The organism is Dyadobacter jejuensis (genome assembly GCF_003149085.1).
In the GTDB taxonomy this organism is placed as follows: Bacteria; Bacteroidota; Bacteroidia; order Cytophagales; family Spirosomataceae; genus Dyadobacter; species Dyadobacter jejuensis.
In genome coordinates this window covers 1-57,671 of record NZ_QGDT01000003.1, presented here as the reverse complement: position 1 = coordinate 57,671, position 57,671 = coordinate 1, and the positions used below count along the sequence as shown (strand labels likewise).

41 protein-coding genes (1 of these 41 running past the window's edge) are annotated in these 57,671 nt (G+C 44.1%); 9 read left to right on the top strand and 32 right to left on the bottom strand.

Annotation, left to right across the window (positions count from 1 at the left end; translation table 11 throughout):
- Positions 1 to 1,000: the final stretch of a bifunctional YncE family protein/alkaline phosphatase family protein gene (locus tag CLV98_RS07040; protein ID WP_109673622.1), read on the top strand. The gene continues 1,772 nt to the left of window position 1, outside the view; 1,000 of the gene's 2,772 nt are visible here — the last part of the coding sequence; the start codon falls outside the window, past its left edge; the stop codon is at positions 998 to 1,000.
- Between the two features lie 63 nt (positions 1,001 to 1,063).
- Here CLV98_RS07040 and CLV98_RS07035 read toward each other — a convergent pair whose 3' ends face one another.
- Entirely contained in the window at positions 1,064 to 2,032 is a 969-nt protein-coding gene (locus CLV98_RS07035) for a DUF3078 domain-containing protein (protein ID WP_109673621.1), read from the bottom strand.
- A 497-nt stretch (positions 2,033 to 2,529) separates the two neighbouring features.
- On the opposite strand from CLV98_RS07035, the gene CLV98_RS07030 reads away from it, so the two are divergent.
- Positions 2,530 to 4,617, top strand: coding sequence for a tetratricopeptide repeat-containing sensor histidine kinase (locus tag CLV98_RS07030; protein ID WP_109673620.1), 2,088 nt, complete (start codon positions 2,530 to 2,532; stop codon positions 4,615 to 4,617).
- An 86-nt stretch (positions 4,618 to 4,703) separates the two neighbouring features.
- On the opposite strand, the gene CLV98_RS07025 is transcribed toward CLV98_RS07030, so the two are convergent.
- The 4 genes from CLV98_RS07025 to CLV98_RS07010 all read right to left on the bottom strand — a co-directional run bounded on the left by CLV98_RS07025 (position 4,704) and on the right by CLV98_RS07010 (position 11,181).
- Complete coding sequence (locus CLV98_RS07025; RefSeq protein WP_109673619.1) at positions 4,704 to 4,892, bottom strand: hypothetical protein; 189 nt, start codon at positions 4,890 to 4,892, stop codon at positions 4,704 to 4,706.
- 481 nt (positions 4,893 to 5,373) lie between these two features.
- A complete protein-coding gene (locus tag CLV98_RS07020; RefSeq protein WP_109673618.1) occupies positions 5,374 to 6,882 on the bottom strand; it encodes a RagB/SusD family nutrient uptake outer membrane protein in 1,509 nt (502 codons plus the stop codon).
- Between the two features lie 11 nt (positions 6,883 to 6,893).
- Entirely contained in the window at positions 6,894 to 9,923 is a 3,030-nt protein-coding gene (locus tag CLV98_RS07015) for a SusC/RagA family TonB-linked outer membrane protein (protein ID WP_109673617.1), read from the bottom strand.
- A 325-nt stretch (positions 9,924 to 10,248) separates the two neighbouring features.
- Positions 10,249 to 11,181, bottom strand: coding sequence for a helix-turn-helix transcriptional regulator (locus tag CLV98_RS07010; RefSeq protein ID WP_109673616.1), 933 nt, complete (start codon positions 11,179 to 11,181; stop codon positions 10,249 to 10,251).
- 102 nt (positions 11,182 to 11,283) lie between these two features.
- Between CLV98_RS07010 and CLV98_RS07005 the strand changes: the two genes are divergently transcribed.
- Both CLV98_RS07005 and CLV98_RS07000 read left to right on the top strand, forming a co-directional pair.
- Positions 11,284 to 13,833 carry a TonB-dependent receptor gene (locus CLV98_RS07005; RefSeq protein WP_109673615.1) on the top strand — a complete coding sequence of 850 codons (2,550 nt, stop codon included), beginning with the start codon at positions 11,284 to 11,286 and terminating at the stop codon, positions 13,831 to 13,833.
- A 47-nt stretch (positions 13,834 to 13,880) separates the two neighbouring features.
- Positions 13,881 to 15,080 carry a sialidase family protein gene (locus CLV98_RS07000; protein ID WP_109673614.1) on the top strand — a complete coding sequence of 400 codons (1,200 nt, stop codon included), beginning with the start codon at positions 13,881 to 13,883 and terminating at the stop codon, positions 15,078 to 15,080.
- A gap of 293 nt (positions 15,081 to 15,373) precedes the next feature.
- Here the strand turns inward: CLV98_RS07000 and CLV98_RS06995 are convergent, their stop codons facing one another.
- The 9 genes from CLV98_RS06995 to CLV98_RS06955 form a co-directional block, all read right to left on the bottom strand.
- The gene (locus CLV98_RS06995; RefSeq protein WP_109673613.1) at positions 15,374 to 15,940 is read right to left on the bottom strand and encodes a DUF3347 domain-containing protein; all 567 of its coding nucleotides are present in this window, start codon (positions 15,938 to 15,940) and stop codon (positions 15,374 to 15,376) included.
- A 33-nt stretch (positions 15,941 to 15,973) separates the two neighbouring features.
- Positions 15,974 to 17,179, bottom strand: a complete 1,206-nt coding sequence (locus CLV98_RS06990) for an efflux RND transporter periplasmic adaptor subunit (protein WP_158281211.1) — start codon at positions 17,177 to 17,179, stop codon at positions 15,974 to 15,976.
- 4 nt (positions 17,180 to 17,183) lie between these two features.
- Positions 17,184 to 18,479: a heavy metal-binding domain-containing protein gene (locus tag CLV98_RS06985; RefSeq protein WP_109673612.1), complete on the bottom strand. Its 1,296-nt coding sequence runs from the start codon at positions 18,477 to 18,479 to the stop codon at positions 17,184 to 17,186.
- The gene (locus tag CLV98_RS06980) at positions 18,457 to 19,713 is read right to left on the bottom strand and encodes a TolC family protein (protein WP_211319992.1); all 1,257 of its coding nucleotides are present in this window, start codon (positions 19,711 to 19,713) and stop codon (positions 18,457 to 18,459) included. Before CLV98_RS06980 ends, CLV98_RS06985 begins: the two co-directional genes overlap by 23 nt.
- Complete coding sequence (locus CLV98_RS23990; RefSeq protein ID WP_109673610.1) at positions 19,697 to 21,631, bottom strand: efflux RND transporter permease subunit; 1,935 nt, start codon at positions 21,629 to 21,631, stop codon at positions 19,697 to 19,699. The genes CLV98_RS06980 and CLV98_RS23990 overlap by 17 nt, the downstream gene beginning before the upstream one ends.
- Positions 21,628 to 22,923: an efflux RND transporter permease subunit gene (locus CLV98_RS23985; RefSeq protein WP_109673609.1), complete on the bottom strand. Its 1,296-nt coding sequence runs from the start codon at positions 22,921 to 22,923 to the stop codon at positions 21,628 to 21,630. Before CLV98_RS23985 ends, CLV98_RS23990 begins: the two co-directional genes overlap by 4 nt.
- A 237-nt stretch (positions 22,924 to 23,160) precedes the next feature.
- The gene (locus tag CLV98_RS06965) at positions 23,161 to 23,562 is read right to left on the bottom strand and encodes an HYC_CC_PP family protein (RefSeq protein ID WP_109673608.1); all 402 of its coding nucleotides are present in this window, start codon (positions 23,560 to 23,562) and stop codon (positions 23,161 to 23,163) included.
- Positions 23,563 to 23,679: 117 nt separating this feature from the next.
- Positions 23,680 to 24,255 (bottom strand): DUF4411 family protein, encoded by a 576-nt coding sequence (locus CLV98_RS06960; protein ID WP_109673607.1) that lies wholly within the window; start codon positions 24,253 to 24,255, stop codon positions 23,680 to 23,682.
- Entirely contained in the window at positions 24,239 to 25,408 is a 1,170-nt protein-coding gene (locus CLV98_RS06955) for an ImmA/IrrE family metallo-endopeptidase (protein WP_211319991.1), read from the bottom strand. The genes CLV98_RS06960 and CLV98_RS06955 overlap by 17 nt, the downstream gene beginning before the upstream one ends.
- 304 nt (positions 25,409 to 25,712) lie before the next feature.
- On the opposite strand from CLV98_RS06955, the gene CLV98_RS06950 reads away from it, so the two are divergent.
- Entirely contained in the window at positions 25,713 to 26,189 is a 477-nt protein-coding gene (locus CLV98_RS06950; protein ID WP_146202240.1) for a hypothetical protein, read from the top strand.
- Positions 26,190 to 26,341: 152 nt separating this feature from the next.
- Here CLV98_RS06950 and CLV98_RS06945 read toward each other — a convergent pair whose 3' ends face one another.
- The 11 genes from CLV98_RS06945 to CLV98_RS06895 all read right to left on the bottom strand — a co-directional run bounded on the left by CLV98_RS06945 (position 26,342) and on the right by CLV98_RS06895 (position 41,492).
- Complete coding sequence (locus CLV98_RS06945) at positions 26,342 to 27,166, bottom strand: SDR family oxidoreductase (protein WP_109673604.1); 825 nt, start codon at positions 27,164 to 27,166, stop codon at positions 26,342 to 26,344.
- A 271-nt stretch (positions 27,167 to 27,437) separates the two neighbouring features.
- Positions 27,438 to 28,553, bottom strand: coding sequence for an MBL fold metallo-hydrolase (locus CLV98_RS06940; protein ID WP_109673603.1), 1,116 nt, complete (start codon positions 28,551 to 28,553; stop codon positions 27,438 to 27,440).
- A gap of 61 nt (positions 28,554 to 28,614) precedes the next feature.
- Positions 28,615 to 29,274, bottom strand: a complete 660-nt coding sequence (locus tag CLV98_RS06935) for an NAD-dependent epimerase/dehydratase family protein (protein ID WP_109673602.1) — start codon at positions 29,272 to 29,274, stop codon at positions 28,615 to 28,617.
- 5 nt (positions 29,275 to 29,279) lie between these two features.
- Positions 29,280 to 30,197, bottom strand: coding sequence for a helix-turn-helix domain-containing protein (locus tag CLV98_RS06930; protein WP_109673601.1), 918 nt, complete (start codon positions 30,195 to 30,197; stop codon positions 29,280 to 29,282).
- A gap of 120 nt (positions 30,198 to 30,317) precedes the next feature.
- A complete protein-coding gene (locus tag CLV98_RS06925; protein ID WP_146202239.1) occupies positions 30,318 to 30,704 on the bottom strand; it encodes a hypothetical protein in 387 nt (128 codons plus the stop codon).
- Between the two features lie 204 nt (positions 30,705 to 30,908).
- On the bottom strand, positions 30,909 to 32,066 hold the full coding sequence (locus tag CLV98_RS06920) for an acyltransferase family protein (protein WP_262512136.1): 1,158 nt from the start codon (positions 32,064 to 32,066) through the stop codon (positions 30,909 to 30,911).
- The gene (locus CLV98_RS06915; protein ID WP_229203254.1) at positions 32,056 to 34,557 is read right to left on the bottom strand and encodes a PIG-L family deacetylase; all 2,502 of its coding nucleotides are present in this window, start codon (positions 34,555 to 34,557) and stop codon (positions 32,056 to 32,058) included. The genes CLV98_RS06920 and CLV98_RS06915 overlap by 11 nt, the downstream gene beginning before the upstream one ends.
- Positions 34,558 to 34,739: 182 nt before the next feature.
- The gene (locus CLV98_RS06910) at positions 34,740 to 36,149 is read right to left on the bottom strand and encodes a RagB/SusD family nutrient uptake outer membrane protein (protein WP_109673599.1); all 1,410 of its coding nucleotides are present in this window, start codon (positions 36,147 to 36,149) and stop codon (positions 34,740 to 34,742) included.
- A gap of 40 nt (positions 36,150 to 36,189) precedes the next feature.
- Entirely contained in the window at positions 36,190 to 39,780 is a 3,591-nt protein-coding gene (locus tag CLV98_RS06905; protein WP_109673598.1) for a SusC/RagA family TonB-linked outer membrane protein, read from the bottom strand.
- On the bottom strand, positions 39,777 to 40,790 hold the full coding sequence (locus CLV98_RS06900; RefSeq protein ID WP_109673597.1) for a FecR family protein: 1,014 nt from the start codon (positions 40,788 to 40,790) through the stop codon (positions 39,777 to 39,779). The genes CLV98_RS06905 and CLV98_RS06900 overlap by 4 nt, the downstream gene beginning before the upstream one ends.
- 51 nt (positions 40,791 to 40,841) lie before the next feature.
- Positions 40,842 to 41,492: an RNA polymerase sigma-70 factor gene (locus tag CLV98_RS06895; RefSeq protein WP_109673596.1), complete on the bottom strand. Its 651-nt coding sequence runs from the start codon at positions 41,490 to 41,492 to the stop codon at positions 40,842 to 40,844.
- Positions 41,493 to 41,899: 407 nt separating this feature from the next.
- Between CLV98_RS06895 and CLV98_RS06890 the strand changes: the two genes are divergently transcribed.
- From CLV98_RS06890 to CLV98_RS06880, 3 genes are all read left to right on the top strand, one after another.
- Positions 41,900 to 43,312: a hypothetical protein gene (locus CLV98_RS06890; protein ID WP_109673595.1), complete on the top strand. Its 1,413-nt coding sequence runs from the start codon at positions 41,900 to 41,902 to the stop codon at positions 43,310 to 43,312.
- A gap of 123 nt (positions 43,313 to 43,435) precedes the next feature.
- Positions 43,436 to 43,621, top strand: a complete 186-nt coding sequence (locus CLV98_RS06885) for a hypothetical protein (RefSeq protein ID WP_109673594.1) — start codon at positions 43,436 to 43,438, stop codon at positions 43,619 to 43,621.
- A 282-nt stretch (positions 43,622 to 43,903) separates the two neighbouring features.
- Positions 43,904 to 44,320, top strand: coding sequence for a DUF6157 family protein (locus tag CLV98_RS06880; protein WP_109673998.1), 417 nt, complete (start codon positions 43,904 to 43,906; stop codon positions 44,318 to 44,320).
- Positions 44,321 to 44,442: 122 nt separating this feature from the next.
- On the opposite strand, the gene CLV98_RS06875 is transcribed toward CLV98_RS06880, so the two are convergent.
- From CLV98_RS06875 to CLV98_RS06845, 7 genes are all read right to left on the bottom strand, one after another.
- Positions 44,443 to 45,873, bottom strand: coding sequence for a sulfatase family protein (locus CLV98_RS06875; RefSeq protein ID WP_229203253.1), 1,431 nt, complete (start codon positions 45,871 to 45,873; stop codon positions 44,443 to 44,445).
- Positions 45,874 to 45,928: 55 nt separating this feature from the next.
- Positions 45,929 to 47,662: an arylsulfatase gene (locus CLV98_RS06870; RefSeq protein ID WP_211319990.1), complete on the bottom strand. Its 1,734-nt coding sequence runs from the start codon at positions 47,660 to 47,662 to the stop codon at positions 45,929 to 45,931.
- Positions 47,663 to 47,854: 192 nt separating this feature from the next.
- Entirely contained in the window at positions 47,855 to 49,369 is a 1,515-nt protein-coding gene (locus CLV98_RS06865) for a RagB/SusD family nutrient uptake outer membrane protein (RefSeq protein ID WP_109673996.1), read from the bottom strand.
- Between the two features lie 11 nt (positions 49,370 to 49,380).
- Positions 49,381 to 52,788, bottom strand: coding sequence for a TonB-dependent receptor (locus tag CLV98_RS06860; protein ID WP_211319989.1), 3,408 nt, complete (start codon positions 52,786 to 52,788; stop codon positions 49,381 to 49,383).
- Between the two features lie 218 nt (positions 52,789 to 53,006).
- The gene (locus tag CLV98_RS06855; protein ID WP_109673592.1) at positions 53,007 to 54,188 is read right to left on the bottom strand and encodes a FecR family protein; all 1,182 of its coding nucleotides are present in this window, start codon (positions 54,186 to 54,188) and stop codon (positions 53,007 to 53,009) included.
- An 87-nt stretch (positions 54,189 to 54,275) separates the two neighbouring features.
- A complete protein-coding gene (locus CLV98_RS06850; protein ID WP_109673591.1) occupies positions 54,276 to 54,860 on the bottom strand; it encodes an RNA polymerase sigma factor in 585 nt (194 codons plus the stop codon).
- A gap of 159 nt (positions 54,861 to 55,019) precedes the next feature.
- On the bottom strand, positions 55,020 to 55,907 hold the full coding sequence (locus CLV98_RS06845) for a helix-turn-helix domain-containing protein (protein ID WP_109673590.1): 888 nt from the start codon (positions 55,905 to 55,907) through the stop codon (positions 55,020 to 55,022).
- Between the two features lie 148 nt (positions 55,908 to 56,055).
- Between CLV98_RS06845 and CLV98_RS06840 the strand changes: the two genes are divergently transcribed.
- Positions 56,056 to 57,213 (top strand): MFS transporter, encoded by a 1,158-nt coding sequence (locus CLV98_RS06840; RefSeq protein ID WP_109673589.1) that lies wholly within the window; start codon positions 56,056 to 56,058, stop codon positions 57,211 to 57,213.
- The last annotated feature ends 458 nt before the right edge of the window (positions 57,214 to 57,671 follow it).

Here is a 57,671-nt window from a genome sequence, read left to right as displayed (position 1 = left end):
GAATACCTACCCCAACGAATGGGTAGAAACCGGCACCACGGCCGCTTATGGTGGTCAGAGAAGCATGCGATCGGACTCCAAGGCCCCTGGTAACCTCGCATTCTACGGCTCTACGGGCAGCATCTATCCTGAGGACTATAATGAAGCAGGATCTATTTGGGACCACCTGGAAAGGAACAAAAAGGACTTCTTCAACTTTGGATTTGGGGTGGAAATGGCTGCTAACTATTCGGATAGTACGATGAAGCATATTGGGGAGTTATACTTGGTCAACTACCCCTTGCCCGCTCCCCTATACGATAAATCTTCCAGGATATTCCCGACTTATAATATGTCGATTCCCGACCAGTTCAGGGCCGATGTTTTTATGGATGAGTTCAAAGAGAAATGGATCGGTGAAGATAAAACCCTGCCGTCGGTACTCACCTTAATGCTACCCAACGACCACGGTACCCGCGAACGCGCTCATGCCGGATTCCCCTTTACCGAGAGCTATATGGCCGACAATGACTTGGCCCTGGGACGTACCATCGAGTTCCTATCCCATACCCCTTACTGGAAAAACATGCTCATTGTAGTCACCGAAGATGACCCCCAAGGTGGCGTAGACCATGTGGATGCCCATAGGAGTATATTAATGACCATATCGCCCTACGTAAAGCGGAACTATGTCGGTCATGACCATTATAGTTTTGGTAGCATATTTAAAACTTTCTGGCATATCCTAGGCATCCCCTATTTGAACCAATACGACGCTACTGCCACCAGTTTGAGCGACTTATTGACGGCCACTCCCGATTTCACACCTTATAGGGCGGTTCCCATCGACACACGGCTTTTCGATCCCCAGAAGGCCTTAGATCCTTTTGATGAAGAATTTGACTGGAAGGCCTTTTCGGAATCTGAAGAAATGGATAGAACCGAAACCATGCAAAAAAGGCGAATGGAAGACGATGAAAATCTAAGAAAGAAGAATAAGCTGAAGAAGAAACAAAAATAAATAGAGGTAAACGAGAAAGCCCCGGCAGCCCATTCAAAGGTCGCCGGGGCTTTCTCGTAACACTTAAAAGGAGTATAAAAAGCCAATATTCAAGCCTTGGGCAAACTGTATATCCCCGCTTTGGTCGTCGTCATAAATCACGATAGAACTCAGGTTCACATTGACAAACTTGTTGACCTTGGCCGTCAGAGAGGCGTCTAAGCGGTGATCGGCATTGAATGGGTTGATTATATTGGAATAAAATTGATACCTGAATTTCAAATTCACCTGCTTGAAGATCTCTTTATTGTAGTTGGCTACTATTTGCATCAATGCCAACTCATATCGAATCCGATGGCCGATAGGAACGCCATAGTTCTTTTGATCGGGAGTATTGACATACAAGTTGCGATCGGCAACGACAGTCTGCCGAAAGGCCCCGGGAGCAAAATCAAGGAAAAAATAAGGAACTGGCTTATATTCCAGTCCAATAGATTCGGTGATGTAGGCTGGGGACAAAAGGTTGGAAACCTTTTTCTTTATTTCCAGTGAATCCCCTTGTGTTGAATAGTCGTAGCCAGAAGCAAACTGACTTTGTCCGTTAATATTCGCAAACATCACCCATTTAGGGCTCAAGGTTCGGCTGTATTTGAAGTCAATAAAAATCCGGTCCATATTTTTACGACTCTCCTGCCCCTGGTTCTTCACGAAGCCAAACTGTGACTGAAAGTCGGTTCTCCAGGCATTTTTCCCTCGTTTCTTTTCGAAGAGGGCATTCAAAAACGTTCCTATCCCTACCGAACTCACCCCTCCACCTGTCCAGTTGCTACTAAAGGACCCCTGGTTAAAGTTAGCGCCGAGCTGAATTTTATGCCAAGTAGTATCGGCGGTGAGCTTAAGACGGTTCGCATTAATTTTATTGGAAAGGTCGACCAATTTCTGAAAGTCGTAACCCGTCTGCGCCTGAGCAACCCCTGAAAATAGAAAGCTTAAAAGAAAGAAAGCACTAACAATTCGATAATTATATTTTGATAACGTTGAACCTGCAATCATACAAATACTATGGGCCTCTGCCACAAATTAAAGATGGGGAAGGAATAATATAATCTTAAAAACCCGATGTCTTCACTTTTATTGTCCCAGAAAAGTCAAAAAGTACAAAAAGCTAAAGCGAGGATAATTAATAAATTTATTTAAAAACCGCAAAATAATCAATTCGGGCTACCTTTTCAAGTTACTTTTTTGAAATCTCGAATCTAAAGATAAAGAGGCATACCCCTTTTGGACAAAATTCTATCCATAAAGAAAATAGTTGTGCAGCAATAAGGATCCAATTTCCACAATTTCAGTGGGCAAAGGCTTACTACAGGAGGCGATCCAGTAAATAATAATTCGCCGCACTCCGGCGACAAAGCATATAGTATGACTAAATTAGCAGAATTTATACTATATCTTTTATAGGTATGACTTTATCTATTTATCGAGATATTTTTATTATTTTTTCGATAAATTACTATCATTGATAATTACAGTAACAAAAATCTCAAAGCATGGAATGGACGAAAGCTCGACAAATAGTTTTCAGTAAGCGTCTATTTAGATGCTGTTGCGGTATTGCCATCGGATTATTACTATTTGGTTGCGAGCATAAACCGAAGCAGAATGACCAATCTGAGCTTCTCATAGATGCTATGGTTAGTGGGGCGCGACAATATTTGGATAAAGGGGAGGAGAGTAAAGCGAAAGCATATTTCGACTCAGCTTTTTCGAGTAGGACTATGCATAGCCCCCTAGACTCTATGCGCAGGTTTTTGTTCCTTGGGGGAAATTATTACGAATCCCGACAGGAACCAGAATTGGCGGTAGCCACCCTCGACAGCATACACGATATATGGTCTCATGACAAGGCGGAACCAAGATATTTGCATTTGTATATCCTCAGTTTGTTTTTAAAGGGCGACTTTAATTTTCAACTAGGCAATTATAAAGCGGCCTTCAAAAATTATTATGACGCCCGTATGCGCATTCCTGAGGTTGTCGATCCATGCAGCCAAGGCCATCATCAATATCGCCTAGGAATGGTGTATTATCGGCAGGGACTGTTCCAGGATGCTAAAGAATCCTTTCGAAAGAGCTTTCAGCTCACGGCCAATTGTACTAATGACTTCGAAAGCTATGCTTTACGACAAGAATTATTAAATAACCTTGCACTAAGTTTCGATCAGCTTAACGACATGGACAGCGCTATATATTACACCCAAAAATCTGAAACCTTCTTGCAGGATGGCGCCCAACGATTTCCTTCTAAGGATACCTATATTAAGGAAGCCAAAGCAGTTTTGGACATACAAGAATCGAGTCGATTAGAAAAAAATGGACACCTCAAAGAGTCCCTTAAACATGCCCTAAAGGCCCAGGCTTGGCAAGAGCAAAAACAGGTACTCAACAAGGACAGCCAAAAAACCATGATGACCCTTGGTCGGCTATACAGGAAGATGCACCTAGCCGACTCCGCCAACCACTGGCTCAATCAGCTGGATCGGTCCCTGGCAGTACTACCTCAGCCAGAACTTAAATCGGAACTTTTGTCGGAGGTAAGTCGACTTAAGGCGGCAAATCACCAATATGAACAAGCTTACCAGGAGCTGACTCAGGTATTGGAACGTACTTCGCAAAAAAGAAACTCCTTATCCAATCTACAATCGTTTCGACTAAAGGATGAGTTTGTTCGGCTCGATCAGGAGGGGCTTCATCAGCAGCTATTTGTAAATAACCAATATCGTACTTCTTGGCTGGTATTTATCCTAATCATCACCCTATTTGTAGTTTTGGGCGTTATACTCACCGTCTACTACTACCGAATGGCGCAGAAAGGGCTTATACAAGTCAATAGCTTCCATCAAGAGCTGGACTTTAGGAATTGGCTGCTTAGCACCAGCCTGGCCGACCTTCAGGTTACTAATCGTCAAATGGACGAGCTCATTGGACGTGTCGCTAGCGAGCTTCATACTCCGATGCTAAAAATTCAGGAATACGGCAAATACCTAGTCATCCCCGAACCAATAGATCCTGAACATCAGGATATGCTGGTATTGATGCAGCAGTCCAACGACAAGGCCGTCATGATGGTTGAAGGTTTGATTAATATTGAGAAGGACGACGAGGAACCTTTTCAGTCGATCGAGCTGTCGGCACTGATCCAGAACTGTGTGGATGAATTGAAATTTTCTGCCCAACTCAAACAGCTAGAAATAGTCATACATGCCGTTCCTTCGCTCTTTGCCATGGCACAGCCGTTGCTTCTTAGTAGGGCCATAAATAATCTGATTTCTAATGCCATTAAGTTCAGCAAACCCCGAAAACGTATTCAAGTAACCCTACATCAGAAAAAGGCAGACTATGCCCAAATAGAAATTCGTGATGAAGGAATAGGAATCCCTCCCGAAATGATCGACTCGATATTTGACCAACCTGGTAATAGCAATAGGGCGGGCACACTGGGTGAAGAGTCCTATGGCCTTGGATTATCCATTTGTAAGAAAATAATTCAGGATCATCAAGGAAGTATTTGGGTAGAAAGCGAAGTGGGTGCTTTTGCCCAGTTTATCATTAGCTTACCCCTAACAAAATCGAGTTAAGAAGGTTACTAATTCTAAAAAAGGCCCCCCAATGGAGGCCCTAACGTTTGAGCAAAGTTGCGATATGGTGACACCATATCGTTCAATTACTTTTCCTGTGCCTTTCGCAGGTGCCCGCCGGGCACAAAGTCCCCGCTTATCCATCTTACGAAGTTGATGGACTGAGTCTGGTACATCTGAGCCGATAAAGGTTTAAGATTGGAAGCTTCAATTTCGTTTAAGTACAGCTGCAACAGCCTATGGATCTCCTTCAGTTCCTTTTCACTTGTTTTCATTCCGAATAGTAAGATATATTATTTTTAATATTACAGGGCTAATGCCTTCTGTGTTTGTTTTGATTAAAAGTACAATTCTTTCGTTATCTCTAGAAATATATGTCGTCAACGAATCCTATTATGGGGTTAATACGCAATAATATGAGGTTAGCACCCATTAGATTTGCACTACTTTTCAGGACACACTAGCCTATCAACTAACGTGGAACCATCTCAAGATTCAAAAGCTGGTATATTTATTAATCGTTAAAACCTATAAACACGAGCAACTCAGTCAGTATATAAACGCTGTAAATTTCATATCATTCTATTATTTTAAAAATAATCGGCTGGCTATTGAAAGAGGGCAAGGTATCCCCAATTCAACCAAGTTAAGAACATCCTATTATCAAAACTTCCTTCAGAGGGGGAGGGACATAAAAAAGTGCCGTCCTAACTTACTTAGAGACGGCACCATTTCAATACATTAAGGGTATCTAAATTATGGGTTTTGGGTTAAATTACTATTCCTATCAATCTCTACCTGAGGAATAAAAAATATCACTCGGTCATCGGTAGGCATTACACGCTGCTGAGTATTGGTAGTCGGCGTATTATTTAAGGAATGGGTTCCAGGATAATCCCGCTCCATGGGTCTATTATTTCTAAAAAGATCATAAGCCCTATGCCCCTCAAAAGCAAGTTCTAACCAGCGCTCTTCCAATACCACATCCATTAAACTCTTGGAGCCCATATTACTAGATGTATACAACTCGCTATCAGGAAGTCCAGCTCTGGTGCGTATCAAATTAACATCCTCTAAGGCCTCTTGAGTATTTCCCAGTTGCGCATTGGCTTCAGCCCGATTCAGGTATATTTCGGCCAATCTGAGATAGACCGGCGAACTCAAATTGATCACACCTTCCTGCAACGAATACTTATTGATATAATACATGGGCGTGGTAGGCGTCAATTTCTTATTATGCTGAAGTTCGCCGTCCACCATATAAGGGCTTATAAAATTCTTCCGCAGGTCGTCAGGGTGTTGCGAAAGGAAATCGATATATTTCTGCGAGGCATATATTTCAGCCCAGCCACTCACGCCCTGGCCCTGTGGGGTGCCAGAAGGGTCGCTGCTGAAGTACATAGAGCCAATAGCCGAAAAGCCTCTATCCTGAACGGGCATATGACGAATTGCAAAGATCGTCTCTGGGTTGCTGGCAGGAGCCGTCTTAAAGTAACCACTGAACTCTGAACCCTGAGTAAGGCTATACCGTCCGGAATCAATGACCAAATCAGCATATTTAACTGCATTTACATAATCTTCCTTGTACAGATAAACCCGAGATAACAAGGCATAGGCTACTTCTTTGGAGGCAAAAGAGTTAGATTTGTTTTCGGACATCAGATCGGCGGCTTTCAACAAATCGCTTATAACCGAATCATAAACTTCCTTCACAGAACTTCTAGAAATGTCATTTTGCTCCTCTTCCGACAACCCTTCTAGTAGTAGGGGGATGCCTGGGTTTTCGCCATTTCCTTGGCTATATGGTCTACCAAATACCCGTACCAAATTATAGTGCATCATAGCTCTGAGGTACATATTCTCCCCCTTAAGCTGGCGGAGTGTAGTAGAGGCGTCATCAGGGACGTAGGCAATAATTTTGTTGGCCGCCGCGATTACCTTATAAGCCTGGCCCCAAAAATTGGTCGCATGACCAGAAGTATTGATATGGGTGTATCGGTAGGCCCGGGTAAGGTCATCGCTGGAAGACTGACCCTGAGCAACTTCATCGCTAGGAAACTCCATTAAGAAATGTACACTACGAACATAGGCGGCATTTAACAACACGGCATAGGTCCCGATGGTAGCCGTTTCGACGTCCCCCGCATTGGTTAGGGCAGATTCTTCATCAATAGCCGTCGTGGGCTCAAAATACTCCTTACAGGATGCCGACCCTAAGGCGAGGCTTCCCATTAACAAAAATTTATATATTGAATTTGATCTCATGATCCTGTAGTTTAGAATGAAAAGTTAACACCAAAAAGGATTTTTTTACTAATGGGGTAACGAATCGTTGAAACCCCCGAGCTTTGGTTAACTTGGGTCAAAGACACCTCCGGGTCTGGCCCCGAAAACTTGGTTCCTGTCCAAAGATTGTCCCCACTTACAAATACAGATATGGCATTAAATCCAAGCTTATTGACCACTTGGCTAGGTACTGAATACCCCAAACGAATATTTCTAAGACGAATGTAGCTACCATCTTCTAAATATCTAGATGAGGTTTGGTTGGAATCCTTATTTCCACCTACAACAGGCTTAGGGTGAGTAGCAATGTCACCAGGCTTTTCCCAACGGTTCCAGCCATCGGCCAATACCATCGCATTATAACTCTCATATAATCCGTCGTTGTCAAAATAGAAGCGACTACCATTATAGATCGTATTGCCATACACAAAATTCAAAAATGCCGACAGCGTAAACCCTTTATAATCAAGGGTATTGGACAACCCACCAGTAAACTTAGGAGAAGCTGACTTTCCTGTAAATTGACGCGAATCGGCGGTTTGGGCCTCCGAATATTGATTGGTCACGCTTTTCACAGCATTGCCATTGGCATCGTAGGTTATTTTTTCCCATAAAGGATCTCCATTTTCTGGATCCACACCTGCCCAGATAGGCATATTCCATTCGTCCATATTATGACCTACGGCTATAGGCTGACTGGCTCCCGAATTGAATACCTCCGATCCGTCGCTAAGCTCCAAAACCTTGTTTCTATTAAAGGCCATGTTCAAGTTTGTCTCCCAACTAAAGTCTTTCCCTTTTATGTTGGTAGAAGTAAGGCTAAACTCAAAACCCTTGTTACGAACTGAGCCGGCATTGACCCATACGTAGCTGTATCCGGTTGTGGCTGCTAAGGGTTGACGGTACAGGAGTGAACTAGCCTCCTTAACATACGCATCGGCTACCAGATCTATCCGGTTGAAAAAACTCAGGTCAAAACCAATATTGGACGAACGTATTTTTTCCCAAGTAAGATCAGGGTTTCCTTTTTGCGATGGCGCTGCACCGGGCAAGCCCGAATAGCTGGCCGCTTGCGAGATACTGTAAAGTCCCAAAGAAGCGAAATTGCTGATTCCGTCGGCATTACCCACCGTACCATTACTCACCCTAACCTTGGCGAAGGTGAGTGTCTTGTTGTCTTTTAAAAAGTCCTCGTTACTAAATACCCAAGAGGCCCCTAGTTGGTAAAAATTGGCCGTTGGGTTATTTCTTCCAAATAATGATGAAAATTCATTCACCACGGACCCAACCAAAAAATACCGGTTGTCATAGTTGTAGTCGGCTGTGGCCAGATACTTCCGGAACATTACCTGCTCGTACTCTCCTGTGGGATTCGACAATACCGTCGTAGCCACCGACATCACATCCCTGCCAGGGGGCAATCCCTTACCCGACGATGAGGCACTGCTGTTATAAGATTTTTCGGCCTCGGCCACCCCTAATAAGCTAATACCATGCAGGCCAAAATCCTTCTCATAACGCAGGCGATTAGAAGTCAACAACCGATTCCCATAGGTCGACCCATTATAGAGCTCCCCGCCGTTAGCACCACCCTGTTTGGTACGGGTATCATTATAACTTGCCGACTGCCCATTGCCAAAATATATCCTGTTATAGGTTGAAAAGGTTAACTCATCGGTAATGGCATAATCCAAATTGATATCGGTATTGATAGTCAGACTCTTGGCATTGGAATAATTGTATTGGATGGAATGCAAGAAGTTTTCCCGATCCCGTCCTTGCCAATCTGGATAGGTGCGTCCATCCGTCGGATTTCCATCTTCGTCGTAAGCTGGGTCGAAAGGCATATTATTATAGGCATCGTATAAGGTATTGCTATTGGCATAATTATCTTTTGTAAATGTACCGTTGAAGAGCACCTTAGCCGTTAATTTGTCTGTCAACTTGGACTGCAAATTCGTACGGAAGTTATATCCCGTTTTGTCGTTTTCGACTAAAGTTCCCTGCTCCTTGTAATAGTTTCCTGATATATAAAATGTGGTTTTTTCGTTGCCCCCAGATACCGACAAATTATGATTGTTGACCACGGCAGTTCTAAACGCCTCATTCCACCAGTTCGTATTGGTGTTAACTACCGAAGGGTCACGGTCATAAAATGTAGATTGGTAGTCGTAAAGTTGTTGGGCGTCCATCAATTTGAATTTCCCAGTGGTAGCCGTAGCAAATCCTAGGGTATTATTAAAACTGAATTTTGTTTTACCAGGCTGCCCCGACTTAGTCGTCACGATAATGACTCCATTGGCGGCACGTGAGCCATAGAGTCCAGTAGCAGCCACATCCTTCAACACCGTAACATTCTCGATATCAACCGGATTATAGGACCCACCTATGTTTCCATCTACCACGGTCAGTGGAGTAGTGCCTGCCGAAATGGTACCCGCACCCCTTATCAATATACGTGCTGCACTCGTTGGATCACCTGAACTAGTCGAGACAACCACCCCTGGAGCCTTCCCTTGTAATAAATTAGGAAGTTCATTAGAAGTAACATCTCTAAGCTTTTTATTATCGATAGTGGCTACTGAACTTGAGAGATACTTTACCTTTTTCGAAGAATAACCTACAACCACTACTTGGTCTAAAACGCTAACCGACGACTTTAATATCAAATCAATTCTGGCCTGACTGCCCAAAGGTATTTCTTGCTGCTCATAACCAATAAAGCTAAAAACCATAACCGCATTGCCAAGCTGAGCCTCGGGAATGTTTAACTGAAAGTTTCCGTCGATATCAGTAGTGGTTCCAAGACTTGTCCCTTTAAGTAGGACGGTCACCCCGGGCATGGTCTCTCCCGATTCGTCAGTAATGGTACCGATCACCTTACGGTCCACCTGTAGAACGTCTATTGGCAAAGGGGCCGCCAACATGGGCCCGGCATAAGATGCTCCCAGTAGGAGCGCTAAGGTGTAACGCACGGAACCTCGATAGGTTCCGGCTACACATTTTTTAAATGTTCGCATATTGAATAATGGGTTAGGATTGTTTTGGTTTTAAATTGTTTTAGGATTAGGAATAGTCAGTAAAACCGCAATTAATTTCCCTAAATAATCTGCGTGTACGAGCCCATTCATGAAACTGGCGAAAAGTCTTCCGATATTTTGGGAATAGGTACATCATACTAGAATTTTTTAAGGATAGGCAAGTTTAAGCATAATAACGCAACCTTCAAAACAAAACAATATTTTGATCAAATATTTATTAAAAAAACTTTAAAAACACATTTTGACACTTAGCCATATTTAATATCAGTAAAAATCCTTTTATCCTACTTCCCATTTTATCCCTTCAATTCATACTCTGTAAAATATCACTGGGCAAATAGTTAAAATGCTTCTTATAGGCCAATGTAAAATGGGAAGGACTGCCATAGCCTACCAAATCGGCTACTTCAGCAATATTATATTCTCTACTAAGCAGCAAGTCCTGTGCCTTTCCCATACGAACATTCGTAATATACCCTCGAATGGTGGTTCCATAGACCTGACGAAATATCTTTTTGAGTTTAAACTCATTGAGGCCTACCCTTCTGGAAAGATTGACAATCGTAGGGGGCTTTCGGAACTCCACATCTAGAATTTTTTTGGCTTCGACAAGTTTTATTTGATCACGATGTAGTGGTTCACGAACTACGGGACTGGCATCCTGACTAGCGTCCAATAGGCTTAATAAAAGCTCTGCCACCTTCAAATCGATAAAAGAGCGTCTCCATGGCTCTGGTTTACTACAATTTAAGAGTTGATCCATATGCTGCTGCATGGGTACTGAAACTTTTATAGAAGAGCTTCCTGTTTTTATATCCTTATAAACTGGTTTCCACTCTTCGGTAGCGGTATATCGACCCATAAATTCCTCGGAGAGGTACATGATTAACGCCTGGCAACCTGCCTCCGCAAACTCTATTTGATGCGTACCTAGCATTAAACCCGATCTTTGCACAGCACATTGTCCGGCTTCATACGATTGTTGCCCTAAGGTGTCGATCAAGGTCGTGCTACCTGAAAGACAAAAATACAATTGTAAAAAATACTCTTCTGCTGTTGGCTCTAGGATCAGACGCCCACCAACTACATTTTTATAGGCCAGGATCTCATAATGCTCATTCTTTTCCCAAAACAGCACGGCAGGGTCTTCCAGAACCGATATTTCTTGGAGCATGCCACTATCCACAAGGCCGCTCTCCTCCTCCCCATTCTCCAATGCTTTAAACTTCCAGTTCATTTACTCCCGTTTTCAATATAATTAATCCCAATTACGATAGCGTTGTACCCCAATCGAGGTGCAATTTTGCATTAAATTATAATTAGTCCAAATAAACAAACAATGCATATTTTAAATCTACCTCGAATCAATCAAATAGCTGTGGGGATCTTGATCCTTTTAGCACTCCTTAACACCCAGGCCTGGGCCCAACAGAATGGCTCTATACTGGGAAAAGTAGCTTCGGAAAACGGTGAGCCCTTAGTGCAGGTTCATATCAGCATCGCCAATACCGGGCAAGGCACTACCACCGATGCCTCAGGCCGTTTCCATTTATCGGGCCTGCCATCTGGAGCCGTAACGCTAAGATTTTCATTGCTAGGTTTTCAAACTAAGGAGGAAACCATTGAATTAGGTAGCAATGAGAACCGTAGGATCAAGGTCATTTTAAAGGACCAGACTAACGAATTACAGACCGTAGAGGTATTTGGCGACAGGAATAAACAACCTGACAAGCTGGAGGCCATTACCCGTCTTCCTCTTAAGCCCAGCGATCAGATACAAAGCATTTCGGTGATCTCAGACCGTCTCATAGAAAAGCAAGGCGCTCTGTCAGTAATTGAAGGGGTTCGAAATATTCCAGGGGTATACACCTATTCTACTTATGGAGGAGTAAAAGAGAGTATTTCGGCCCGAGGGTTTCGAGGAATCCCTACGCTGAAGAACGGCGTACGTGTAATGACCGATTTTAGAGGTATGGGCTACCCTACCGACATGCAGGGAGTAGAGAGTATACAGGTCATGAAAGGTTCCGCATCGGTAACTCAAGGCCTCGGACAGGCCTCAGGACAGGCGACCGACCTTGGGGCGCCAGGAGGAATTGTCAATGTGGTGACCAAGACTCCAAAATTCGAAACCGAAGGGGCCGTCTCGGTACGGGGTGGAAGTTTCAATCTTTTTAGACCAACTTTCGACTTCCAAGGCCTTCTGAACGAGTCCAAAACCATCGCCTTCCGCATCAACGGGGCCTATCAGACTGGTGGTAAATTCAGAAAGGGCATGCAAAAGGAATCCTTTTATATCAACCCATCATTGGCCTTCCGTCCCAACGAACAAACTACAATAACTCTGGAAATGGATTATTATAACGTCAATGAGTCGATTGATGCGGGAACAGTCAATATGGCGGTGGACCCCAACCCCAACTTTGACCCTACCCTACCTGTTAGCAGCTCCAACCTGCAGTATCTGACCAATCGCCGCAATGAGATCTACGACATACCCGATGATAGAATGTTAGGATTCAAGTCGGATCTCTCTATCACAAAGCATTCGACTTTCACGGCTCGATTTAAAAGATACCTTGACCCTGCCCAAAAACTATATGTACGTGGAGCGGTATACCGATCCAATTTCGATGCTGACGCCATCAGAACCTCCTTAACACCGGTCGCAAGTAGCCCAGGGGTAAACGATCAACAACTGCACCTTTACACCCGGTCCATCAGTCACAGCCTCCCAAGAATCGACAAAAACACGGTAGTTCAGTTCGATTTGGTAGGCGAATCCCTACAAACGGGAATTCTGAAGCATACTTTTATGGTGGGAGTCGACTATAAAATCACAGACCTTACCCAAGCATCGTACAATACGATCAGCATCCCTGGGGTCATCGATATTTTCGATCCAGAATCCATCAGCAACACCCTTCCTTATGGAACGGCCAATTTTACCTCAACCGGTGAGACCATCAGCAAAACCACCAATATGGGACTGACGGCCCAGGACGTCATCACCCTAGCCGACCGGGTCAAGCTTTTTGCAGGGTTACGCTACAGTACCAATCAGAGTAACGATCCGCTAAGTTCTGCTTTCACCCGTACCAACTTTTGGAACCCCATCGTCGGAATGATGGTATCCGTCAAAAAAGGGCTGAATGTCTTCGCTTCTTATACCAACAGTACACGTCCTGAAAACGTCAGTCAAATCGACGCAAACGGCAATACTTTTGGGAATGGTTTCGTCAATCAATTAGAGGCTGGTATCAAGTCCGATTGGTTGAATAACCGGTTAAGGTTCAATTTAACCCTCTATAGAATAGAACAGAGTAACATTATTGAGCAACTTTACGACATCAATAATGCACCAATTACCATAGAGGGAAGGAACGTGTACCGTGCCAATGGTGACGACCGCCGCCAGGGAGTAGAAATAGAATTAACCGGAAGAATTCTCGAAAATCTTGAAACCATCCTGGGTTACTCCTATATCGACGCTTCCTATCGGAATACCGAAGTCAATGTAGAAGGATCGGCCCCCAATAATACCCCTCACCATACTTTCAATGGATGGGTTAACTATACGGTTCGCGAAGGCAAATTGGCCCATTTGAATTTCGGCGCCGGAGTATACTACCTAGGGTCGCGTCCCTATAACGACTGGACTCAAGCCGGCTATACAACCCATGGTGTTGACACTAGTAACAAGCCTTGGCTCAACAAGGCCTATACCTTGGTAAATGCCCAAATAGGATACCAGATCAACAAAAATTGGGGTGTTAGATGCTTGGCCAATAATATATTCAACAAAGTAGGATACGATGCCTATCGGACTTCCTTTATAGATAAAATCCAGCCGCGGAATGTCTCGGGAGTACTTACCTATCGATTCTAAATTTTGGATTTTTATTTAAAACATTTCAACCTCCTATACTTAAGCTGATGAATAAACAATTTAGAAGCGTCCTCTTCACAATGGCCGTACTACTTTGGGCTTATTCCCTTCAAGCCTCGGGTACTCGTAATTTTGAAGATACGACGCGTTCCTACTCCCTACCCACCCTACTGGCCCTGGAGAAGGGCCAGGTAGGGCTATCATGGACGGAAGCCGATGACCATGGTGTCAAATACTTGTATTGGGCTACATCGAGCGATGCAGGCCAGCACTTTTCCAAAAAACTTTTGGTGGTCAAAAGTGCAGGTTTGAGTAGTTCCAGGCTCATGCGTCCCAAAGTACTAGCACAAAAAGATGGCACCTTAGTAGCGGTGTATGCCGACAACCCTGTGGCCACTGCCGCCCACGACGAGCATAGCGACCATGGAGGTGGGCGGCCGTCGGAGCTCCAGATCATGTATGTAGTATCCAAGGATAAGGGCCAGACCTGGACCACTCCCCGAACGGTACATAAAGACAAAACAACTGGTATCATTCGTGGTTTTTTCGACGCCACCATCATGGCCAACGACGAGGTGGCCGTAGCATACCTCAAGGACAATGGGAACCCGCACGAAAGGGACCTCAGAATAGTGACGGCTGTTCAGGGTCAGTTTGGTTCTGAGCGAGTTATCGACCCCTTCGTGTGCGACTGCTGTAATGTGAGCTTGTTAACCGACTTCCAAGGAAAGCTCAATATCTACTATCGCTCCAACATCAATAACATCCGCGACATGGCCCATCGGGTATCGACGGATCATGGTCTAAGCTTTTCTGAGCCTACCATTATATTGGCCGACAATTGGGAGATCAATGGCTGTCCACATTCAGGCCCAACCTCATCGGCTACGGCCTTGGGCAATTTTGTGGCTTGGTTTTCGGCCGCACCCACGGCTCCTGGGATTCGCCTAGCTACCGAAGAAGGGAATAGACTCCTTATTCTAGACAACCAAGCGAGCAACGCTACCTTGGCAAGCAATGAAAAACAAGCCATATTCGTTTGGCAAACTTCCGACTCCGAAAAAGGGAGTCAGATTAGGTATCGCCCGATCGATATTAGATCGGGAGATGTACAGCAAATGGCAAAGTTAGACGGAATAGGATCCGCACCTTCGGCGCTGCTTTTGGACAACACCTTACTGGTAGCAAGTGAGACCAAGAACAGGGATGGAAAATCGACCCTTCAAATAACACCTGTTGCCCTATAATTGATAGCAATCCCCTATGGAGTCGATCTCCAAAGGGGATTGCTTTTATTGCTTTCCTTTCGTATTATCACTTCATATTTTCCAATCTGCCTGGAGTACCAAATGCAAAATCAATACAATTATCAACCCCTAGCCAAATCGATCCCTAAATATCTTATCCTATCTGGCCCCTGTGCACCTAGGCTACCAAAGTAACTAAGATATGATAGACCTCTATCGGGGTTTTGATTGTGAGCCGATGACCTTAGTCCCCCCCTGGTTCTGCCGATCAGGCTGACCAATTACCAAAATGACTACAACTTTTTCAAGGTCTCTTTAACCGACCCGCAGGTCATCATCTTGCTGCCCATATAGGGGTTCTTAATGTCCTTATGTCCGGCAAGCCAGTAGGCTCCCTTTTGATCACCGGCCATAGGACAGAAATCCACATTAAGTTCTCCACTACTTAGTCCCGCTTTTTTAATTAAGGGAATCAAATCGTCGCTCAGCGTCGCATAAAGTAATCTTTGTTTTTCCAAGTCCTTAGCCTCCGTGATTTGAGCGGCTGTTTTTACCATTTTCTCAGATGCCCCCATATCCTTCATCCCTACCTCTATGGCCGCTGCGGCTGATTGTGTCTCTGCCACATCCGAATCGATGAGGGCATTAGTCAAATGTACGTAATGCTGATACACGGCATTCAGGGAGGCGTCCTTAATGACCACCTTTTGAACTTCCTCCATCGGCATTTCTGCCGTTTGTTCCATGCCCATTCCATCGTGGTGATCAAGGGAATTTTCTTGCTGATTTTTCTGTCCGTTACATGCCGACAATACAAATACGACAGCCAAAGGCATGCTCCATTTTATTAACTTTTTCATAGGATTATAAATTTAGATTTAACAAATATTTGATTAGTTATGTTGGTGCGCTGCCATGGGGTCAGCCCCCTTTTTTAAGATATATTCACTGTACAAAAGATAGGCGCCCGTCGCCACCACCTTATCTTCTTCTGATAGCCCATGTATGATTTCTACTTGTTTGTCATTTTCTATTCCTAGGCCTACGGATCGGGCTGTAAAGGTTCCGGGCTTGGTTTGAACCCAGACTTGTGCCCCATGGCTATCGCGTATCACCGCATCAACTGGCAAGGTGATAGCATCGGTCTTGCCTTCGACAGGCAATAGTATTTGTGCTTGCATCCCAGGTTGCCACTGTCCGGTACTATTGGCAATGGTGCCCCTTACCCTGACCACTTGTCCTGCACTTTCAATAACGGGAGTAATAAAATCGATCGTCATGGGTACAGCATCTCCTTCCGAGCCAGGAATTTGCACCTCCACCTTTTTCCCTTTCCCTACCCACCGCGCTTCTTCTGGATATATATCGGCCTCTACCCATAGTGTGGAATAGTTTTCGATGCGCAATATCGGACTGCCTTCGGACACGTACTGGCCTTCGAACACGCCCACATCGGCCACCGTACCACTCATGGGAGCACGGTATAGTACATAAGGCTCCTGTTTTTTCGTCGGATTCAGATTTTCTATATCCGAAGCACTCTGGTCATAGCGCTTTAGCTTTTGAATGGAGGCCTTCTCTATGGCAGCAAATCGGGAGTCCAACGGAAATTGGATTACCTGTTCATGCGCTAAAAGATACTCCTGTTGTAAAGCAGCAAGCTCCTCCGAATATATTTTGTATAAGGGCTGCCCCTGGGCTATCCTCACTCCTGTTTCTCTCACATACAGCAATTCCAGACGACCTGCTATTCGGCTCGACACCACGGTCGTACGTTCGGGGTTCACTACCAATCGACCATTGAGTGGCTTAGAATGAGTCATCATCCCCTTTCCAACAGGCCTTACCGATATATTGGCCAAGGCCATTTGGCTAGGCCCCAAGGTGATGGTGGCTCCAGAAGTACTGTTAACCACTACCACCAAGTCCATCCCACATATGGGACAAGTGCCTGGCTTATTTTGAACGATTTGAGGGTGCATGGAGCAAGTATAGGTAACCTTGGCCAGGTCGCTCTTTTGCTGATCGGCCGAGCAGCCAAGCAGCAGCACCCCTGAAACCCATGAGGCGGCTAATAGTATAAACTCATTCCGTTTCATAAGCTTAGTTTTTTATAATTTCTTGATACCTCACAAAACTCTCGCTGTCAATCAAATAGGCCGCATTGGAGGCTATCTTCCAGCCTTCAATATCGGTCAATACCTGTACCTGACCATCCATCATGATCCCTGTTTCTACCTGGTGTGGGACCAGCACGCCCTCTTCCTCTTTGAAAACGACAGAACTAGTACCCGTTTGCCACAGTGCGGCAGCATTCAGCCAATAACCTCCCCTCATGATCAGTGGAATACGGGCCTTCAGAAGTTGCCCCGGAATTAAATTCTTGTCCTTGGTGTAAACTCGAATAAGGCTAAACTTTTCGCCAGCCCGAAAAACCGGATCGATGAGACCAATACTCCCGCTTAGCAGGACATCGCCCTGTCCGATAGGTTGATAAAAAACTTTTTGTCCATGTTTCACCTGGGAGGCGATATCGGCCGATAGGGCAAATTCGGCCACGAGGGCATCTAACTGGTACAGGGTAAAGAGCGTTTGCCCCGAACTTACATATTGGCCCTCTCGCAACAGGCTTACTGAGGCAGTCGCTGGTGGTACCATCCCTCCAATATTCCCCGAGGCACCCATCGCGGCACCCGCAGTGGCTACAGTCTTAAGACCCGCTTTTGGAAGAGCCACCGCTGTTTCTACTATATACCCATTGGTAGGGCTATAAACCGGCACCTTATACTGCACCTGCCCAGTCCTTAACACCTGATCGACCTCCCTTTGGCTCATACCCAAGAGTGAAAGCCGTTGTTTGGCCTTTTCGAATAAGGCCAGGTTGTTACTATCACCTCGCAATACCAACAACTCCCGCTGGGCGGAGGCTAATTCTGGGGAATAAATCTCCATGATCAGCTCGCCTTTAGAGACGGGCTGGTAATTGTACTTGACCAGCAAGCGCTCCATTCTACCCCCTACTCTGGAGGCCAGCCTGACCTGTTTTTTGGTATCGTAGGTGACCACACCTTCCACCTCGGCATTCATGATTCTGGTGCCGCTATCCGCCCTAACGAGCGTAATCTGTGATATCACCTGTTCATTCACAGGCATCAACGCAGCGTCATAGGTACTGTCAAGGGTCAGTTCATGTCTGGCGCTTTTAGGCACCAGGTCCATCTTGCAAACCGGACACTTCCCCGGCTTTTCCTCCAATATTTGAGGGTGCATGGGGCAAGTATACCCTTGCTCGTCATGGTGGGCATGGTCCTCCTTACCCGATTCCGATTGGCAGGCCGCCAATATCACTATCGTCATGAATAGCACCACTGTTAGGCTACCGATATAGTTCTTTTTCATAATCCGCTATCCGTTCATAAAGTTTTAGTTTCTCATCGAGCACCGTCATTTTCATCATCGTAAGTGCCTCCCAAGCATCGATCACCACCGATAGCTTTTCTTTGTTTTCCTGGTAGTTGGCAAAATAGGCGTCCATCGATTTTTGTAAGGCCGGAATAATTTTCTGCTCCATGGTGGCCAGTCGCTGTTGGATCGATCCAATTTCAGCTTGCATCCCAACTAATGCCCCCTGGGTTTCTACCAACTTAGCAGCCCTTTCCTTCTGCATACCGGCTACATTGAGCTGCATGGCTTTAATATCCGATTGATACATTTTGGAGGCCCATGGGGCGATCGGGATACTCATCATCCCCATTACACTAAAGGCATTGGGCATCATGGCCGATAGGGAGGACATATGATCGAACCGGATTTTAAAGTCGGGTTTCTTTTGTTGTCTGCTACTAACTATATTTAGCTTCATAGTGCGTATGCGAGCATCCATCTGAAATATATCCTTCCTGGTATCTGCCAGCAGGGTAGTATCATAAGTAACGGTGGGTAAAAATTTGGGATGCAGCGTGGTGTCAATTGTAAAGTCATGACTCCCTTCAGCATTCATCAGACTGTTCAAATAACCCTTGGCCTTCCCAATAATACCTTCTTGCATCACCATCCTATTCCTATTTTCAAGAATTTTGGCCTCCGCCTGATACACCCCTCCTAGCGCAACCTGGTTATAAGGATACCTAACCTCCTCTATCTTTTTCATTAACACCAATAGTCGTTCATTTTCCTGGAGGACTCCTATGCGCGCATCGGCAATCAGCCAATTATAATATAGCCGCTTGGCCATGGCCTTATAGGTATTCAGGGTCACCTCTCGAGTAGCCCTTTCGACATCGGCCTGAGAGCCAATAAAATTTCGCTTAGCCTCTAGCTTGGCTCGGTTGGGTATATCTTGTGCTATTTCGAACATGACATTTCCTTTGCCGACCCCTTCTCCCAGGTTTTGACCGGGATAGGGCGTCATAAAAGTTCCTACCCCCACCATAGGGGCCATCCAAGCAGTGGCGGCGTCGGCACTGTGCGCATAGCTCTCGGCCTTTAACGCGTAGGATTGTAGCAGACTATTGTTCCGACTTATTCGGCTTATTATCGTGTCAAGGCTCAACACCCTCGGGTCCTGAGCATGGACAAGCCCCGGCCATGCCATAATCAATAGTCCAATAATCAGCTTAATGTTGGGTATCATGGATCTGCAGTTTTCCGTATTTACGTAACTCATATTCTTTTGTCATTAGAAAAATCAATGGGGTTACCAATAAAATATGGGTAGAGGAAGTCAACACCCCTCCAATCATCGGCAACACGATGGGCGTCATCACATCGGCCCCCACGCCATTGGACCATAGGATGGGCACCAGTCCAAACAGGGAAACGCATACGGTCATCAATTTGGGACGCAGCCGCTTTACGGCCCCATGAACGACATACTTTCGGAGGTCGGCCGGAGTGATACTATCGGCCGAATTCCCCTTGGACTTCACCAATTGGGCCATCGCATCGTTTAAGTAGATCACCATCACAATTCCCGTCTCCACTGCTATTCCAAAAAGGGCTATAAACCCTACAGCCACCGCTACCGAAAGGTTAACACCCCAAAAATAGATCATATAGGCTCCGCCAATGAGTGCAAACGGCACCGTAATAAGGCTAAGAAAGGCCTCTCTAAGTGAGTTAAATGCGAGATAAAGGGCCAAAAATATGATCAATAATACCAATGGTGCTATCCAGATTAAGGCTTGTTGTCCTCTGATCAGATTTTCGTACTGCCCACTCCATTCTATATAGTATCCCGGGGGTAGTATCCCTTTGGCCCGGCTCATTTTTTCGATGGCTTCTTGAACCGTCCCCCCCAAATCTCGCTCACGTACATTAAATAATACGGCCCCTCGGAGCATGGCATTTTCGGAATTGATCATAGGCGGACCATTTTCAAAGGCTACGTCGGCCACCGCCGATAGTGGAACCTCCCCCAAGACCGGCGACATGAGCGGCAGTCTCTTGATGGTCTCTATGCTATTCCGATAAGACTGCGCCAGTCTTACATTGATTGAAAACCGCTTCCGGCCCTCTATCGTATTCGCAATGGACGCCCCTCCCAAGGCAAATTCTATGGCCTCGTTCACGTCATCGACCCGAAGACCATACCTACTTAAGTCCTCCCTTCGAGGACTTATGGTAAGATATTTACCACCGGTAACAGGCTCCACATACAAATCGCTAATCCCGGCGGTACCTTCTAGGGTACTTTTTATCTTCTCCGAAACCCTAGCAATGGTATCCAAGTTTTTCCCATAGACTTTCACCCCAACATCCGTCCTTATACCCGTAGAAAGCATGTTGATACGATTGACGATGGGTTGCGTCCATCCGTTGATCACGCCCGGAATTTGTAACTTCGCATCCAGCTCTTTCACGATATCCTTTTTGGTGATGGAAGGGCGCCATTCCGACTTAGGCTTCAGCTTGATGATGGTCTCGATCATGCTAATGGGCGAATTGTCGGTGGCCGTACTCGCTCGTCCCGCCTTCCCCAGTACCGTCTCTACTTCGGGCACCGACTTAATAATTTTGTCCTGAACCTGTAAGATTCTCTTGACTTCCGAATTGGAAATATCGGGCAAGGTAACCGGCATAAACAAGATACTCTGCTCATCTAAGGGGGGCATAAATTCGGTTCCGAGGCTAGTTAGTAGGGGTATGGTGGCCAAAAGGGCTACTATATTGACCGCCAAGGTCGTTTTTCTCCACTTCAAGACGGCCCTCACAATCGGCTCATATACCCTTTCTAATAGTCTATTCACCGGATTTTCGTGATCGGGACGGAACTTCCCCTTCAAAATAAAGGAGATTAGGACCGGTGCCAGGGTAATGACCAGCAAGGCATCGACTACCAAAATAAAGGTTTTGGTATAGGCCAATGGGTGAAACAACTTGCCCTCCTGCCCAGTAAGCATAAACACCGGGAGAAACGAGGTAATGATGATAATGGTGGCAAAGAATACCCCACGAGACACTTGTTTGCTCGATTTCTCTATGATCGCCAAGCGCTCTTCCTCCGAAATCCAGCTTGGAATCATGTCTTTCTTTTTTTTATACCAGTTCATATTATTGTCTTTTTTTGCTCTTCTTGCCACTCTTCATAGCGCTGCGAAAGGTGCTTATAAGCATTTTCGCTCATGATGATACCATTGTCTACAATGACCCCAATGGCTAAGGCTATCCCAGTCAACGACATGATGTTAGACGAAATCCCAAAGGCATTTAATAAGATAAAACTGGCGGCAATCGTAATGGGGATTTGAATAATGATGCTGAGGGCACTGCGCCAGTGAAATAGAAATATAAGTACCACCAGCGACACCACGATCATCTCCTCGACGAGGGTATGCTTGATAGAATCGATGGATTCCTGGATGAGCTTGCCCCGGTCATAAACAATATCGAATTTCACACCTTTAGGAAACCCTTTGGACGTCTCGAGCATCTTGGCCTTCACCTTCTCTATAACTTCAGCGGCATTTTCGCCGTAGCGCATCACCACGATGCCTCCCACTCGCTCCCCTTCTCCATCTTGGTCAAATATACCCAGTCGAGCCTCCCCGGTCATTTGAACGGTCGCAACATCCGACACTCGCACTGGTATGCTATTCTGGTTGAGGACAGGAATACTACTTATTTCCTCGATAGATTGCAGGTAACCGGTGGTTCTGATGATATAACCTATATCGCTCATCTCAAACTTCCGCCCACCCGACTCGTTATTATTGGCGCGAACGGCCCCTATCACTTGCGGCACGGTAAGCCCGTAATACAGCAGTTTATTGAGATCGACTGTGATCTGATATTGCTTTTGGAACCCACCAAAGGAGGCTATCTCACTCACTCCTTCTACATTTTGCAAGGCAAACTTGATGTACCAGTCTTGCAGCGCCGGCTGCTCTCCCAGGTCCATGCCTGGCGCATCGAGGGTATACCATAGCACATGGCCCACGCCTGTACCATCGGGCCCAAGCTGGGGCGTCACCCCTTCGGGCAAAGTGCCTGTTACGGTACTCAGCCGCTCCAGCACCCGGGAACGAGCCCAGTATACGTCCACATCATCATCGAATATGATGTAAATAAAGCTCATCCCAAACATAGAGGTTCCTCTTACATATTTGGTTTTGGGAAGCCCCTGCAGGTTCGTAACCAAGGGGTAAGTCACCTGTTCTTCGATGAGCTGTGGTCCCCTTCCCATCCACTCCGTAAAAACAATCACTTGGTTTTCGGATAGATCGGGGATGGCATCTATAGGATTCTTTTTGACGGCAAATCCACCCCATATCAAGAGCGCTAAGGCGAGGCTCAGTACGATAAAGCGATTCCTTAAGGACCATGAAATTATATGATGTACCATGTTTTTAAGTTTAAAGGCTAAAAACAGCCAGTTCACCGACCCCCTGGGTCGGCTTGATAGTCAAAACCGAACGAGGAGCCTACGACGCTGACCACCGTCGATGGGCAGATTACTAAGGGGAAATAATAAAAGAATTCGTCAAACTATGCGAGGAGTCTTATCTCGACCCACCACAAGGCAGTGGAGCATAGGACGCTTTGACAGCTCGATTTAGAACATCGGCTGTTGGGGAGAATATCAAATGAGGTAGGTACAATTCAGCTTATAAACTCGGATCGGTTTACTGCGGGGTGGCGCCGGACCGACGGGGTAATCCTTTTGGGGAGATAGGACGGTGGTCAAAGTGAATGGCGGAAGTATCTTCATTTCCAACACGGCAGGCGACAGCAGCAAGGTATTGAAACCGGCATCGACCCCGGGACTGGCGTCGTCGGTCTGAATTTTCTTCGATTCCTCTTTACAGCAGCCGCTTTTCGTCGAATGGCTTTTCTCCATTCCACAATTTCCACAATGTTCAAAATCCGATTTCGTAAGCCCCAAATCGATCAGCTCCCCCATGCAGTAATGCATATGCAGGCTAAATCCCGATGTAGTACCGAGATAGAAGAAGACCAATAAGATTGCCAGAATCTTTTTCATGATAATTTGTAAAGTACAAAGGTCTATAATTTTTTTTTGAAAAAGCTTACAGAATTATGGCGAATCTTTACATCATTGGGGTTATTAGGCCTGGGATTATGGGAAGCGTATATTGTATTATCTTATTTCGAAGGTTAGGCCTTCAAACTTGACGATCAGTTGTTGGATATTTATTGTATTAATGCCTAATTGATAACAAATTGCAGGTATCTTTTTGAATACTTTGTTGTCATTACTAATCTCAGTTTCCTCCGTAACCAGATATATTTCCTCAGTTGGATTATCTTTTTTAACATTTAAACTAGTTAAAATCAATTTCATATCAGCCGAATTCATAAAATCGTTTTTTACAGAATCGTATTGCGTTTCAGTTAGTCGGTTTTTCTGAACACCATTCACAAACTGGTTATCTACCATTCGATAAAATTTAGCAGGTGAAGTCGGCAAAATAAATTCAGTATTCAGTGGGACTTTATGCGTTTTAGTAAATTTTTTATCAGTCAAAAAAGCAAGAAAAGACAAGACAACCCCTTTAGACAAATAGGCACACTCATCAATTATTTTATCAATAATTAATATTTCTCCATTTGCAATTTTTGACATAATTGCCTCATATAAAACCGTTTTCTTGTCAAATGGCAAGTAATACCGAACCAATGACAATAAAGAACTGGTGTCAATTACTACTTTCATAGAGGAAGCGGTCTATTTTGTCGGGTTTTATGTTTAACTTTTTACAAAACTCATACTCATTTATTACGCCTTCGTAAAATGCTGTCTGGATAGTCGATACCAATAGTGGAGACTTAATCGGCAATGGCGTTGAACCACCTGAAATAATACCATTCTGTTTATCTAGTTCTCTTTTCTTTTTAAGCTCGTCATTTTTAATTCTAAAATCCTCTTCAAATCCAGCCTTAACATGGTCATAATTAGCTCTACTAATTTTGTTAAGCAAAAGCAATTTTGTAAAAATTGCAATTCTACTTAAATGAGTACTTTCTGATATTGAGCGAATTAGGTCGATATTATAATCATTATGAGCCGTTGAATGATCAATAGTTTCAATGATCTTTACAAATTCACCACCAAGAAAATAAAAAGCGAATTCATTACACCAGTATTCAATCTTTGATAATTTATCATTAGCGAAGTCTTGATAATCTATTCGGTCTATTTCCTCTTCATTCAGAAGAAAATGGCCCAATTCGTGTGCAAGAGTAAATATTTCTCTTTTAAAAGAAGTTTGTTGCCTTTTGAGTACGATTACATTTGGTTGAAGGAAAAAACCGTCAATATTTGCCTTTTCTTTTTTATTCCAGGTCTCCACGAACTCAAATACAAAAATATTTTTCTCTGCAAGCTTTTTAATCAACTCAGTTAGAAAATCTTTATCCTTAATCTTTGCTTCAGGACTAATTAATTTTCTCACCTCTGCCGCAACCTCTTTTGGATTGCTATTCAATGTAAACACTGGCAAAATCCTGTCAAATTTTATATCAGAAAGTGCAGCAATTGCAGATAAGGAGATTTTAAACTCTTCAAAATGATTTACTATTATTCTAGCACCCAAACTTAAATTCACATCGAATTTGGCTTTTCTAAAAAAGATGCTAGCATCTTTAGAAACATCTGGAACTTTAGGGTCTAAATAGTAATGGATACCTTTCTTAAAAATCTTGTCAATTCTTTTAAGGTGCCCAAGTTCAATATTTGGGCTTAATATTTGTTCTTTTGTAATAGGCTTAGCCAAGCCTTCATTTATTAAAGGCAAAAGTTCTTCAACCGACATCTTAAATAGTGTCAGTAAGTACTTTAGCCTCTCTATGTTTTGTTCGATTTTCAAGTATCACTTTTTAAATTATCTGTAAATATACATAATTTTCAGGCCGACTATGGATACCATGGCCCCGGAAATTACCCCTAAAGGAGCCAAGGGATTCACTCGTAGAAATGAATCTAATTACTTTTAATCTTAACTCTGCTTATGACCAGGTAAAGGATATTCATGCCCGACAAGTACCATCCCCAAACCCAGGCTTAGCCGTTCATTAACGGAGCATCAAATTTGCCCATACTCCCAAATTCGAAAAAAGTAAAATACCTTTGGAGGAACATTAACCTCAGTCAGCGTCTATTTTTGCCTATACATGAAGAAATCAAAAATGATTATAGCAGGTATTTTCATTGCGGCACTCGTTTTTATGGGCCTGTTCCTTTGGTTTATAGCATATTCATCCACTACCGATCTGTCCCACGACCAACGCTTTAAACCTTATTTGAACAAAGCGTATATAGTAAAACAACCCTCGGCACTCAAGCGAAGTATCGAAAGCTCCAATAGGTTTAGCGCGTATTATATTGATGTTTCATCGGAGGAGGACTTCAAAAATGACCCAAGCATTCTTAAAAAATATCATATAGGAGATACCATTACTTTCAGCACAGCAAAAAAATATTTCAGCTATCATATTGGCGATAGCTATTATTTGTTAGGTAAAGAAAAATTGGATTCTGGTGAAATTATAGAATTTGAATATGGGGCTAACTTTGACTATTCCCCGGCAATTTGGGAATCCCTTGACGAGTTTTTGGAGCGAAGAAAAATTATAAATGATTTCCCCTAAATTCACTGGTGCACACTTGAATTCAACTGGTTAAGTGTCAAAAATTATCGACGGTATATCTTTGAAAAGATTGGTGCATCCTTCCAAATAGAACCTCTCCCTGTGCTAGGCTCCTATAACCCAACCCAGAAAGAGATATCCATTCGATTCTGCTATTTAATATCAAGCTGCTGCTTCATCATGTCGATAAAGGCCTCGTCCGACATAGCACCTCTTGCACTGAGCATTTGCTCGGCATCGGCACCAGCACGGTACCTCAGCTGGTCGCTGCCGTCGGTGGCGGCACCATAGATAACCTCTGCAACCAGCTCCGAAGGGCTCGATTTTGCAGGATCCATCAAGGCTTGAAAAGACTCCATAACGGGTCCTACAAAGTCGTTGTATTCGTCCAAATTGGTATCGTGCTGAAAATCCAAGGACCTACCTCCAAAATCGGTAGTTACCGAGCCCGGTTCTACAATCTTCACCTTAATGCCCAGGGGCGCCAGTTCATAATGTACGGATTCACTAAATCCTTCCACGGCAAATTTGGTAGAGTGGTATAAGGAGGTCAAGGGGAAGGTTATTTTACCGCCAACAGAAGAAATATTGATAAACATCCCCGATTTTTGTTTCCTAAAATACGGCAATACGGTGCGGGTCACATCAAAGAGTCCAAATACATTGACGTCATATTGTCGTTGAATGCTGTCTTTGGCTACCGATTCAAAGGTCCCTAGCAAGCCATAGCCCGCATTATTAAGGACGACGTCGATACGACCGAATTGGGCCAGACCGGCCTGCACGGCCTTGTCGATGCTCTGCTGATCTTGAACGTCGAGCTTTGCTATCAGAACATCCTCTAATTCATTGAGTTCCGTCTCATTCTCCGGCGACCGCATGGTAGCAATCACATTCCACCCTTCGGCCTGAAATTTCTTTACGCTCGCCTTTCCTATGCCTGAGCTGGCTCCTGTTATTAAAATAGTCTTTTTCATATTTGCTATGGTTGAAACGTTTGATTGATAATACAAAAGTCAATAAACCGAACCGGACCATATAACACCAATTCCGGTTTTCAGCACACAAAACCCTGAAATAAAAATAATAGAGCCCAATAGCCCTTTTATATTAATTAAAATTGTCAGCCTGAACCCTTCAAAAGCCATTATTTGTGCTTCTACAAGTTATCTCCCACTTAACGTGATCAATGTGACCCGCTACTTTAAACGTCAACTTTATTGTTTTACGTCCCCCCTTCCCTTGCTTCTACACTCCCTGCAGCCACCAGAGGCTTTTGGGGAATTGCTGGCCCAGTGCGAATCGCTGGCCGATAGTCGGCAAAACGTAGGGCAGCTTCTGTCTATCGGCAGCTTTGGTAAACCTGGTAATAGGCTCCGTCCAGGCATGGGGTGCTAAGCTAAACGCCCCCCAATGGATGGGCATCGACAGCCGGGCCTTCAAATCCAGACCGGCTTGTACCGTCTCTTCGGGCATCATATGAATGTTGCTCCAGGCTGGGTTGTACTGTCCGCATTCGAGCATGGCAAAATCGAACGGTCCAAACTTATCAGCTATCTCTGCGAAGTGGGTTCCATACCCTCCATCCCCGCTAAAGTATATTTTTTCGGCCTCGGATTGCAGCACCCAACTAGCCCATTGGGTGGCATCGCGATCGGTGAGGCCTCGGCCCGAAAAGTGCCTCGCCGGACAAGCCGTATAACGGATACCATCCCTTCGGCTCTCTTCCCACCAGTCGAGCTCTGTAATGTTTTCGGGGGCAACTCCCCAGGCCTTTAGATGAGACCCTACGCCCAATGGCGTTATAAAATGCCTTACCTTGTCTTTAAGTCGCAGGATGGTGGGATAGTCGAGATGATCGTAATGATCGTGCGATAATAGGACTACATCTATGGCGTCTAATTGATCGATAGGAATCTCGTTTTGATAGGCAAACCGTTTGCTCCCAAACGAGACCGGAGCGGCTACGTGGCCCAGCATGGGGTCGATCAGGATGCGTTTTCCGTCCAATTCAATCATAAATGCCGAATGTCCATACCAGGTGATATAAGTCAGGCTATCGATGGCTGCCTGGGACTGGTCTTCAAAGGCTGCGGGCAGGGGATGAAGTGGACTCGTATTTTTGGCCCATAGCATAGAAGGCAAGGTTTTGAGTACCTCCCAGATATCCCCGGTGTTGGTTTCTGTTATGTTCACAAAACCATTGGCACCGTAATGGCTCGACAGCCGTATTCGCTCCAGATCGGCCCCCTCGGGCCTTTGTCCTATTTGCGGGCTCGTATTCATAAAAAAGACCGTGCCTCCTATCAATATCAGGATAGTAGCCAATAAACTCAGGCCGATCCAAACCAATAATTTTTTCATTAGGTAATAATTAATTAAAATGTCGTCATACGGTCAAAATTCAGAGCCCCGGCCTTCCCCTTCAAAGACTAAGTCGGGTAATATCGACAGGATGAATCACCTTCTTTGCGTTCGGTTTTTGGCAAAGTACCAGCATGGCCTTCCCTAGCTCACTACTTGTATTGGCATTATTCAGTTTGCCCAAAACTGAGTAAAACGGACGTAATACTGCGTATGCGGTATTATACCAACCAGTCCTCGACTTCACACCTTTCTCGGTTAAAATCAATCCTGGGCGGAAGGCATAGGCATCCTTAAACCCCTTGTTAAGTACATAGTTTTCAGTCCGTCCCTTCACCCTAGCCCACATGCTTCGCCCCTTCTCCGAACTATCCGTCCCAACACCCGAAACATAGATCATAGTCATATCCGGATTGTTTCCATAAAGTACATCGGCCAATATTTTGGTATAGCCATAGGTAATGGTCGTGTATTCCTGCTCCGACATCCCCATTGCCGAAACCCCCATACAATGTAAACAAGCATCATATCCCTTTAGATGATCGGCATGAGCCGCCATGTCGGCAAATTCCTGCACCAATAGTTCTTTAAGCTTCACATTTGGCTTATCGATGGGCCGCCGGTTGATCACCAACACTTCGGTCACAGAGGCATCGTCCAAACACTCCAAAAGAACGGCCTGGCCTACCATTCCCGAAGCACCCGTAATTATTAGTTTCATAGATTTTAGTTTAGATGGTGGTGCTGACGGTACTCCTGGGGCGTCAGTCCGGTTTTAGATTTAAACATACGGCTAAAGTAATGGGGGTAGTTAAAACCCAACTGATAGGCTATGCCACTGATGGAGTCCGTATCGGCTACAAGCAAGGTCTTAGCCTTTTCTACAATGAATAAATTGATATGGTCCTTGGCCGTATGTCCCGTTTCCTTTTTTAAAAGATCGCTAAGATAGTTAGAAGACAAATGGATGGCTTCGGCAAAGTATTCGATGGAGGGCAACCCCAATTCCGCCAATTTACCCTCTTTAAAATAGCCTTTTAGCAGCGCTTCAAAGCGACTGACCACGTCCACATTTTGTGCCTTTCGGGTGCTAAACTGGCGCTCATAATACCTCGCACTATAGTTTAACAGTAGCTCCAAGGTGCTAACAATGACCCGCTGGCTGTGGTTGTCGATACGCGCTGCAATTTCGCTTTGAATGAGTTGAACACATTCATTCAAGGTATATTGTTCCGAATCGGAAAGGTGCAGGGCCTCATAAACATCGTAAGAGAAGAAACCATAGTCGTCAATACCCTGTCCCAAGTGGGTATTGCGTATCAAATCGGGATGAAAAAATACCATCCATCCCGTAATTTCATTCCGAGTTTGCGCCCTTTTGGTAGAAGTTACCTGGTACGGTGCCGTAAAGATCAACACCCCTTCGTCAAAATCGTAGGTATTCCGTCCATAGTCCATCCCACAGCTGGCATCTTTCATGGCGATGGAATACAAATCGGTGCTGATTTTCCTACCGATCCAGTCTGGGCTAATTTCAAATTGGCTCACATCGATTACCGAAATCAACGGATGGGTGGGTCTGTCGAATCCGAATAGGGAATGCAACTGACTGATCGACTTTATATATAGGATATCCTCTGCCATGGCTCTTGATTTTTTACAAAGTTAGAGGCCTCTAGCTAAAAGGCTTAACAGAAATTCCTGTTAAGCTAACATATTTTACGGAAAGTTATCCTATATGGGACCGACAGTAACCCGACCTGCCTAAGGTTCCTTTCTACGAAAGAAATGACGAAATTCGTTGTTTTTCTCGGTCCCAGCAGCCACCGTCAGATAATGCTGCCAGCCCTGATTCTCCATAAAGTTTATCAGCTGACCCGTAGTCCGAAAGTTCTTTTGGACCCCTAAGGAATCGGTAATATTGCTGTTTTGTTTAAACATTTTGGGCGTAAACCTATCCTCTTGACCATAGTCGAGCCAAAGGTCTAAGAAGTTATCTCCCGCCAAGGGGAAGTACTCCTCGGTCATCAGATGAATGCGCTTGACCTCGGGGAGTTCATTGATATTGACCCCTTTGACGTATACCTGACCAAACCTACCTAAAGAAAGGAGCATAAAACAAGCGAAAGAAAAATAAGGCTTCATAGTCATATACCCCATTCGTTTACATCAAAAGTAGTAGAATGGGTTGTTATATCGAAAACTGCTTAGAGAAATAACACTTATTTAATTTGCAGTTCGCCAATTTTGGTTTAGCTAGGTTGATCGGTCAAAAAAAAAGCCTGTCCACCCTTGCGGGCCAACAGGCTAATGGGGGTTATCGGGGCCTCCTGAGCCCTGACAGCTTCACCTATACTAGATTTTGAGGAACCATTTGTTCCGGTACAACACCCACATAAAGAGCCATTGAATCAGGATAAAAGTGAGTACGGCACCTACTGTGGCTGCTGACTCGGAGATATGACTCAGCAGACCACCCGTAAAAAATTGGGCAGTATAGTTAAAGTCTACGATTTTCCTGGACATATAGATTACAATGGAGTTCATGCCGATTACCACGAAGAAAAAAGTCCATTTACGAAACTGAAGTACGTCGATAACCCAATAAAACAAGGCCAACAAGAGTAGGCTCCACCCTCCTGAAAACAAGACAAAAGAGCTCGACCATATGTTTTTGTTGATGGGAAATACGATATCCCAAGCACCAGCCACAGCCAAAGCGGCTAGGCCAGCCAGTACCATCCTAACGACCTTCCTGTTAGCAGTAAGCAAGGACTCTTTATCCCGTAGCAGCTTACCAGCAAAGATCCCCATAAGTCCGGTGGCTATAGCCGGTATGGTGGACACCAGCCCTTCGGGGTCATGAATCGTCTTATGCAATCTCCCTGGCAGCAGTAGTCGATCGAGGTAACTCGCCGGATTGCATTCCATCGTCAGCATGCCCGACTCGCAGCCTGGCACTGGAAAGAAGGCCATAAACAGCCAGTAGCCCATCAGAATGGCACCCAACCAGACCACCAACATCCTTGCCGGAGAATAGATATAAATCAGCTGGGCAAACATACCCGCCAGTCCTATCCGACCGAGCACACTGGCAAAGCGCATCTCCTGCCACGGGAGCTGGAATAAACCATTATTGTATACGATCCCCAATAGGACGAGGATCAGGCCTCGTTGAATAGCCTTGCGCGCCAGCACACCTTTGTCAGCTCCTTTGGCCAAGCGGCTATCTAGGGAAAACGGGGTAGACACCCCTGCCATAAAAATAAAAAGGGGGAAGATCAGGTCATAAGCATGGAACCCGTTCCATTCGGGATGAGTAAGCTGCTGGTCCATGACCTGCAGCCAACCCCATCCCAGGGCCGCCGATAAGGCATGCACCAGACTGCCACCACCAGTAATCCAGAACATATCGAAGCCCCTTAAGGCATCTAAGGACTGAAGGCGCTGACTCCTTATTTTGGTGGGCAACCCTTCTTGTTCTTTTACGAAATCGATGCTATTACTTTCCAAGGGACAAAAGATTTACGAATACACGATAGGCTCCAGGAACTCCAGCGGGCAATTCGCGAAACCATGACAAACTAGTATACACATAATTACCCTTACCATATTTGGCCATTAATATGCCTCCATCCAATGCAGGGCTATCCGGATCGTTGGACGAGATGACGGTTTCATATTGGGGAGCCCAATTCTGAGGAAAATACAATCCTCTTTCTTGAACCCAGTTATCAAAATCCTTAGCAGTAATTTTATTAGGACTATTCAGCACCGGGCTAGCGGTTTTCAGGAAGCGCACTTCGGCCCCTTCTACAGTAATTCTATCGCGGGTTAGCTCGAATGGATAGGGTCCTAATTCATCCATGACCAATCCCCTATCGGTATTGTATTGAATAATGAGGTTGCCACCATTCTTTACATAATCCATTAAAGTAGCTTGATAGTGCTTCATTCGTTCGTTGGTATTATAAGCCCGAACCCCCACCACCACGGCATCGAATTGCTGGAGGTTAGCAGCATTTATATCCTTATCTTCCAGGATCGTGACATGATAACCGATCTGTCTCAGGCTTTCTGGCACCAAGTCGCCAGCTCCCATCAGGTAAGCAATATGATTTCCTTTCTTGACCAGATCGAGCTTAACCGCCTTGGCTACGGCTTTTGGAAAAAACACCTGAGCCGGAAAATGGCTGTAGCTAATGATTCCTAAGCTTTGGTCGTAGGTTTTTCCTTCTAGCTTCACCAAGGCCTTTATCTCTATTTCTTGTGATTCCTTGGGAGGATACAATTCGAACTCCACGGTACATTCTGCGCCTTTCGCCTTCAGGGTAAAGGGGATGGTTTTGGGGGTGGCGCGCCATCCTTCTGGCAAATCTAACTGAACCATACCTTCACAATGATCTTTCCCTGCCTTAATGGCTACCTTTACTTGCTTAGGCTTCTGCTCGTCGAACATGTAAACCTGCTGATTAATGCTCGCATAAACGGGCGGGGTAATCACCAAAGGTTGGTACACTTCCCCAATAACAGGATCCTTTTTCTTAAAGATCACGGGTACCTCGTAAGGGATCGATTGCCCTTCTACTATTAACTTAAAGCGTACTGTAGCCGCAGGAGGGTTTTCAGGCAAGCCAATTTCCAATTGATTCTCTACCGAAAACAGACCCTTATAGCCAATTTCCTCTCTTAACCAATAGGGTTGAGACAGTTCTTTATTGGCGGGAATCTTCGTTTTTATATCGAAGGAAAGGCTGGCATTATTGGTGAGGCTAAGAGCCAGAGTAGAGTCCTTACCCTCAAAAGGGAATACCAGACTCTGTAAAGATACCTGGATCGGAGAGCGGTTGATGGCCTCTACCGACACCGTCATCGCCTCCCCTGGGGTATAGGCAAAGTCGGCCGCTACAGCCTCCAAATATAGGCCGAGACAGTTTTTTATAATTTCATCTACTTCATTTAGCTTGGTTGTTTTCCAAAAACCTTCGGGCAACTCTCCTATTTTAGCTCTCAATTGGAGGAGTGCAGGTACACTAGCAGAGGGACTAGCAGGATCATACTTCTTTACTAGTTCGTCCACCATAGCACTCGTTGCCCCAGCCCCGTTGACCCGCGTCCAAGTCGTGTTTACTCCTTCAAAAAGGTCCGTCGCCGTTTTTTCTCCTTTGGTATGTTCGAGGTACTCCACCGATATTCCTCGTGTTCCGACGGTTCCGAAACCTTGGCTTTTGTGCATGCTCCTACTTTCGGCTGATATCTCCCCATACGATTTCCCCAGAAGCACATTATAGCTACCAACATCTATCTTCAGATAGTCTTTGGCATTTTTAATAAACTCGGCCCTGTTGGTAATTCCCCACATGCTGATATTCCACATCAGGCGTTTGGCTTGCCAGGGTTGTACGTACTGAAGCTGCTCAGGAAAGCGCTTTGGGTCGGCTGCCGCATCAAAAGCCTCTTCGGCCAGGATGGACGACGCACTATGATGCCCATGCCCTGCCCGAGAGTCGGGTGGGAATCGGGTCACGATCACATCGGGCTTTACGTTTCGGATTACCCATACGGCATCTGCCAATAGGTTTTCCTTTTCCCAAATGGTAAATACCTCCTTCGGATTTTTGGAAAATCCAAAGTCGTTAGCCCGGGAGAAGTATTGTTTGCCTCCATCAACCCTTCGGGCTTGGAGGAGTTCCTGGGTGCGAATCATCCCCAATTGCTCCCTAATTTCGGGACCGATCAGGTTTTGCCCCCCGTCTCCACGCGTGAGGGCTAGGTAACTGGTATTATAGAGCTTTTCATTGGCCATGTAGGCAATAAAATTGGTATTTTCGTCGTCAGGGTGTGCCGCCATATAGAGGATGTTCCCCAGGACGTTGAGCTTCTTAATATCTTGTAAAATTTTCGAAGAAGACGGCTTCGAAGGCATCTGAGCCCTGGAACCGGTTGTTGCCATAAAATACCCCAAACAAAGGTAAAGCAGCACGTATTTAAATTTAGGATGCATGGAATAACAAATAAGTGAAGGAATGAATCACTACCTGAAAGATCAGGGTATCAATTAAGAGTTTAGGAATAGTCGGTAGGGCTAGAAAAGCTATTGATGAATAGGTTGTCACGGTTCCTCCTCTAACGTTATAGAAGGAAAAGTTGGAACCGTGACAATGTAATACTATTTACAAAAAAAAATTAAAGGGTATTCTGTTTAAAAGTCGAATTGATATCCATTTCCCGCTGTGGAATCAGATACAAAGTTCGGATGGTTTTCCCTTGGGCTGACAGCATTTCGGCTGCTTTACCAAAGCGCAACAAATCGGCCCAGCGGTGGTTCTCAAAGGCGAGCTCTACCCGACGTTCGTGCAGCAGTTTTTCGGCAAATGTACCGGGTGTGGCGGCACTAATCGGATCCAATTTGGCACGGGCACGTACCTGATTGATATACCCATAGGCTTCCTCAGATTCACCTAGGGCTTCGGCCAGCATCAAAAGGACATCGGCATAGCGAAAAACTACAAAATTATAAGAGGCATCCGCTTCATTAAAGGCATTTTCCTTGCCATATTTATTAATAAAACGAACGTTATTGATCGAGCTGGTGAGCAAGATGCCCGAGGTATTGACATAACTAGTATCCATCGATTTCAAGAAACGATCATCCCCTGGCTCATATGCCTCCATCATTTCGATGGTTGGTCTGTTTTTATAGGCTCCAGTGGTTTGTTTGAGCAAGGGAGAGAATGCATTTGTAAATGCATTTCCGGTGCCCGTCCCACCGCCTTTATATTGCACCTCGAAGATAGACTCAGCATTGTTTTTATTAGCGATACCCCATAAATTCCCATAATTTGGTAATAGGGAATAGCCATAACCCGCTACAATTCGTTTCAAAACGGTAGTGGCTGAGGCCTTGTCGCCCAAGGTAAGGTACACCTTGGCCAACAAAGTGGCAGCGGCACCTTTGGTAGCCCTACCCACATCGGCCACGTTGGCGTACTTAATGGGTAGCCCGGCCTCTGCGGTTACCAAGTCGCTGGCTATCTGCTGATAAACCTCTGTAGCAGTAACCTGGGTAAGGCTGCCCCCTTCTGTCACCGACTTGGCTTCATGTAAGGGCATGGGGATGTTCCCAAAAGTGATGGCTAGGTTATAATAAAATAATGACCTCAAAAAAAGCGCTTCAGAGACGATACGCGATTTTAAAGCAGCATCCATCTCAATTGCCTCGATGCGGTCGAGGACAATATTGCTGCGGGCAATTCCTAAAAAGGAGTCGGTATAACCGGCGGTAACAATTTCGCTGGTTGCAATTTCAGAAAAATTGTCGATCACCGTCAGCTCTGCTCCCAGCCCGGTACCATCTGGCCCTTGGTCGGTATTATCCGAGCGCATTTCATTCATAATCCAGTAACTCTGATTATAAGCCCCAGAATTCTGCAGCACCTTGTAAGCGGCGTTGATAGCCGTATTCATATCCCCGGCGGTCTCATAGAAACCGTTGACGTTACGTTGGGATACGGGATTTAGATCGGTAAAATCTTCACTACATGACCATAACGACCCGGCCATGAGGGGTATCAAAAGAAGGTGTTTATATTTCATATCGGTTCGATTTTAAAAATGAATATGGGTATTCCCACCATCAAAAAGTTACGTTAAGTCCAAAAGTGAAGTTTCTCGACAAGGGATACGCTCCATAATCTTCGCCCTGAACGCCAGTAAGACCGGCCTGATTGTTGACTTCAGGGTTAAAGCCAATGTATTTGGTACTGGTAAACAAGTTGGTAGCCGAGGCATAAGCACGCAGAGACTGGATTCTGCTACCCAGCAGGCTTTTGGGGAAAGTATAGCCCATCGATACACTCCGCAAACGAAAGTAAGAACCATCTTCAACCTGGAAGGATGACGGACGGGTATTTCCACCGTGCAAATCCGTCAACCGATCGGCCCGAGGGATTTCCCCATTGCCCGGGTTTTCTACCGATCTCCATCTTTCTGTCCAGTCGGCATAGGAGTTGGTAGCGGCTTCGCCATTACCCAAATGTCTTCGGGTAAGGTTAAGGATCTCGGAGCCTTGCACGCCTTGGAAAAAGATACTCATATCGAAGCCTTTAAAGCCAAAACGGTTGGTAATCCCCCAGATATAATCAGGCAGGTAATTTCCTGTTACCGTACGGTCGTCGGCGTCAATCTTACCATCGCCATTAACATCTTTAAAACGGAAGTCTCCAGGGCGGGCACTAGGAGCGAGTGCGTCATCTGGAGCCGCATCGACCTCCGCTTGGGTTTGGTATATACCCTCCACCACATAGCCATAGTAGCTACCAATAGGAGCGCCTATTTGGGTGATGTGACGAATACCCGCCCCTCCAGAACTCAATATAGGATCGCCTGTTGGCCCAAGTTTAAGTACTTTATTTTTATTAGAAGATATGTTTAAATCGGTGGTCCAGGTGAACTCCCCTACCAAGTTGCGACTCGACAGGGTCAATTCAACCCCTTTATTTTCTACTTTACCAATATTTTGCAAGGCGGTTAAGAATCCAACCGAAGCGGGAACTTGTACATTTAAGAGTAAGTCGGAGGTAGTCTTATTATACCAGTCGGCAGAGACGGACAGGCGGTTACGGAATAAGCCAAAGTCCAAACCGATGTCCACTTGGGTTGTTTTTTCCCAGGTCAGCTTTTCATTATTAATTGTTACTGGCGCTATACCATTCACCAATACATTATTGAGCACGTAGTTGTAAGGGCTCAACAAGCCAATAGAAGCGTAATTAGGGATCAAGAAGTTACCCGTTTTTCCCCAGCTACCGCGAAGCTTGATGTCACTGACAAAAGTAATCCCTTTCATAAAGGACTCTTCCGACAACCTCCAACCAGCTGAGAAAGAAGGGAAGGTACCCGTTTTATTGCCTGCGCCAAACCTTGACGATCTATCGGAACGAATGGTTGCGGTAATTAAATACTTATCCATATAGCTATAGTTAACCCGAGCCAAGGCCGATACCAGGGACCATTCCTGGCGGTTATCCCCACCACTAGTCACCTGGCCACCGCTAATAGTAGGTGAAAGGTCGTCGGGATGGTTTTGGGCGTACACTTGGTTGGCATCTAGGCGATCTTTTTGTGCACTGTAACCGATCACGGCCGATACGTTATGTGCCTTACCGAAGCTCTTATCGTAGGAAACTGTATTTTCTACCAGCCAGTTATAATTTAAAGAGGCATTAGATTGGGCATAGGGATCACCGCTGGTGGCGGTACGATTCAGGAATGCCTTGGCCATATAGAAGGATCGGTTGTAGCTGTTCACATCTACTCCCGTATATATCTTGTATTTTAGGCCTGATAAGATTTCGTATTCGGCAAAAAGATTTCCGAAGACCCTGAATTGACGGAGATCGTCAGTAACATAATTAATAATTGCCAATGGATTACTTGCGGCGGTCATATTAGCACCGCGGCCATCGGAAGTGAGCAAATGCGATTGATTGTCGGTCTGATTAATGGTTCCATCGGCCAGATAAGGCTTCACCGTTGGGGAGTGAACCAAGGCCGAATAGACGATTCCAGGGGGATCGGCAAAATACGGGGCTCCCGCTGGGCTACGTTGGGTATTGGTAAACGACGGGCTCAAGCCAAAGCCTACTTTCAGTTTCTTTACTGGAGATGCTTCCAAATTGGCCCTAAAGCTGTAGCGCTCAAACCCACTTCTATCAATGATCCCTTTTTGATTAAAATAACCCCCTGAAAAATAGTAGTTCATGGTCTCATTCCCACCCGACACCGAAGCATTATAGCTTTGTACTGGCGCCGAATGGAATATTAATTTCTGCCAATCGGTATCGGTACCATCGGGATTAGCGAAGTCGTCGGGGATATAATAGCTACCATTGGTCGTTTTGGTATACCGAGTGGCATTGTCATCGTTGATGTTAGCCCCCGCAATATCCTGTAAGTAAGCATTGTTCTTAGAGTCGTAGACATACTCGGTGAGTTCCGCGGCGTTCATCAAGTCCACCTTTTTAGCAATAGACTGGATACCGAAATAGGCGTCGAATCCAATGACGGGCTTAGAGCTCCTTTTACCCTTTTTGGTAGTAATCAGTATGACCCCATTGGAACCCCGAGAACCGTATATGGCCGCTGCGGATGCATCCTTTAGTACCTCTATCGATTCTATATCGTTGGGGTTGATCGTTCCCAAGGGATTGGAAGCAGGCAAGGCAAATGCCGTGGTTCTCCGGGTTATATCCCCTTGAATACCAGGATCCATATTTTTGGTCACCGGAAAACCATCGATCACATAGAGTGGTTCATTCCCTGCCGACACCGACCCTAAGCCACGAACCCGGATAGTAGTGGCTGCACCTGGCTCCCCACTGGGCTCCTGCACCTGTACCCCCGCTATCTGCCCTTGAATGGCATTTTCGAAGTTAGTCACTTGGATTTCCTTAATATTCTTAGCTGAAAGCGAACCAATAGAACCGGTAATATCTCCTCTTTTTTGGGTACCATACCCGACGACCATCACCTCACTAAGGCTGCTAATATTTTCGGTGAGCCGAACCATTATGTTACTCTGTTGGCCCACTGCCACCTCTTTGGTTTCGTAACCAATATAGGAGAAAACCAGAATGGCATTTGGCCCTCCAACATCGATGCTAAAGTTTCCATTCATATCGGAAACTGTCCCTTTGTTGCTCCCCTTTACCAAGATACTCACACCGGGCAGGCCCTCATTTTTTTCGTCGGTAATTTTCCCCTTTACAACAACCTCTGCTATACGGGTAGGCTCACTTTCCTTTAGAGCTAAGGGAATGCTTCCGGCGGTCGGCAGGAGGCCGGAAGTTTTGAGCGCCTCCTTTTCTAATTTTGCCTTTACCTCCTTCTTACGAACCACAAATGCACTGGCTCCCGCTTTTTTAAACTCCAGGCCATTAGGTTCTAATATTCGCTCCAAGCGTTGTTCTATCTTCCCAGAACGGCTGCTATTTGTAATTGGGATGACAATTCCTTGAATAGTAGACTCTTCAAATATAATGCTAACTTCATATTTTCGACCTAAGTCCAATAACACGTCCTTCAACTTCTGGCTGGTAGGCGCCTTTTGCTGATTGGTAAATGAATTGGGAGTCGCTCGGACATAGGCCATATCCTGCGATAGGCCTACTCGAGAGATTATCAGGCCTGTACAAACCAGCCACGTTCGTAAAATTGGAGTTTTCATAGGTCATTATGTTTAGTTTCACGCAATTCTATACAATTTGATTTTTGGGTAATTTCTAATTCTAACAATGCCGCTAGCAAGGTTAATAACTCTTCAGCTTCCTTTACCTTGTAAATGCCTCCTATACTCGTATATAAGAGATTTTTATCCACTATTTTCACTTGAACACCAAAGCGATTTTCAATTTGTTGAACCACCTCGGTAAGCGGCGTATTATCAAAATAAAAAGTTTGGCCTGGATCATACATCGGTGGAGGGGCCACTTTAGGAACGGTAATATTATACGCTCCTTCGACAGTCGCTTTAAACTGGCTCCCTGGTCGCATATACAACTCCTTGCCCTGGGGTAATTCAAGTTTAACTTTCCCTTTGGACAAGAAAACTCTTTTACCCTCTTCTCCTGAAAAAGCCGTAAATTCTGTTCCGAGTACCTCTATCAAATATCCGTCCCCCATGATAACCCGGAATCTGGAATGGTTTTTCTGATGTGTAATTTTAAATCCTGCCTCTCCTTGTAAATATACCTCTCTAGCTTCCCTTCCAAATCCAAATCGAGGTACCATTAAGGTAGAGTTCGCAAACAACTGCACCTCGGAACTGTCCTTTAATAGGAAACAAGTCGTTTGATCCGCCGGCGAAGTATAAGTCTTATAAAACACCGATTCCCTAAAAACAAAGGTGGATAATAGGATCAAACCCACAGCGGCTACCATCCAAAAGGAGGTAGTCTTTAGCAACGGACTCACGCTTCTTACTGGCCTATCCGAAATATCTTTACGAGCGTTTGCTGGAACCTCTTCTCCTTCTAAAAGCTGCTCAAAGGCATGCTGTGCCAATTGCCGATTTGGGGCAAACTGTGGATGACGACGCTCCCATTCGTCGACACAGCTATAAAACATTTCTTCATTGGAGGCCTCTTTTATCCATTCCTCTATTAATTTCCTTTGGATTGAGGTAGTTTTCCCATCCAAAAAATCAAAAAGAAACTGCCTCGTAATCAATCCTTTCATGTAAAGCTAAAGTAGGTATAAGTAGTAGTCAGTAAGGTATGTTGCGTGCGCCTAAAATATCGGCACCAACAATAAGCTCAAGAACCAGTTATCTTTTAGGTCGGTACGCAAGCGCAGCAAGGCCCTGCTTACCAAGGCCTCCACGGCTTTAATACTGATTTTGAGTTCCGAAGCAATCTCGTCATATTTCATTCCCTCCACCCTTTTTAAGATATAGGCCCGTCGACATTGAGGCGGAAGCTGCTGAATGATCATTTCAACTTTTATATGCAGTTCCGAATACAATAGGGCATCATCGGGATGCACCGACTTGGAGGCAGTAGTCAGACTAATCGTATCGAGCGAATCGGTTTGCTGCACCTTCCATTTCAAATAATTATAGGAACGGTGACGGACTGCCTTGTAAAGGTAAGCGCGATAAGAGCTATTGATATGCTCGAACACACCATCTTGCCAAAAAGAAGCGAACATTTCGGAGACGATATCTTCAGCTACCTCCTTGGAATGAACGAAGCGAATGGCGTGACTGCACAGGTTGTCGTAATATCTACTAAAAAGCAGAGAACATCCTTGCTTGGGGTTTACGGCGAAAGCCTCCCGGAGCAGTCGCTCATCATCGGTGGTGATCGTAGGACTGTCGCCCCCAAATGGGGAGATAGGCTTTCCGAATTCCTCAAATTCTCTTGGTGATTGTCTGGTCATTCTGGCTTATTTCAATGTGGGTTTGGGACCTTGTGACTGGATAGACAAGTTTTTTTAAGTTTCCCCTACACTGAACCTATAAAAAAAATGGCATTTTATAACTTCCCCAGAATTATAAATAAGTATATTATTATAATAGCCAAATATTATTCGAAAAATATCCTATTAGAACATTTCATTCTTTCTGAGATCATTGTTTAGATCTGGATTTCAGGCCTTAATACCTTAGAAAGCTATAGATACTATCAGTAAATGAAGGAGGTCGAAGGTAGATGGAACAGCCAATGGTAAATAAAATTGATAATCTTTATTTTATACCGTATTTCTCCCCTCATTAAATGGGGTAATAGCCCTTGAAGGGAGCTAATGGTTTTCACAATTTTGTGAAGTACTTAACTCCCTTTCTTATGAAAAACTATATCCTTGTATTCCTCTTCCTATCAATGGCTCAGGCAGTAGCTCAGAAGAATGCCACAGACCCCCTCTATGTCCCTACACCATATTTCAGCAAGTCTCTTGACACTATGATTGCCGGGCCCGAACCAACAAAAGGCTTAGTAAGCCGTCCATCTTTTAAGAGGATCTTCGAAAAAGACTTCGCCACCCTAACTGGAACTAACACACTACCAGTCAACCAATTGATATTATCCTTAAACCAACCAGAAATACAAGTGGGACAACTCATCAATGTATATGCAAATGACAAAAAGAGCATCCCTTTCCTTGGAATCTATCCTTATATAAAAGGTAAGCTCAACAAAAACAATGAATTCCGAGTTTTTAAAAAAGGGGATATTGACCCCGGGGTGGACTTTGGAGGAAAGCTGGTTTTTAATGTTTATGGACTTTCGAAGAATACCGGATACTATTATATCCCTAAAACTCCTGAAGTCAGCTCGTTCCTAATGAAAACCAATGCAGTAAAAGCCCTATTGGAACATCAATACAGCGAGGCCGAATTGAAGAAACGTATTGGTGACTTGGAGAAAAACATCGAACAGTCCCTGTATGAAATTGATTCTCTTCAAGCCATTGATCCTGGCAAGCAACTATTAATTGCCCAACTCCAGGAAAAGGTATACAAGGACCAAGTGGCTTTAAAGCCACTTCAGGAAATGGTCAATAATGAATCAAAACGACTTAAATACATAGCAGAGAAAGTCTATGAAGCCGAAAAAGACGCTCCTTGGAGTTTTAGAAAATTTATTTATTTAACCTTGGAAGGCAATACAGGCAATCAGACCTTTAATATCTATAGAAATAATGCTATTGAAGAGGATCAAAACTTCCGCAAAAACACCTTAGGCATCTCGGCTAATTATGCCTCCTTCGGCAAGCACGGAAATATGGTGTTATATGCCAAATATGATCGAAGCTTTACCAACCAATTTTTGAGTGATGATGCCATTACATTGGTCAGTGACTCACTCCTTTCTGGTACCAAATATAAGATTTCGGAATCTAAAGAAGTCTTTAACGTCAACGGACTATCCGATGTTCAATTCAACAAAAAGTCAGCAGAAGATATCCTATCCCTTGGGGCTACCTATCTATCTTCTAAAGGAGCGAAGCTTGGTGCCACCGTGCTCTACAAATCCAATCTATCGACCAAAGTGGCTAATCTACGGATTGGAGGAATAGTCCCCGTCACTCTGGACAAGTCGGATGCGAAGCCCTCTAATATTATCATTGAGCTCGTTCTCCCCGACCTGTATACCCAGGAAAAGACGAATATTAAAAATAAAGAAAAAAATGGGGATACGGTATGGAACAGAGCCTATGTCAACCTTAAAGTCGGCATACCGATTAACCTTTTGTAAGGAACAAATCGATACTATGTGTCATGAAATTGGCCATATTTTTGGACTTAGGACTTTTTCGCTAAGGTACCGGAAACCGCCTGGCCATCGGAGGTCTACGGAGCCCACAACTCTTTTTCTATCATGAATTACGGAGATCAGAGTGAATTGACCAGTGATGATAAAAATGACCTAAGAACATTATATCATCTGGCTTGGAATGGGAAACTCACTCATGTGAATGGTACGCCTATCAAATTTGTAACCCCTTTCCATAGCAACGCCAATAACAGCTGGATCGCCATGGAAATTCCCGACCAAAGACAATAATGAATCCACTCTAACCCTGTCAAAACTACAATCCCTTCGTTTTTGACAGGGTTAGAGATATGCTCTGTGCCAATGGATCTCACCTCAGGCTTGAAAATCCAGTTTCAAACGGACTACAAGTACTTCTGCCAGAACACCTTACCGAAGCTCCGGCAGCAGCTAAACCCTGCCCACCCCGCCCTATAAACCAACTCTTAAAAAGGAAACACCCTTTTTGAAAATCCATTGGGAATTGAAAAATGTATAATAAATTTGGCTACGAAAAAACTAAGCCTACGCCCCATGAAAACCAACAGCACCAACTATTACGACACATTTCTCGAAGTTGCTGAGGATACCAAGGCTACTTGCGGCCTACAGCCTCCCACCAAAGTGGGCAAAACGAGCGTTGCTGAAATACAATATGAGCTGATCAGCCAACATCCCTATGGTTATACTTCCGACGAGGTGGTGTTTATGACGCATACTCTGCGAAGTGAAGGAATGGGTGAAGAATCAGAGCAAGAAAAAGATCTATACTTTTCAAAAGGTCGACCCTGTTTAAGAACCTCCCCCCTAACGAAGACCTATGGATTTGGGATTCATTATAATTCCGAGGGCAAAATGGCGCTCTACGGGGTAGAAACCCCCGAATACGCCCAGTTTGTTGCCGACCAAGGTTTGGCGAAAGTAAAGGCCATGCGCACGAAGCGAGGGTAATAGGACCCGGATTTGAAAAGGTAGCGCCTGTTTGCAAATGCGTCGTGCATGGATTTAAAAATAGGTAAGGATATAGCCAATATTCCTTCTTTTGACTACTATCGCTCCCTACCCGAGCGATTCTACTCCCTGTACCCCTCCATCCTTTTTATCAACTCGGCCACCTTCTCAGGCTGTTTCGTGTAAAGATTAGTCGTTTCGCTGGGGTCTACCTTAAGGTTATAGAGTTCGCCTTCGATGGATGGAGCGGGTATTTTTCCATATTTTTTTTGAAGACTCCCTGTGCCATTTCCAAATATCAGTTTCCAATCTCCTTCTCGAATGGTATGACCCTCAACAACTAGGCCGTTCCGCTTTCCGTTTCCCTTATCCAGTAGGATTGGCAACAGGCTAAAGTTGTCCTTGCTTTCTTGAGAGGAAAGAGGATCACCTACGACATCCGCAAGCGTGGGCAATATATCCGTAAAACACATCAATTGATCGGAACTAGAATTAGGCTTTACCTTACCAGGCCAACGCACTATAAAAGGCACCCGATGTGCTCCTTCGTAGGAGTCAATTTTCATACCGCGGAATTGGGCTGTAGCTCGGTGATTGTATTTTTCAATATCTTCTTTGAACCATACTGGCCCATTATCAGAGGTGAAGACCAAGATCGTGTTTTTATCCAATCCGAGTCGGTCCAGTGCTTTCATAATTTCACCTACGGTATGATCCACTTGCATGGTAAAATCCCCGTATTCCCCCACCTTACTTTTACCAGCAAAATCCGGAGTGGTCACCCAAGGTGTATGCGGAGCCGTCAATGCAAAGTATAGAAAAAAGGGTTTGGTTGTTTTGGAGGTAGCCTCCTTTTCCAAAAAGGACAAGGCCTTATCCGTAAAGGTGGGCAGCACTTCGACATGTTTAAATCCCGGGGCAACTTTACCCTCTCGCCAAAAGGCCCCTGAAATGGTTGTAGTAGCATCGGGACTCTGATTGCCGGCTATATCTTCGGTTGGTGCGGAAATCACCTGGTCATTTTCTATAAAAAAGTAAGGAGGAATATCCAAAGATGCATGCATTCCAAAGAAATAATCAAAACCCCGATCAATTGGACCTCCGGTCAGTTTTTTACTATAATCCACTTTTCCCCAATCACTTACCCCTTCAAACCCTAAATGCCATTTACCAATCATAGCCGTGGCATATCCATTTCGCTTTAATAAGGACGCTATGGTCAATTGTCCTTGGTCAATCAATGCGCCATTTTTCACATCCATATGCTTTCGAAGTGGATATTGACCCGTCATCAGGCCATAACGGGAAGGTACACACCAGGAGCCTGCTGAATGAGCATCCATGAATTTCATACCTTGCAAAGCCAGTTTATCTATATGAGGTGTAGAGATCTTCGACTCGGGATTATAACACTGTGGGTCGCCAAACCCCATGTCGTCGGCCAAAATAAAAATTATATTTGGTGGATTTTTTTCATGTCCATTCGTTTGACCATAGGACCTTATATTGCTGATCATCGGCAACAGCCAAATGATTATAAACCATTTATACATTTTAGTATTATTAAATTGAATCAAGAATAGTTGAGGTATTTTAAAACTGTCCAAGCTAAGGACTCTCTCTTGTGAGCATCATCATTCTGAAATCCAAAGCATTGGTTTTCGATAGGGCAGTAGTTCGGAGAATAAGCTCCCCAGCCCCTTTTTTAAGATGAATAACCCCGGCTTTTAAGGGTTTAAAATCCTTTTCATAAGACTCCATACGTTCTACCCGATCGTATTGCTGGTTGATCATTCCAGACGCGTTGGCTTTGGCGATTTTAAAGTCAAGCTTGTCGGCTTCAAATGAAAGCTGCATCGTTGAGCCAATTTCATCGGCTGGACAAACATAATAGACTGCTACAGCATAATCTCCCTCACTCAAAACATCCACATTCCAGCTGATATAATCGCCATTTTTCGTCCAATTTGTAAAGTAAGAGCTATTGGGGTATTTGTTCGATCGCTTTATGGTTCCATGCGCAACTGCATCTCGGGCTGGTAACTGGGTATATTTATAATCGGGATGGCCAACCGGGAAGGGTCGATTATCAATTGCAATATCTTTTAAAACCTCCGCTTTCCAATCCACAACGGCCATGGACAGTGCTTTGGTTAATTCAGGCTTCTGGGAAGTAATATCAACTCGTTGTTCGGGATCGGTAGTTAAATCGAATAGTTTGCTATTATCGTCCAAGACATACCGGCCCTTCCGGACGGACACTTTCCCATTCCAATGTGAAAATAGCATTCTGTCGGGCCACTTTTGATTGCTTTCGACCAATAAGGGTTTAAGACTTATTCCATCCAAAGCTTTGGGAATGCTGTAATTAATACCCGACAAATCGGCCAGGGTAGGCAGTAAATCCACCGCCCCCGAAACCTGATCTATTTCCAATCCCGAAGAGATAGTCCCGGGCCATTGGATCACAAAAGGGGACTTTACGCCTCCTTCATCCGTGGAGCCCTTCTTTCCTTTCATGCCACCGTTCCAGCGTGAGCTATTGGGACCGTTGTCGCTCAGATAAATGACTATGGTTTCCCTATCCAATTTTAATTTTTTCAATTGGTTTTGAATTCTTCCCACATTCCAATCGATGTTTTCACAAAGAGCCAAAGCGGCACGGGTAAAGACTACATCTTCTTCACCAGTACGGGCATCGGCCAATTTGATGAGGGATTTGTCCTTAAAGCTCGCCCATTCCTTGTCAGGCACCTGCATGGGCGAGTGAGGGGTATTATAGGGTAAATACAAAAAGAAAGGATCGTTTTGGTTGTTATCGATAAACTCTAGCGCTTTATCCGTCAAGTCGTCAATAATAAAGCCGTTTCCCTGCACGATTTGACCATTATGCTCCAAAAGCGAATTGAAGTAATTACCCCAATGTCCAGAACAAAAGCCATAAAACTCATCAAATCCACGTGCATTGGGATGGTAAGGATACTGCATGCCATTATGCCATTTCCCAAAAGCGGCTGTGGCATAGCCGGCCTCCTTAAACACATCGGCCATGGTGGTTTCGTCCAAATTGATTCTTTCGCCTCCCTCGGAAGTACTATACACGCCAGCTCTTGGGTGGTACCGGCCAGTTAGCAATTCGGCACGTGTAGGGGAGCACACCGGGCTCACATAAAAGTGGCTAAATCGGGCTCCATTTTTAGCGATCCGATCAATATGAGGCGTTTGCAAATTGGGATTACCATTCATGCTCAAGTCCCCCCAGCCCTGATCGTCAGACATGATGATGATCACATTGGGCTTTCTTTTTTCGACACCCCTCAGACTATCTATTGAAAGCGCCATAGACAGCGAACTTGAGCTAATCAACCATGCAGTAAGAATGATCCTGAAAATGAGACACATATCATGCTATAAGTTAAAAAATAAATTAGGATTTTAACTCCATCATCATTTGCAGATAGATCTGAAGTAATAGATTTCATTAAAATCCTAATATAATGGTTAAAGTCTTCCAGACCTAGCACCAGGCATAGGCTAGTATCCGGTGTTCTGAACCAATTTGGGGTTCGTTTGCATTTCTCTAAGAGGAATGGGGAACAAGAGTTGTGTGTTGCTATAGGTTTTGCCCCATTTTGTGGTATACCCAATAAAGTTCACGTATTGTCCCGAAATATCATCCCTTATCTTCCGGGTTCGAATCATATCAAACCACATTTTATTTTCATAACAAAGCTCGAAATACCGCTCGTCCCAAACAGCAGCAGTAAAAGCCACGAGGTCGGAATTGGTAAAAGGTGAAAGACCAGCCCGATACCTAACTGCATTCAGAGCAGCAAATGAGGCGTCATTCGGTGCACCATCCGCATGGCTCTGCGCTTCTGCATACATGAGCATGACGTCGGGCAATCGGTAAATGGTCCAATTCAAGCCTGACTGTCCAGCCACATCTATGGCATATGAATCAAAAAACTTATATATGTAGTAGCCCTTAAAGTCCATAAAAGTCAATTCGGGAGCACCCGGTGAAAATTTACTTTTATTGCCTTTATAAGTTCTGAAAAAGAATTGTTTTTCATCATTTCTTATATCCCCTTCTCGGTAGCTTTCTACAAACTCTTTGGTAGGTATCATACTACCGTATTCCAAATTGAAAGCCGACATTCCAGATCGTGATGGTAAAGGGATATTCACCATTTGATTGGAAGATTTATTCAGTGAAAACTGAATTTGAAATATAAATTCACCCTTATTGTTATTCTCCGGTTTCCACAAATCTTCATATTTATCAAATAAAGTGTAGTGGCTTAGGACTTCCAAGGAACGTTTGGCCGATTCGGCATAATATTGATCTCCCCCCTTGACCGGATATCCCGCATAAGTAAGGTAAACATCCGCTAACAAGGTTTTAACTGCACTTAGTGAGGTTCGACCAGTAAGATCTTTGAGCGGCAATGCCGTTTTTTCGGCAGCAAGAAGATCTGGAATAATGATTTCGTCATAAATTTCTTTGATTGGAGATCTATGGACAAATAGTTCATTCAACTCCACTTGGGATGTTTTAATTTTGGGAACGTCTCCAAAGATTCTTACCAAATAGAAATAATACATGGCTCGCATAAAGAGAACCTCCCCTTGATATCGGGATATAAGTTGAGGATCCACTTGATTAAACTCTGGTAATTTTTGCAATGCCAGATTACAATTCGCAATTCCCGCATAACAGCCCCTCCACCACTCTTCAATATAAGGGGATCGGGAACTTACTGTAAGCTCCTGAAACTCCTTGAAGTTGCTCTGAGAATTTTCGGAGCTAACCTTGCCCGTCATATATTCTAATAGCAAAGGGGTAACAGACCCCCAACCAGAAGTTAGGCTATTGAATACACTGGTATTTACATAGGCGCTATTGGCAAAGGCTAAGGCAGCATCTGCACTGGTCAGGTTAGAGGTACTCGATAAAGTGCCGGTGGGTTGTTCATCCAAAAAATCATTACATGAGATACAAAACAAGGTGACGGCCCAAGTAATTTTAGGAAGTATATTTTTCATGATTGCATTTTTCAAAAATTAACACTAAGACCAACTGTAAAAGTACGAGGTCGTGGGTCTCCAAAATCATCAACCCCTTGACCAAAGGTCTGATCCGTGGCGGTACTGACTTCAGGATCATATCCATTGTATTTGGTAATCAAGAAAAAATTCTGTAGGCTGGCATAAATTCGTAACCTATCGACTTTCAGGCGTTGGATCGTCGAGGAACCAAAGTTATAGCCCACCAGTAAATTTTGCCCCCGTATAAATGAACCGTCTTGTAACCAATGTGTATCTGGATAGGAGTCATAATATGTTTTTAAGGGTCTTCTTTCAGCTAACATGGTATTCTGATGGGAAGGAGTCCAGGAATTTAAAATACTTCGAGCACCATTGGCCACCCCGAAGCGGTCCTCTCGGTTGTGCGTTGCTGCATTAATAACATCAATCCCTTCAACGATCCGGATATCAAGAGCTAACTCGAAATTCTTGAACTTCAATTGATTAGAAATCCCCATTGACCAATTGGGCGTACCTCTGCCAATAATACTGTTATCATCATTATTGATTTTTCCATCATTGTTTAAATCGGCATACTTCAGGTCCCCAGGTAAGCGGTTGTACTTGGCGGCTTCATCGGCCTCTTCCGTACCCCAAGTTCCTAGTCGTGTTAATCCCCAAAATGAACCAACTGGTTGTCCGACCCGCAAAATAGACAAATCTCCTTGGGCATGTCGGGGACCAGGGAAAATGTCTTCGTTATTAGAGCCCAGCTTAATGATTTTATTGAGGTTACTAGAAGCAACAACTGTGGTATTCCAGGAAAAGTGCTCTTTTTCAATGTGATGAGATGTTACCGCCAATTCGAATCCTTGGTTCTTTACTGAACCAATATTGGTCATAACGGAGCTTAGTCCGGATGTATACGGAATAGGGGCATATAGCAGCAGATCACTGGTTACCTTGTAATAATAGTCTAGGGTAACATCTACTCGATTATTCCAAAATCCTAAATCCAAACCAGCATCGATCTGGGAGGTTTTTTCCCACTTCAGATCTGGATTACCAAAGGTACTCCGCGATAATGCTGAATAGAAGGTATCATTAAAGATGATGTTAGATAAGCCTAAGTTTTGGGCATAAGCATAGTTGGAAATTTCCTGATTACCCGTTCGTCCTACACTGGCTCTAAACTTAAGGTTACTGATTTTAGAATTGTTTTTTAGGAATTCTTCGTCCGAAACATGCCAAGCAAAAGCAAAAGATGGGAAAAACGCATATTTATTATTTTGCCCAAACTTAGACGAGCCATCATAACGTCCTGTGGCTGTAAAAAGATATTTATCGGCAAGAGTATAATTAATGCGAGCAAAATAGGAGTTCAAGGACCAGCGCCAGTCGCTCGAAGAAGGAGGAATAGAAACGGTACCACTTCCGAGATTATGCCATTGATAAAAATCATCAATAAATTTCTGTTGTGTAACTGACAATAGCTCTGCGGAGCGCTGCTGCCAACTCAAACCGACCATAAGGTTCAATCTGTTTCGAGAGTTAAACTCCTTATTCCAATTCAAATAGTTTTCGTTCTGCCAGTAGGTTTGATTTTCCGTACTGATGGTAGCAATTCCGCCCTGATTTTTACTGAACTGAATCAGGTTCTTTCCCGAATAGTAATTTGTTTTCCTGTTCTTTAAATCGGTGGCAAAGGTAACCTTGAAATCCAATTCATCATTAATCTTGAAATCTGTATAAAAATTGGCTATGGTTTGCGTATTGCTGGTTTGATTGACCATTTCATCCAAGTACCTCGCCGGAGTATCCTGCACCGCTCCAGGTATATCTCGATTGCTTGCCCAGGTCCCATCCGGATACTTAACAGGAATCAGCGGAATTGCCTCCATCACCAAGCGTTTAATTCCATAATTGGCATAATGATCGTTTCCTTTGTTATGGTTTAAGGACACATTTCCGCCCACTTTCAACCACGTTTTTAAATTCGAATCAAAATTTAGTCTAAGCGTATATCTATTTAAATAGCTTTGTTTAATTAACGCATCGGCATGCAAATAGCCAAGACTTGCACTGTAAACCGTTTTTTCATTGCCACCTCTAATGCTAATGGAGTGATTAGTCGTTTTGGCCGTTTGATAGGCTTCGTTCTGCCAATCGGTATTATAAATGGGTGTTCCATCAGCATTAAATAGTTTTGGCAAGGAGGCCGTATTCATTCTGGGGTATTTCCCTTGAGCATAGCCAACTGGATCATACTTGGCGGCATTATCCTGGGTCAAATTATACATCTGCAACCATTCTGTCGAATTTAGCAATTCGATTTTTCTGGCTAATGTACCAATGGAAATATATCCATCATAGCTAATAATACTCTTCTCGGAACTTAGTCCTCTTTTGGTGGTGATCAGTATCACTCCGTTGGCACCACGCGCACCATAAATGGCGGTAGCTGATGCATCCTTTAAAACCTCTAGAGAAGCAATATCATTAGGATTTAAGAGATTTATGTCGGCCACGCCAATAATTCCATCAATCACATAAAGCGGCTCATTAGATGAATTTATAGAATTATCTCCCCGAATTCTAATTCTCATTTTCCCATCTGGTGTACCTGAATTTTGAGAAACCTCCACCCCTGAAATTTTCCCTGACATGGCCTGGCCAACATTGACGACGGGCTTGTCCAATAATCTTTCTGATTTTATTGATGCTACCGATCCCGTCAAATCGGACTTCTTTACGGTACCATATCCAATGACCACCACCTCATCGAACGCCTTCTGATCAGGCGATAGTTTTATATTAACCTCAGAACGATTCCCTGCCACAACTTCTTGACTCACATAGCCTACATAGCTAAATACCAAGGTAGCAGATTGATCGGAAATCGCAATTTGATAATGGCCTTGCACATCCGTGACCGTCCCTCTTTGGGTGCCTTTAACGAGGATACTTACCCCTGGAAGTGCCTCACCCTTTTCATCTGTGACGAGCCCTTCAACAAGAATTTCAGCCTCCTTTTCACTTTTTGAGTGAGAGATCACCGCTTTATTCGGGGCACTTACCTTCCTAAGGACTATATTCCTACCAAATATCTTATAAGCTACTGGCATACCGTCAAATAACGTTTCCAACACTTCTTCAATCGTACCCTTGCTTACGGTTAGAGTAATCTTTCTATTACTGGCAATCTCACTTTTGTCATACAAAAACAAATATTCCGATTGACTTTCAATCAATTTCAAGGCCACTTCCAACGTCACATTTTGCCTATCGATGGTTATTTTTTGACCATAACCATCTGCCCATACTTGGGTCAGGACCACAAACAAGAAAAAGCTTAGCAACTTCATTTTCAAGAGCAGGTTTTGGGGTATCCATTGCCGAAACCGCCATACGTTTCCGGGTATAGAATTAATTTCCATATATTTGTATGGTTTAGATTAAACATAAATTACTTTCTCACAAGGTTTTTATGAATCCGAACTGCTTTGGGAAAATGTTCGCAGCATTTTCCCATTTTTTTGTTCCTATTCATGAATCAGATGTTTTTCTCTACATGATCGCTATTGGTTTAAGGTTTCCAGTCATTTTATTATCGTTCACAACGGACCTGTCATATTAAACGTACACCTATATACGCTCAATTCGACACTATGATCCTTTTTCCTTCTATTCTGTATTTAATACCTGCATATTGCAGCATCTCCATCAATTCAGAGATACCTACCTCTCTTGATACCTTTCCTGTAAGCTGACGCGAAGTGGGAGTCCCTTCGTACACCACCTCAATATCGTACCATCTTGACACCTGTCGCATCACCGACTGGATGCCATCGTCTTCAAAGTGAAAAAAACCGTTTTTCCAAGCTAGAATTTTGTCTGTATCCACTGTTTTTACGATCGTCTGGCCCGTATTCTTCACCAAGGCTTGTTGCCCAGGTTTTAATTGGTTCCTAGCCGTACTGGTATTCAGAAGTACAGAGCCTTCTATCAAAGTAGCTGCCGTAAGATCTTCATCCGAATAGTACATCACATTAAAATGAGTACCTAAAACATCGATTTCATTTGGGCCAAATCGTACCTTGAATGGCCGATGAATGTCTTTCTTGATTTCAAAATATACCTCTCCTTCAATCTCTACTTTTCGCTCATCTTTAGCAAACTCGGTCGGGAAGCGCATCGTAGATGAGGCATTTAGCCAGGCTATACTTCCATCAGGTAGCTCAATTTCGTATTGCCCTCCCCTTGGAGTTGAAATGCTGTTGAGATGTCCTTTTATGCGCCCTTCCGTCGGCCCGACTACCTTGTAGACAAGCTTACCATTCTCAGTCTTGGTGATGACTACACCTCCTTGCTCGGCTAGCTTTCCGTTCGACAGGCTATCTAATGGAATAATGGTACCATCGGCCAAGGTCAACGCCGCTTTATGGCCCCCTGGCAGAATTTCATGGGTGGAATGATCGCTTAACTTCACTGGCTTCTGGTTCCTCTGCCAATAGCTTATGCCCAGTCCGATACCCAATATAATCAAAACAGTAGCGGCATATTTCATCCATTTGTAAATCGGGAGGGTCCTTGTCGGTTCCTTATAGGCCAGTTGTGTATCTAGTATATGGTCCAGCATATTTTGACTTAACTCCGATGAAAAAACATCCGCATCTAATTCAGTTTTCCGCCAAGCCTCTTCCAACAACTGATACATTTCTGAATCATATTGGGAAGTATTTATGAGCTCCATCAATTCATTGGTCTCCTCTATGGTGGCCGTTCCGCCATAATACTTCTGAAATAATATTGCTATTTTTGAAACCGCTTCTTTCATGAATATGATCTTATTTCCAACAGCCCATATGCCATTTACTATACAGACAATAAAATCTCAAAAAAGGGGGTATTGAAAATAGAAATTTTAGGAAATAAATAAGAAAACCACAGAAACAAGTGTAGAAATTTTACTGCGGAGATATACCGATATGGACTCGGAGGACAATTGGAGATACTTTTTAACGGTTTCTTTGGAGATATTTAGTTTTAATGCGATTTCATTGTATTTCAATCTTTCGTGCCTGCTTAACAGATACACCCTCTTCTGTTGAGCAGGGAGTCTATCAATGGCCTCATCCAAGAATACATACATTTCGTCATCCAGTTTACCCTCACTCAGATCATACCCTATTTCCTCGTCCAAGGTTACCGTCAACCTACATTCTTTTGACAGTTTTTTTAGACAATTAAGGGCATGATTTTTGGACACCACAAAAAGGTAGGCCTTGAAGTCCTTCACCTCCGTTAACGTTTCTCGATTCAACCAAATTTTAAGAAAAACATCCTGAACAACCTCTTCCGTTAACTCTTTCGATTTGGTGATTTTAAAAATAAAAGTGCCCAGTAATTGATGGTATTGATGAAACAGCCTAACAAAGGCCGCTTCGTTATTGGCGGACACTTCGGCTAGGAGCTCACTTTCTTGATACCGTTTGGGATAAGTAATCATTTATGAAAGAATGAAGTCGTTTTAAAGAATATAACACAAGATTAAAAAAATTATAAATATAATAAAAATATAACATAATATTAGCCTCTTAAATGGACCCTGGCAGGGCTCGCTCTTAGAACCGAAAACTGTCTGCATTTGATAGGTCAATACAGGTAGCTATTCGAAATTCTCTTTAGTCGCCTCTATCCCTTTTGTAGGCTCTATATTATCCACCTTATTGATCCTATTTTCTCTGGCCTCTGAGGCTTTATAAGCTTGCGGAGAAAGTCCCGTTTGCTTTTTAAAGAATCTACCAAAATAAGAATGGTCGGTAAAGTTCAGTGTGTAAGCAATCTCCTTAATGGTAAGGTCACTGCTAACAATTTTCCGTTTAGCTTCTAATACTAACCTATCGTGCACCAACTGTGTCATCGTCTTCTTTATATTCTTTAACAAAATCTGATTTAGCCTTTTAGGGCTCAGCCCTACCTTTTCGGCATAAAAGTGGACCTTTCTCTCCTTATTAAAATACCGATCCAGCAGCTTTTTGATTTCATAAATTCTTTTTTGATCCAAACTTTGATCCAAAAAAGCATTTTGGTGAATTCTGATTAGATGAAGAAGAAACACCTTCAATAAGGCCTTGAGAGCCAAATAGGTGCCTTTTTGATGGGTATACTCATACTCCATCAGTCGAACCACATGCCCCAACATAGAGGAGGTCGATGTGGACAGCGGCAGCCATAAATTTTCAGCTTGCATCTGGAATAGATTAAAAACATCGAGTGCGTACTCCTTATCATCCTCCTCAAGGTATTCTCTACGAAAGGCGATAAGACCTGTGCCACCCCCAGAGAAATGAAGCGTGGTGGATCGTAAAGGAGGAATGAGATAGACTGAGCTCTCTGGAAGAAAATTTCCTTTGTCATCGACGCCCGTTGACTTCATCAACCAAAATATTTCAAAAAAAGCTTCCCTAGACGAATTTTGGATATAAGCCTTCATCTCGGCCGATTTAGTAATAAGGACGAATTTATTGTGGTCGATGGGGTGCGTAAAGTGCATGGCGATTCATATATGGAAAGGAGTATTCTAACAAAAATACAAAATTTCCAAATAGTACCATCATCTTGGCATATTGTCCGATTATCCTCATGAGTGAAGGCCGTAATTTTGTCATCACCAATCATTGAAACCCAGAAAGGAAGAAAACATGTCAGAACAAAACGTATCCAACGTAGGAGTATTTGCCATATTACTAACAAGTAGCTTAACAATTATGGTAGGTACAGTGATAGCTCCTTCCTTGACAGAAATTTCCACTCACCTTGGATTCGCCCAAAATCCCGGCTGGTTAATCACCTTACCTTCGTTAGGCGTGGTACTTTTTGCTCCTTTTGCAGGTAAGTTGATTGACAGGAAGGGCTCATATGCCATGATAACCTGGGGTTTAATCCCCTACGCAACCTTTGGCGTACTCGGAATCGTGCTTCGCAATCCTTACCTAGTGATAGCCGATCGGTTGTTACTTGGGGCCGCTACGGCCCTGATTCAAGCCTCTGCCACTGGCCTTATCGCCCAGCTATTTAAGGGTGGGCAGAGATTAAAGTTAATTGCCTGGCAAGGCATGTCCATAGAATTGGGTGGTGTATTTTTTTTAAGCATTGGAGGCTTTCTGGGAGAACGACAATGGTATTATCCGTTCTTTATTTATTTGATGGCACTCCTTTGTCTCGCTCTTATTACCTTTTTCGTTCCGACTACTAAAAAAGCAATTTCTGCCCCTACCGAATCCAATCCTCAGCCAGTTTCTACGAATATTCTCCGGGTGGTTTTAAGCGCAGCGTTAGCCATGACCTTATTTTTTGTGGTATTTGTAGGACTTCCTGTTTACCTACCCACTGACTTTCAGTTTATAGAATCCGAAATTGGATACTTTATGGCCCTCATTTCAATGCTTGCCGTCCTATCTGCTAGTCAGTTGCCCAAAGTCGTACTTTGGCTCGGAGAGGCTCCTACCATCGTCCTAGGTTTCATATTCTTTGCCCTAGGACTTCTTATCTTTTCTCTGACCTTCCAAACTTACGTACTATTTATTGGAGCTACTTGTATGGGAATAGGTTTTGGCTGTACCATTCCGTTGTTGAATCATATGACCCTCCAGGAGAGCAATCTCCACAACAGAGGGAAAAACCTAGGTTACTACTCTATGGGCGTATTCGCTGGACAATTCTTTTCTTCGTTTGTCACGCTGCTATTTACGGATATTCGATATAGCTTTCAGGTATCGGCACTTCTAGCATTTCTGGTGGCTGCCAGTCTTCTACTTATCCATATCACGCGCAATAAGGCTTTGAAAGCCCAATCCTGATTAGGGAGAGTCCCCACTTATTACCATGACCACCATCCACGATCTTATATTTCCCTGCTAGGCCCTTATTAATACGACAGCAGAACACTTGCCGTGGTTCTTACCTAACTCCCTTCGCATTTCCACTCCCAATTCTTTTTCGACCTCAGAAACCTAACCAATTGACCTGAAGACACTTATAGTATTCAGCTTTTATTTTTTATCATTGTTGTCCGATAAAAGCGGATCTGAGAAAATTATCGTTGTTTCTGTTGTGAGAAAGGCTATTTTAGTTGGATTTTCAAAAGTAAGCCCCCCTCATTTCCCGGAATAGTGGATTTTGCATTTTCATTTTTTGTTCATTTATTATAGTCATCCAACTTTTCTCTGGATTTTCCAGAAATGCGTACAAATTGATATAGTTCATTAGCTGCTGTCTGATAATGGACACCATGTTTGAAAAGGCCCAATTCCTTTTT

Coding starts and splice junctions, on each gene's coding strand:
- CLV98_RS07035 (WP_109673621.1), bottom strand. CDS start 2,032: ATGATTGCAGGTTCAACGTTATCAAAATATAATTATCGAATTGTTAGT.
- CLV98_RS07030 (WP_109673620.1), top strand. CDS start 2,530: ATGGAATGGACGAAAGCTCGACAAATAGTTTTCAGTAAGCGTCTATTT.
- CLV98_RS07025 (WP_109673619.1), bottom strand. CDS start 4,892: ATGAAAACAAGTGAAAAGGAACTGAAGGAGATCCATAGGCTGTTGCAG.
- CLV98_RS07020 (WP_109673618.1), bottom strand. CDS start 6,882: ATGAGATCAAATTCAATATATAAATTTTTGTTAATGGGAAGCCTCGCC.
- CLV98_RS07015 (WP_109673617.1), bottom strand. CDS start 9,923: ATGCGAACATTTAAAAAATGTGTAGCCGGAACCTATCGAGGTTCCGTG.
- CLV98_RS07010 (WP_109673616.1), bottom strand. CDS start 11,181: ATGAACTGGAAGTTTAAAGCATTGGAGAATGGGGAGGAGGAGAGCGGC.
- CLV98_RS07005 (WP_109673615.1), top strand. CDS start 11,284: ATGCATATTTTAAATCTACCTCGAATCAATCAAATAGCTGTGGGGATC.
- CLV98_RS07000 (WP_109673614.1), top strand. CDS start 13,881: ATGAATAAACAATTTAGAAGCGTCCTCTTCACAATGGCCGTACTACTT.
- CLV98_RS06995 (WP_109673613.1), bottom strand. CDS start 15,940: ATGAAAAAGTTAATAAAATGGAGCATGCCTTTGGCTGTCGTATTTGTA.
- CLV98_RS06990 (WP_158281211.1), bottom strand. CDS start 17,179: ATGAAACGGAATGAGTTTATACTATTAGCCGCCTCATGGGTTTCAGGG.
- CLV98_RS06985 (WP_109673612.1), bottom strand. CDS start 18,479: ATGAAAAAGAACTATATCGGTAGCCTAACAGTGGTGCTATTCATGACG.
- CLV98_RS06980 (WP_211319992.1), bottom strand. CDS start 19,713: ATGATACCCAACATTAAGCTGATTATTGGACTATTGATTATGGCATGG.
- CLV98_RS23990 (WP_109673610.1), bottom strand. CDS start 21,631: ATGAACTGGTATAAAAAAAAGAAAGACATGATTCCAAGCTGGATTTCG.
- CLV98_RS23985 (WP_109673609.1), bottom strand. CDS start 22,923: ATGGTACATCATATAATTTCATGGTCCTTAAGGAATCGCTTTATCGTA.
- CLV98_RS06965 (WP_109673608.1), bottom strand. CDS start 23,562: ATGAAAAAGATTCTGGCAATCTTATTGGTCTTCTTCTATCTCGGTACT.
- CLV98_RS06960 (WP_109673607.1), bottom strand. CDS start 24,255: ATGAAAGTAGTAATTGACACCAGTTCTTTATTGTCATTGGTTCGGTAT.
- CLV98_RS06950 (WP_146202240.1), top strand. CDS start 25,713: ATGAAGAAATCAAAAATGATTATAGCAGGTATTTTCATTGCGGCACTC.
- CLV98_RS06945 (WP_109673604.1), bottom strand. CDS start 27,166: ATGAAAAAGACTATTTTAATAACAGGAGCCAGCTCAGGCATAGGAAAG.
- CLV98_RS06940 (WP_109673603.1), bottom strand. CDS start 28,553: ATGAAAAAATTATTGGTTTGGATCGGCCTGAGTTTATTGGCTACTATC.
- CLV98_RS06935 (WP_109673602.1), bottom strand. CDS start 29,274: ATGAAACTAATAATTACGGGTGCTTCGGGAATGGTAGGCCAGGCCGTT.
- CLV98_RS06930 (WP_109673601.1), bottom strand. CDS start 30,197: ATGGCAGAGGATATCCTATATATAAAGTCGATCAGTCAGTTGCATTCC.
- CLV98_RS06925 (WP_146202239.1), bottom strand. CDS start 30,704: ATGACTATGAAGCCTTATTTTTCTTTCGCTTGTTTTATGCTCCTTTCT.
- CLV98_RS06915 (WP_229203254.1), bottom strand. CDS start 34,557: ATGCATCCTAAATTTAAATACGTGCTGCTTTACCTTTGTTTGGGGTAT.
- CLV98_RS06910 (WP_109673599.1), bottom strand. CDS start 36,149: ATGAAATATAAACACCTTCTTTTGATACCCCTCATGGCCGGGTCGTTA.
- CLV98_RS06905 (WP_109673598.1), bottom strand. CDS start 39,780: ATGAAAACTCCAATTTTACGAACGTGGCTGGTTTGTACAGGCCTGATA.
- CLV98_RS06900 (WP_109673597.1), bottom strand. CDS start 40,790: ATGAAAGGATTGATTACGAGGCAGTTTCTTTTTGATTTTTTGGATGGG.
- CLV98_RS06895 (WP_109673596.1), bottom strand. CDS start 41,492: ATGACCAGACAATCACCAAGAGAATTTGAGGAATTCGGAAAGCCTATC.
- CLV98_RS06890 (WP_109673595.1), top strand. CDS start 41,900: ATGAAAAACTATATCCTTGTATTCCTCTTCCTATCAATGGCTCAGGCA.
- CLV98_RS06885 (WP_109673594.1), top strand. CDS start 43,436: ATGAATTACGGAGATCAGAGTGAATTGACCAGTGATGATAAAAATGAC.
- CLV98_RS06880 (WP_109673998.1), top strand. CDS start 43,904: ATGAAAACCAACAGCACCAACTATTACGACACATTTCTCGAAGTTGCT.
- CLV98_RS06875 (WP_229203253.1), bottom strand. CDS start 45,873: ATGTATAAATGGTTTATAATCATTTGGCTGTTGCCGATGATCAGCAAT.
- CLV98_RS06870 (WP_211319990.1), bottom strand. CDS start 47,662: ATGGCGCTTTCAATAGATAGTCTGAGGGGTGTCGAAAAAAGAAAGCCC.
- CLV98_RS06865 (WP_109673996.1), bottom strand. CDS start 49,369: ATGAAAAATATACTTCCTAAAATTACTTGGGCCGTCACCTTGTTTTGT.
- CLV98_RS06860 (WP_211319989.1), bottom strand. CDS start 52,788: ATGGAAATTAATTCTATACCCGGAAACGTATGGCGGTTTCGGCAATGG.
- CLV98_RS06855 (WP_109673592.1), bottom strand. CDS start 54,188: ATGAAAGAAGCGGTTTCAAAAATAGCAATATTATTTCAGAAGTATTAT.
- CLV98_RS06850 (WP_109673591.1), bottom strand. CDS start 54,860: ATGATTACTTATCCCAAACGGTATCAAGAAAGTGAGCTCCTAGCCGAA.
- CLV98_RS06845 (WP_109673590.1), bottom strand. CDS start 55,907: ATGCACTTTACGCACCCCATCGACCACAATAAATTCGTCCTTATTACT.
- CLV98_RS06840 (WP_109673589.1), top strand. CDS start 56,056: ATGTCAGAACAAAACGTATCCAACGTAGGAGTATTTGCCATATTACTA.